The sequence below is a fragment of the Streptomyces sp. NPDC008121 genome (assembly GCF_042957155.1).
In the GTDB taxonomy this organism is placed as follows: Bacteria; Actinomycetota; Actinomycetes; order Streptomycetales; family Streptomycetaceae; genus Streptomyces.
Genome location: NZ_JBIBHT010000004.1, coordinates 448,397 through 505,441, shown reverse-complemented (window position 1 = coordinate 505,441; position 57,045 = coordinate 448,397). Strand labels below are relative to the sequence as shown.

The window sequence follows — 57,045 nt, the reverse complement described above, 5'->3', positions numbered from 1 at the left end:
GTGTTCCTGATCGCGCTGCCCCTCTCCCTGGGCATCGCGCTCGCCACCGGAGCACCCCTCCAGGCCGGGCTCGTCGCCGCAGCCGTCGGCGGCCTGATCGCCGGCTGGATCGGCGGCGCGCCGCTCCAGGTCAGCGGACCCGCCGCAGGCCTCACCGTCGTCACCGCCGAACTCATCCAGATCTACGGCTGGCGCACCACCTGCGCCATCACCGTCCTCGCCGGCCTCGCCCAACTCGGGCTGGCCGCCCTGCGCGTGGCACGCTCCGCGCTCGCCGTCTCACCCGCGATCGTGCACGGCATGCTCGCCGGCATCGGCGTCACCATCGCCGTCGCCCAACTCCACATCGTGCTCGGCGGCAGCCCCCAGAGCTCCGTCCTGGACAACGTCATCGGCCTGCCCGACCAGTTCGCCGACGTCCACCCGGCGGCGCTCACCATCAGCGCGCTCACCATCGCCGTCCTGCTGATCTGGCCACGGCTGCCCGGCAACGCCGGACGCGTGCTGCGGAAGATCCCCGCCGCGCTCGCCGCGGTCGCCGCCGCCACGGCCACCGCCGCGCTCGCCGGGCTCGCCGTCCCCCGCGTCGACCTGCCCTCCTGGCGCACCCACGCCCTCCCCGAACTGCCCGTGGGCCCCGTCCTGGGCATCGCCGCGGGCGTGCTCACCATCACGCTGGTCACCAGCGTGCAGTCACTGCTCTCGGCCGTCGCCGTCGACAAGCTCGTCGCCGCCCGCGCCGACCACGGCCACGGCGTGCCGCGCTCCCGCCTCGACCGCGAACTCGCCGGCCAGGGAGCGGCGAACATGGTCTCCGGGGCGCTCGGCGGACTGCCGGTCGCCGGCGTCGCCGTCCGCAGCGCCGCCAACGTCTCGGCCGGTGCCGTCAGCCGCGACTCCACGATGCTGCACGGCCTGTGGATCGTGCTCGCCTCGCTCCTCCTCGTCCCCGTCCTCGACCTGATCCCGCTGCCCGCGCTCGCCGCGCTCGTCATGGTCGTCGGCATCCAGATGGTCAACATCACCCACATCCGCAGCGTCACCCGGCACCGCGAAGTCCTGGTCTACGCCGTGACCGTGAGCGGCGTGGGACTCATCGGCATCCTCGAAGGGGTCGCCCTCGGCATCGCCGTGGCCATCGCCGTCGCCATGGGCCGCCTCGCCAAGACCCGCGTCACCGGCGAGGAGAAGGACAGCGGCCACTTCGTACGCGTACGAGGACAGTTGACCTTCCTCGCCGTCCCCCGGCTCAGCCGGGTGCTGCACCAGATGCCCCGGGGCAGCCACGTCGTCGTCGAGCTGGACGGATCGTTCATGGACCACGCCGCCTACGAGACGCTGCACGACTGGCAGGCCGGCCACGTCCGCGGCGGCGGCACGGTGGAGATCACCGGCCCCCGCGGGGTCAAGATCACCGAACCCACCTCCGAGGCCCACGCCTGCTGCCGCCCCTGGACGCCCTGGCGCAACCACCACTGCGGCGAACACCCGGCGGACACGGACGCGACCCCCCGCGCGCGGGGACACCACCTGGCGAGCGGCATCGGCAAGTTCCAGCGCAACACCGCACCCCTCGTACGCGACGAGCTGGCCCGCCTCGCCCGGGAGGGGCAGCAACCGTCCCAGCTCTTCCTCACCTGCGCCGACTCCCGCCTCGTCACCAGCATGATCACCTCCAGCGGGCCGGGCGACCTCTTCACCGTGCGGAACGTCGGCAACCTCGTCCCGCTGCCCGGCGAGGAGAGCGGGGACGACTCGGTGGCGGCCGCGATCGAGTACGCGGTGGAGGTCCTGCGCGTCGGATCGATCACCGTGTGCGGGCACTCCGGCTGCGGGGCGATGCAGGCCCTCCTCACCAGCCGGCCGGACGGCCCGTCGACCCCCCTGCGGCGCTGGCTGCGCCACGGCCTGCCCAGCCTGGAGCGGATGAGGAACCGCGGCCGGGCCTGGGCCAGGATCTCCGGACGGCTGCCCGCCGACGCCGTCGAACAGCTCTGCCTGACCAACGTGGTCCAGCAGCTTGAGCACCTGCGGGCGTACGAACCGGTGGCGCGGCGCCTGGCCGACGGGACCCTCACCCTGCACGGGATGTACTTCCACGTCGGCGAGGCCCAGGCCTATCTGCTGGCCGACTCGGACGAACCCCACGGCTACGACCCCGTCTTCGACCGGGTCCTCCCCACCGCCGCCCTGGAGGCGCGCGCGTCCTGAGCCAGGGTCTCCCGTCCCGGCGCACGCGTGTCCTGAACCATCCCCCGCTCCCGTCCGTGAGAGTGGGTGGCCCCTTCTTCCCGCCGCCCGGGGAGGAGGGGCCACCGCACGCCCGCGCCGCCCAATAGGTCTAAACCAATTTTCTGAAGACCCTTGTCACCCGGGCTTCTGACTGATGAGCTAGGACGCGGGACACATAGGCACATAGGACGCCCTGGGAAAGGGAGATGTCGTGAGCAACGAAAGCCTGGCCAACCTGCTCAAGGAAGAGCGGCGGTTCGCGCCGCCGACCGAGCTGGCCGCGCACGCCAACGTGACGGCGGAGGCGTACGAGCAGGCCGCGGCGGACAGGCTTGGCTTCTGGGCCGAGCAGGCGAGGCGGCTCACCTGGGCCACCGAGCCGACCGAGACCCTCGACTGGTCGAACCCGCCCTTCGCCAAGTGGTTCGCCGATGGCGAGCTGAACGTGGCGTACAACTGCGTCGACCGCCATGTCGAGGCCGGGAACGGCGACCGGGTCGCCATCCACTTCGAAGGCGAGCCCGGCGACAGCCGCGCCATCACCTACGCCGAGCTGAAGGACGAGGTCTCCCGGGCCGCCAACGCCCTGACCGAGCTGGGCGTACGCAAGGGGGACCGGGTCGCCGTCTACCTCCCGATGATCCCCGAGGCCGCCGTCACCCTGCTGGCCTGCGCCCGCATCGGCGCCGCCCACTCGGTGGTCTTCGGCGGCTTCTCGGCCGACGCCGTGGCCTCCCGCATCCAGGACGCCGACGCCAAGCTGGTCGTCACCGCCGACGGCGGCTACCGCCGCGGCAAGCCGTCCGCGCTGAAGCCCGCCATCGACGAGGCCGTCGCCAAGTGCCCGCAGGTCGAACACGTCCTCGTGGTCCGCCGCACCGGCCAGGACACCGCCTTCACCGAAGGCCGCGACGTGTGGTGGGACGACATCGTCGCCCGCCAGTCCGCCGAGCACACCCCGGAGGCCTTCGAGGCCGAGCAGCCGCTCTTCATCCTCTACACCTCCGGGACGACCGGGAAGCCGAAGGGCATCCTGCACACCTCCGGCGGATACCTCACCCAGGCCGCGTACACCCACCACGCCGTCTTCGACCTCAAGCCGGAGACCGACGTCTACTGGTGCACCGCCGACATCGGCTGGGTGACCGGACACTCGTACATCGTCTACGGCCCGCTGGCCAACGGCGCGACCCAGGTCATGTACGAGGGCACGCCCGACACCCCGCACCAGGGCCGGTTCTGGGAGATCGTCCAGAAGTACGGCGTGACGATCCTCTACACCGCCCCGACCGCGATCCGTACGTTCATGAAGTGGGGAGACGACATCCCCGCCAAGTTCGACCTCTCCAGCCTCCGGGTCCTTGGCTCGGTCGGCGAGCCGATCAACCCCGAGGCCTGGATCTGGTACCGCGAGCACATCGGCGCCGGCAAGACCCCGATCGTCGACACCTGGTGGCAGACCGAGACCGGCGCGATGATGATCTCGCCGCTGCCGGGCGTCACGGAGACCAAGCCGGGCTCCGCCCAGCGGCCCCTCCCCGGCATCGCCGCGACGGTCGTCGACGACGAGGCCAACGAGGTGCCCGACGGCGGTGGCGGCTATCTCGTCCTCACCGAGCCGTGGCCGTCGATGCTGCGCACCATCTGGGGCGACGACCAGCGGTTCATCGACACGTACTGGTCGCGCTTCGAGGGCAAGTACTTCGCCGGCGACGGCGCGAAGAGGGACGACGACGGCGACATCTGGCTGCTCGGCCGGGTCGACGACGTCATGCTCGTCTCCGGTCACAACATCTCCACCACGGAGGTCGAATCGGCCCTCGTCTCGCACCCGTCCGTCGCCGAGGCGGCGGTGGTCGGGGCCGCGGACGAGACGACCGGGCAGTCGATCGTCGCCTTCGTCATCCTGCGCGGGACGGCCAGCGAGGACGACACCCTCGTCGCGGAGCTGCGCAACCACGTCGGCGCGACGCTCGGACCGATCGCCAAGCCCAAGCGGATCCTTCCGGTCCAGGAGCTGCCGAAGACCCGGTCCGGCAAGATCATGCGGCGGCTGCTGCGGGACGTGGCGGAGAACCGCGAGCTGGGAGACGTCACGACGCTGACGGACTCGTCGGTCATGTCGCTCATCCAGACCCAGCTGCCCGGCGCCGCCAGCGAGGACTGAGCCACCCGGCTCCCCCGAGCACCGCACCCGCGCCCGCCCCGGACCTCCCGGGGCGGGCGCGCGCACGTACACGCCCTGCACCCCGCTCCCGGGGCGGGCGTACCCACGTACACGCCCCGCCCGCCCCGCACGCACGCCACCGCGCCGCGCGCCCCGCCTGCCCGGCCGGGCGGGCCGCGCGCCCTACAGTGAAGATCACCGGACATGCCCGCGCCGTGGGGTGGGTAGGGTGAGGAAAGCGTCGTCGACGCGACAGGAATGACCTAGGTGCGCCGGGAAGTCTGGTCGGCATGTGGTTCGTGCTGCCCACCCGACCGGAGGTCCCCCCGTGCCCGCACCCGCCCCCGGCGACCGCAAGTTCCTCGGCCTGCTGCCGCTCCCCGAGCGGCGGATCGTGACCGATGCGCTGCGCGCCGAGACCGTCGGCGGCGTGCTGCTGCTCATCGCCGCCGTCGCCGCGCTCGTCTGGGCCAACAGTCCGCTCGCCGACAGCTACGAGTCCGTACGCGACTTCCACCTGGGCCCCGCCGCCCTCGGCCTCGACCTCTCGCTCCAGCACTGGGCCGCCGACGGCCTCCTCGCGATCTTCTTCTTCGTCGCCGGCATCGAGCTCAAGCGCGAACTAGTCGCCGGCGAGCTGCGCGACCCCAAGGCCGCCGCGCTCCCCGTGATCGCCGCGCTCTGCGGCATGGCCGCACCGGCCCTCGTCTACGCCCTGACGAACGCCGTCGGAGGCGGCTCGATGGCCGGCTGGGCCGTCCCCACCGCCACCGACATCGCCTTCGCGCTCGCCGTCCTCGCCGTCATCGGCACCTCCCTCCCGTCCGCGCTCCGGGCGTTCCTGCTGACCCTCGCCGTCGTCGACGACCTCTTCGCGATCCTGATCATCGCGATCTTCTTCACCGGCGACCTGAACTACGCCGCCCTCGCAGGCGCCTTCGCCGGTCTCGTCGTCTTCTGGGTGCTGCTGCGCACGGGCGTGCGCGGCTGGTACGTCTACGTCCCGCTGGCGCTGGTCGTCTGGGGCCTGATGTACAACAGCGGCATCCACGCCACCATCGCCGGCGTCGCCATGGGCCTGATGCTGCGCTGCACCCGCCGGGAGGGCGAGGAGCACTCCCCCGGCGAGCACGTCGAGTACCTGATCCGTCCGCTCTCGGCAGGCCTGGCCGTTCCGCTGTTCGCCCTGCTCTCGGCCGGTGTGGCGGTCACCGGCAAGTCGATCGGCGACGTCTTCACCCAGCCCGTCACCCTCGGCATCGTCCTCGGCCTGGTGGCCGGCAAGACGCTCGGCATCTTCGGCGGCACCTGGCTCGCCGCCCGCTTCACCCGCGCCCGGCTCAACAGCGACCTCGCCTGGCCGGACGTCTTCGCCGTCGCCTCCCTCGCCGGCATCGGCTTCACCGTCGCGCTCCTCATTGGCGAGCTGTCCTTCGAGGGCGACACGCAGCTGACGAACGAGGTGAAGGCCGCCGTCCTGATCGGCTCGCTGATCGCGGCCGTCTGCGCGACGGTTCTGCTCAAGCTGCGGGTACGGAGGTACGAGGCGCTGCTCGCCGACGAGGAGCGCGACGAAGACGAGGACGGCATCCCGGATGTGTACGAAGAGGACAATCCGGAGTACCACCTTCGGATGGCCGCGATCCACGAACGGAAGGCCGCCGAACATCGCGAGAAGGCGCGACGGGCGGGGGCACCGCGCGATGACGCCGACCGTCCGGCATGATCTGAGGTCGGACCCGTCAAGAGAAAAGGGAGCAGCGATGAGCGACCCGGTCAACGGAGCCGAGCGCAGCCTCGGCCAGCTGGTCGCCTCGGCGACCGCCGAGATGTCCGCGCTGGTGCACGACGAGATCGCCCTGGCCAAGGCCGAACTCCGACAGGACGTCAAGCGCGGCGCGATCGGCAGCGCCGCCGGCGGGACAGCGGCCACGGTCCTGCTGTTCTCGCTGCCGATGCTGAGCTTCGCGCTCGCGTACGGCATCCACGCGTGGAGCGGCTGGCACCTCTCGGTCTGCTTCCTGCTCTCCTTCGCCGCGAACGTGCTGCTCGCGGGGCTGCTCGGGCTGATCGCCTACGGCAAGTTCAAGAAGGTCAAGCCGCCGGAGAAGTCCATCGCCTCGGCGAAGCAGACGGCCGCGATCCTGCAGAACGCGAAGCCGCACCCGCGCCCGGAGCGGGCGGCGCTGCCGGGGACGGTCCAGGACAAGGCCGTCGTTGTGGGACGCTCGTCTGCATGACCGCCCCCGAGAGCAGCGCCGGCAACGGCAACGGCAGCAGCACCGGCAGTCCCGTACGGATCGACGGGCCCTGGACCCACCGCGACGTGGCCGCCAACGGCGCGCGCTTCCACATCGCGGAGATGGGCGACGGGCCGCTGGTGCTGCTGCTGCACGGCTTCCCGCAGTTCTGGTGGACCTGGCGCCACCAGCTGCCGGCGCTCGCCGACGCCGGATTCCGCGCCGTGGCGATGGATCTGCGGGGGGTGGGCGGCAGCGACCGTACGCCGAGGGGTTACGACCCCGCCAACCTGGCGCTCGACGTCACGGGGGTCATCCGCTCGCTCGGCGAGCCGGACGCCGCCCTGGTCGGGCACGACCTCGGCGGCTACCTCGCGTGGACGGCGGCGGTCATGCGGCCGAAGCTGGTGCGGCGGCTCGCCGTCTCCTCGATGCCGCACCCGCGCCGCTGGCGCTCCGCGATGCTCTCCGACTTCGCGCAGTCCCGGGCGGGCTCGTACGTCTGGGGCTTCCAGCGCCCCTGGCTGCCGGAGCGTCAGCTGGTGGCGGACGAGGGCGCCTTGGTGGGCCGGCTGATCCAGGACTGGTCGGGCCCGGGGCTGCCGGACGAGGAGGCGATCGAGGTGTACCGGCGGGCGATGTGCATCCCGTCGACGGCGCACTGCTCGATCGAGCCGTACCGGTGGATGGTGCGTTCGCTGGCGCGGCCCGACGGCATCCAGTTCAACCGGCGTATGAAACGCCCGGTGCGGGTACCGACCTTGCACCTGCACGGTTCGACGGACCCGGCGATGCGGACGCGCAGCGCGGCGGGATCCGGCGAGTACGTGGAGGCGCCCTACCGCTGGCGGCTCTTCGACGGGCTGGGTCACTTCCCGCACGAGGAGGACCCGGTGGCGTTCTCGACGGAGCTCGTCAACTGGCTGAAGGACCCCGAGCCGGACCGCTGAACCGGCGGCGAGGACGGGCATCGCCCGCCTCCCGCCCGTACGAACGAAGTCACGCCTCCCGAACAGCCATGTGCCGGGCGCATACTCCAATTGGCGGGCCCCGGGGCGATTACCGACCTTGGGCCCCGGGCAAACGTCGGGGTATGGGCTGGACGCACGACTACGGTGACACAGCACGCAACCGACGCTCGGCCGCTGGGCCGGGCTCTCTGGAGAGGGGTGGCCCGCAGGACCAGGGTCACTCCCATGCCGCGCGGGAGGAGATCGGCATCCCGCGCATCCTGCGCCGCCGGGCCCGTTGGGTCTCGGCTCGGCTCCGTCACACGCGCGACTGAGCGTGGACGCGCCAGGGCCGTGGGCGGCCGGCCGTTCACCGGATCGTTCCGGCCGCCCACGCCCCTGACCGTACGTCCCCCTGAGGCTCCGACGCCGTCATCGGCTCCGACGCGGGCTTCGCCTCCGGCTTCGGCTTCGCTAGAGCGCGCAGCCCTCGCTGTCCACCTGCTGGTTCGCGGCCTGGCCACGGATGATGTCCTCGCGGATCTCGTCGACCGTCAGGGCGTAGCCGGTGTTGGCGTCGTCGAGGGACCGGGCGAAGATCACGCCCGACACCTCGCCGTCGGCGGTGAGCAGCGGGCCGCCGGAGTTGCCCTGACGGACCGTCGCGTAGAGCGAGTACACGTCCCTGCGCACCTCGCCGCGGTGGTAGATGTCGGGCCCCTTGGCGCTGATGCGGCCCCGGACGCGTGCCGAGCGGACGTCGTACGAGCCGTTCTCCGGGAAGCCGGCGACGATGGCGTTGTCCCCGCTGCGGGCGTCCTCGGCGGCGAAGCGGAGGGGCTGGGCGTCCAGTTCCGGCACGTCCAGGACGGCGATGTCCCGCTCCCAGTCGTAGAGCACGACCTTCGCGTCGTACAGCCGGCCCTCGCCCCCGATCTGGACGGTGGGCTCGTCGACGCCGCCGACGACGTGGGCGTTGGTCATGACGCGGCGGTCGGAGAAGACGAAGCCGGTGCCTTCGAGGACCTTGCCGCAGCTCGGTGCCGTGCCGACGACCTTGACGATCGACCGCTGGACGCGGGCGGCGACCGGGCTGCCCGCGAGCGCCGGGTCCGGGGGCCGGACCTCGGTGATGGGCTCGTTGGCGAAGGGGCTGAAGACCTGCGGGAAGCCGTTCTGGGAGAGCGTGGAGGTGAAGTCGGTGAACCACGTGGACGCCTGATCGGGCATCACGCGCTCCACGCCGAGCAGCACCTTGGAGCTGCGGACCTCCTTGCCCAGGGTGGGCATCGAGGTCCGGGCGAGCGCCGAGCCGAGGAGCCAGGCGACGAGCAGCATCGCGACGACGTTGACCAGCGCGCCGCCGGTGGCGTCGAGGGCGCGCGCGGGCGACCAGGTGATGTGCCGGCGCAGCTTGTTGCCCAGGTGGGTGGTGAAGGCCTGGCCGATCGAGGCCAGGACGATGACCACGATCACGAAGACGACGGTCGCGGTGGTGCCGACCTCGGAGTTGTCCGTCAGCTGCTTCCAGATGACGGGCACCAGGAAGACGGCGACGAGACCGCCGCCGAGGAAGCCGATCACGGACAGGATGCCGACCACGAAGCCCTGGCGATAACCGATGATCGCGAACCACACGGCGGCGAGCAGTAGCAGGATGTCCAGCACGTTCACCGTCAGTAGCCTCGCAGATTCGTCTTCGGTCGCCTGGGTCAGCCTGTCATGAGCGCCAGTCGAGCGGGACCTGCTTGGCCCGGTCCCACGGTCTCTCCCAGCCGGCGAAGTGGAGGATCCGGTCGATGACTCCGGCCGTGAATCCCCAGACCAGAGCCGATTCGACCAGGAACGCGGGGCCCTTGTGGCCGCTGGGGTGGACGGTGGTCGCGCGGTTGGCCGGGTCCGTGAGATCCGCCACGGGGACGGTGAAAACCCGGGCGGTCTCGGCGGGGTCGACCACGCCGACGGGGCTGGGGACGCGCCACCAGCCGAGGACGGGGGTGACGACGAACCGGCTCACCGGGATGTAGAGCTGGGGCAGCACGCCGAAGATCTGGACGCCGGAGGGGTCGAGTCCGGTCTCCTCCTCGGCCTCCCGCAGGGCGGCCCTCAGCAGGCCGCCGTCGGCCGGCGGGCCGTCCTCGGGGTCGAGGGCGCCGCCGGGGAAGGAAGGCTGCCCGGCGTGCGAGCGGAGCGTCCCGGCCCGCTCCATCAGCAGCAGCTCGGGTCCGCGTTCGCCCTCGCCGAAGAGGACGAGGACGGCGGACTGGCGTCCCGCGCCGTCGGCGGGCGGCAGGAAGCGGCTGAGCTGCTCGGGCTCGACCGTGCGGGCCGCCCGCTCCACCGGGGCGAGCCAGCCGGGCAGCCCGGCCCGGCTGAGCAGTCCGCCGGTCCCGACGCCGTGGGTCGGATCGGCCGCCGTCTCTTCGTCAGTGCGCGTCATAGGCACCCCCGTGTTCCCAACGCGATCGGAGCATGGCTTCGTTCCCTCCGGGCCGGGTCAGGCGTCCGCCCCGGGGGCGACGCCGGCGGCGGGCGGGGCGGGACGGCCCGGATAGTCCGGAGGCGGGTTCAGCCGCTGGCCGGGGAAGCCGCCCTTCTCGTACTTCAGGAGCTTCTCCGCCTTCTCCGGGTCGGTCTCCCCCTCGCCGTACGCCGGGCAGAGCGGGGCGATCGGGCAGGCGCCGCAGGCGGGCTTGCGGGCGTGGCAGATCCGGCGGCCGTGGAAGATCACCCGGTGCGAGAGCATCGTCCACTCGCTCTTGGGGAAGATCTCGGCGACCTCGGCCTCGATCTTGACCGGGTCGTCGCTCTCGGTCCACTTCCAGCGGCGGGCGAGCCGCATGAAGTGGGTGTCGACGGTGATGCCGGGCACGCCGAAGGCGTTGCCGAGGACGACGAAGGCGGTCTTGCGGCCCACACCGGGCAGCTTGACGAGGTCGTCGAGCCGGCCGGGGACCTCGCCGCCGAAGTCGTCCCGGAGGGCGGTGGCAAGCCCCATGATCGACTTGGTCTTCGCGCGGAAGAAGCCGGTGGGCCGGATCAGCTCCTCGATCTCCTCGGGGACGGCGGCGGCGAGGTCCTCGGGCGTGGGATAGCGGGCGAAGAGGGCGGGGGTGGTCTGGTTGACCCTCAGGTCGGTGGTCTGGGCGGAGAGGACCGTGGCGACCAGCAGCTCGAAGGGGTTGCGGAAGTCCAGCTCGGGATGGGCGTACGGAAAGACGTCGGCCAGCTCCCGGTTGATCTTCCGGGCCCGCCGCACCATGCCGAGCCGGGTCTCCGCCTTCGGGGGCGCGGTCCTCTTGGCGGGCGGGGCGCTCTTCGACGTGGCCGCCGGGGTCTTCTCGGCGGGCGGTGCGGACTTCTTGGCGGGCGCGGCCTTCCTCGTGGCCGCAGCGGGCTTCTTCGAAGCCTTCACCGTCCCCTTTTGCGGGCGGTTTGTCGCATTTGCCCGATTGGGCACACCCTGTTCGCCCACAGCGGAATCACCCTTGGCGGACACTCTCCCAGCCCCCTTGGCCTGCGCTCTCACCGGCGAGTTGGACACCCGGCCAGCCTAAGGGCCATCACCGACATCCGCCCTGGGCACGGCCGATCACGACCCAATCGGGCCCCTGACGTACGGGCGGGCCGTTCGGTACGTCAAACTTGTTGTGATTGATCGCACTGTTTTGTGCGTCCGGCATCATGGGATCAAGATCCCCTGAGCAGGTCGACATAGGAGAGAACTCGTGGACGACGTTCTGCGGCGCGCCCCGCTCTTCGCGGCGCTCGATGACGAGCAGGCCGCGGAGCTGCGCGCCTCGATGAGTGAAGCGACGCTCGCCCGTGGCGACGCGCTGTTCCACGAGGGGGACCCCGGCGACCGCCTGTACGTGGTCACGGACGGCAAGGTGAAGCTCCACCGCACCTCGCCCGACGGCCGGGAGAACATGCTGGCCGTCCTCGGCCCCGGCGAGCTGATCGGCGAGCTGTCCCTCTTCGACCCGGGCCCGCGCACCGCCACCGCGACGGCGCTGACCGAGGTCAAGCTGCTCGGCCTCGGCCACGGCGACCTCCAGCCCTGGCTGAACGCCCGCCCCGAGGTGGCCACCGCCCTGCTGCGCGCGGTCGCCCGCCGGCTCCGCAAGACCAACGACCAGATGTCCGACCTGGTCTTCTCGGACGTCCCGGGCCGTGTCGCCCGCGCGCTCCTCGACCTGTCGCGCCGCTTCGGCGTGCAGTCGGAGGAGGGCATCCACGTCGTCCACGACCTGACCCAGGAGGAGCTGGCCCAGCTGGTCGGCGCCTCCCGCGAGACGGTCAACAAGGCGCTCGCGGACTTCGCCCAGCGCGGCTGGCTGCGCCTGGAGGCGCGTGCCGTGATCCTGCTGGACGTGGAGCGCCTCGCGAAGCGCTCGCGGTAAGCACCCCCGTACGCACGCGAAGGGCCGCCCCGGTCGAACCGGGGCGGCCCTTCGCGCGTTCCGGCGAGGACCCGACCGCGGGTGGATCCGCGGCCGGGCCTCGAACCGTCCCGCGAACGGGCCCGGGAGGACCGGGCCCGTAGCGGTCTACCGCTTGGTGCCGTCCACGATCAGCGGGTTCCCGCTCGCGCCGCCGCACGGCACCGCGTACACCGGGTTCTTCGACGAGGCCTCCCGGTACGCCTCGATGCACTGGTTCATCAGGACCTTGTCGGTCAGCGAGTCGTTGAGGATCTTGTTGGCGCGCGCGATGCCCTCGGCCTCGATGCGGCGCCGGTCGGCCTCGGCCTTGGCCGTGCGGGCGGCCTCGGTGGCCCGCTCGGTGGCCTGCTGCTGCTGGATCTTGCGGTCGATCTGCCCCTGCAGGGCGTCGGACGGCTTCACGTTGCGCAGGTTGACCGTGGTGACGGCGATACCGCGGGGCGCCAGCCGCTCCTTGATCAGGTCGCCGATCTCGGCGTTGATCTTCTCGCGGTCACTGGCGTAGCCCTGCTCGCTCGTGTGGCGCGCGAAGACGTTGCGGACGATCTCCCGGCTGTCCGGGTAGACCAGCCGCTGCTGGATGGCGTCCTCGCTGCCGGCGAGCCGGTACAGCTCCACCGCCCTGGCCGGGGTCACCGCCCACTTCACCGTCACCTCGGCGTACATGACACCGCCCTGCGAGGAGCGGACCTCGACCACGTCCTTGTCGGAGAGGTTGAGGTCGACCGGGCGGGTCGAGAAGGTCGTGACGTCGGTGAACGGGGACTTGACGTGCATCCCGGACGTCATCGGAGAGCCGACCTTGCCGAAGGCGACCGGCACGCCGACCTCGTACGCACTGATGATGTAGAGCATCGATGCCAGCAGCGAGAAGACCCCGGCGACGAGGGCGCCGAGGGCGCCGAGCTTCAGCCCCGTCGTGCCCTGGGCGCGCCCGACGAAATAGAGCACCACCGCGGTGATGAGCAGCAGGATGGATATGACGAACACAGGTGAACCCCCCGAGAGCTACGGCCAAACGTAAGCGGAGCGTAAAGCACGAACGGAAGATCGTTCTCGGGTGTGCGGGGAAGCGCCTGCCGGCCGTCAGATCAGACCGTGCTCGCCGAGGTATTCGAGCTGCGCGCGTACGGAGAGCTCGGCCGCGGGCCACAGGGAACGGTCCACATCGGCGTAGACGTGCGCGACGACCTCCGCCGGGGTCGCGTGGCCGTTCTCGACGGCCGTCTCGACCTGCGCGAGGCGATGGGCGCGGTGGGCGAGATAGAACTCCACCGCCCCCTGGGCGTCCTGGAGCACCGGCCCGTGGCCCGGCAGGACCGTGTGGACCCCGTCGTCCACGGTGAGCGAGCGCAGCCGGCGCAGCGAGTCCAGGTAGTCGCCGAGCCGCCCGTCGGGGTGCGCGACGATCGTGGTGCCCCGCCCGAGGATGGTGTCCCCCGTCAGGACGGCCCGGTCGGCGGGCAGATGGAACGAGAGCGAGTCCGACGTGTGGCCCGGCGTCGGCACCACGCGCAGCTCCAGGCCGCCGACGTCGATCACGTCCCGGGCCCCGAGCCCCTCCTCGCCCAGCCGCAGCGCCGGGTCGAGCGCGCGGACCCGCGTCCCGGTCAGCTCGGCGAACCGGCCCGCGCCCTCCGCGTGGTCCGGGTGGCCGTGGGTGAGCAGCGTCAGCGCGACCCGCTTGCCGAGCCGCTCCGCCGTCCGCACGACGTGCCGCAGATGGCCGTCGTCGAGCGGCCCGGGGTCGATGACGACGGCGAGGTCGGAGTCCGGCTCGGAGACGATCCAGGTGTTGGTGCCGTCCAGGGTCATCGCGGAGGGGTTCGGCGCGAGGACGTTGTGGGCGCGGGCCGTCGCCTGCCCGGAGAGGACCCCTCCCCTCGGCTGGCCCGGCAGCGCCGCCGCGTCCGTCATCGGCCGCCTCCCCCGCTCGGGATGTGCTTGGTGAACTCGTCGTGCCCCGGCCAGCTCAGGACCACCTCGTCGCCCGCGAGGCGCGCCTGCGCGAGGACGGGGGCCAGGTCCTGCCCCTCGGCCGCGGCCAGTGCCTCCGCGGCCGTGGCGAAACGTTCCAGAGCCCGCAGGGTGGAGATCGTCGGCGGCATCATCATCAGCTCGCCGCGGTCGTACCCCGCCGCCGCGTCGGCCGGGCGGATCCACACGGTCCGGTCCGCCTCGGTGGAGGCGTTGCGCGTCCGCTGCCCGGCCGGCAGCACGGCCACGAAGAACCAGGTGTCATAGCGCCGGGGCTCGAACTCCGGCGTGATCCAGCGCGCCCACGCACCCAGCAGATCCGACCGCAGCACCAGGCCGCGCCGGTCGAGGAAGTCGGCGAAGGACAGCTCGCGGGCGACCAGCGCCGCACGGTCCTTCTCCCAGTCGTCGCCGGTCGTGTCGCCGACGACGGTCTGCGCGGTCCCGCCGGCGAGCAGCACGCCCGCCTCCTCGTACGTCTCCCGGACGGCCGCGCAGACGATCGCCTGCGCCTCCCGCGGGTCCGTGACGCCGAGGCGGGCGGCCCAGGTCTCCAGGGACGGCCCGGCCCAGCGCACCGGGTGCTCGTCGCGCGGATCGACCCCGCCGCCGGGATAGGCGTACGCACCGCCCGCGAAGGCCATGGAGGCGCGCCGCCGCAGCATGTGGACGCTCGGGCCCTGACCCCGTTCCCGCCCCTGCTCCTGGTCGTGCCCCTGGCCGGGGGCCTGCTCCCGGCCCGCGGCGCCGTCGCGCAGCAGCATGACGGTGGCGGCCCGCCTGGGGGCGGCGGGGACGAGCTCGCCCGCCGCGAGAGCGCGGATGCGGTCGGGCCATTCCGGGGGGTACCACTGACCATTCGCCATGGCCGGATGGTATGCCGGGCGCCCGGGATGCACGAGAGCCGATCCCCCCGGGCGGGGGGACCGGCTCCCTGGCGGTGTCCCGACGTCCCGGCTTACCGGGACGTACACGGTGGTACGGGCGGTGTGTCAGTCCTGGAGTTCCACTTGGACCTCGACCTCGACCGGGGCGTCCAGCGGCAGGACGGCCACGCCGACCGCGCTGCGCGCGTGCACGCCCTTCTCGCCGAGGACCGCGCCGAGCAGCTCGCTGGCGCCGTTGATCACGCCCGGCTGCCCGGTGAAGTCGGCGGCGGAGGCGACGAAGCCCACGACCTTCACGACCCGCTTGATCCGGTCCAGGTCACCGGCGACCGACTTCACGGCGGCGAGCGCGTTCAGCGCGCAGGTGGCCGCGAGCTCCTTGGCCTCGTCGGCGGTGACCTCGGCGCCGACCTTGCCGGTCACCGGAAGCTTGCCGTCCACCATCGGGAGCTGGCCCGAGGTGTAGACGTAGGCGCCGGACCGCACGGCCGGCTGGTACGCGGCCAGCGGCGGGACGACCTCGGGCAGGGTCAGGCCCAGCTCGGCCAGCTTGGCCTCCACGGCCCCGCTCACGGCTTCGCCCGCTTCAGGTAGGCCACGAGCTGCTCGGGGTTGTTCGGCCCGGGCACGACCTGGACGAGCTCCCAGCCGTCCTCGCCCCAGGTGTCCAGAATCTGCTTCGTCGCGTGCACCAGAAGCGGCACAGTCGCGTACTCCCACTTGGTCATGGGGCCGACTGTATCGGCTGCCCCGCCGGACCCCTCCTCCCGGCGCCTCCCGGCACCCCCCGAGCCGGGCCGCGTGCGGCGCGCGGGGCGGGGTACCCGGGCCCCATGACCCGCCCAATCCGCCCCGTGCGCGCCCGGGGCGCAGTGCCAGTGGTTAGGCTCGACGGCGTGAGCAGGCTCCAGGTCGTCAGCGGCAAGGGTGGTACCGGTAAGACGACGGTCGCCGCCGCCCTCGCGCTCGCCCTCGCGACGGAGGGCAAGCGGACCCTCCTCGTGGAGGTCGAAGGCAGGCAGGGCATCGCACAGCTCTTCGAGACGGAGGCCCTTCCGTACGAGGAGCGCAAGATCGCCGTCGCCCCGGGCGGTGGTGAGGTCTTCGCGCTCGCCATCGACGCCGAGCGCGCGCTCCTCGACTACCTCCAGATGTTCTACAAACTGGGCAGCGCCGGGCGGGCCTTGAAGAAGCTGGGCGCGATCGACTTCGCGACGACGATCGCCCCGGGCGTACGGGACGTGCTGCTGACCGGCAAGGCCTGCGAGGCGGTCCGCCGCCGCGAGAAGCACGGTGGCCACTCCTACGACCACGTCGTCATGGACGCGCCCCCGACCGGCCGGATCACCCGCTTCCTCAACGTCAACGACGAGGTGGCGGGGCTGGCCAGGATCGGCCCGATACACAACCAGGCGCAGGCCGTGATGCGGGTCCTCAAGTCGCCCGAGACGGCGGTGCACCTGGTCACGCTCCTGGAGGAGATGCCGGTCCAGGAGACCGCGGACGGCATCGCGGAGCTGCGGTCGGCCGACCTGCCGGTGGGCAACGTCATCGTGAACATGGTCCGCCCGCACGTCCTCGACGAGGCGGCGGTACGGGCGGCCTCCGGGGACCACCGGGACGCGGTCGCGAGGACCCTGGCCGAGGCGGGCGTCAGCGGCGGTACGGAGCTGGTCGGGCCCCTCCTTGAGCAGGCGGCGCAGCACGCGCAGCGCGTGGAGCTGGAGCGGGAGCAGCGGGCGGTCCTGCGCCGGCTCGACGTACCGGCGTACGAACTGCCCTTCCTGGGGGACGGAGGGGACATCGCGGGCCTGTACCGGCTGGCGAAGGAACTGCGGAAGCAAGGGGCGGGCGCGTGACGGAGACCGCGAGCACGGATGCCGCGAGCAGGGAGACCGCGGGCACGGATGCGGCGTGGACCGGTGCCGCGTGGACCGGCGCCGTGCCCTCGAACGGTCTCGACGCGGCCCCCGCCCTGGCCCTGGACCCGCTCATCGACGACCCGGGCACCCGGATCATCGTCTGCTGCGGCGCCGGCGGTGTGGGCAAGACGACGACCGCGGCGGCCCTCGGCGTACGGGCGGCCGAGCGGGGCCGGAAGGTCGTCGTCCTGACGATCGATCCGGCGCGGCGACTCGCCCAGTCGATGGGGATCGACTCGCTCGACAACATCCCGCGGAGGGTCGACGGCATCAAGGGGCCGGGCGCCGGGGAGCTGCACGCCATGATGCTGGACATGAAGCGGACCTTCGACGAGATCGTCGAGGCGCACGCGGACGCCGAGCGGGCGCGGGCGATCCTGGAGAACCCCTTCTACCAGTCCCTGTCGGCCGGTTTCGCCGGCACGCAGGAGTACATGGCGATGGAGAAGCTCGGGCAGCTGCGGGCCAGGGACGAGTGGGACCTGATCGTCGTCGACACCCCGCCGTCGCGCTCCGCGCTCGATTTCCTGGACGCGCCGAAGCGGCTGGGGTCCTTCCTGGACGGGAAGTTCATCAAGCTCCTCATCGCGCCCGCGAAGATGGGCGGCCGGGCGGGGATGAAGTTCCTCAATGTCGGCATGTCGATGATGACGGGGACGCTGGGGAAGCTGCTGGGGGGTCAGTTCCTGAAGGACGTGCAGACGTTCGTGTCGGCCATGGACACGATGTTCGGCGGCTTCCGGACCCGGGCGGACGCGACGTACAAGCTGCTTCAGGCGCCGGGGACGGCGTTCCTGGTGGTGGCGACGCCGGAGCGGGACGCGCTGCGGGAGGCGGCGTACTTCGTGGAGCGGCTGGCCGCGGAGGAGATGCCGCTGGCCGGGCTCGTCCTCAATCGCGTCCACGGCAGCGGTGCCGCCCGGCTGTCGGCCGAGCGGGCACGGGCCGCCGCGGAAAATCTTGAGGAGGGGCGCATTGTGGATCAGGGGGCCGGGAAGGCTGATGTTCGTGGCTCCCGGGTCAACTCCCCCGAGCCGTCGACCATCGCCACCGCCGCCGCACCTCCGCACGACGAGCACGACGAGCAGCGTGACAAGCGCGACGAGTACGTCAGGCCCGACGAGCTGGGTGGGCCCGACGGTGATCAGCATGTGGCTGCCCCCACAGCCGACCTCGCGGCCGACCCCACGGCCGCGCGCGGCTCCGGCCGTCCCGGCGACCCCGAGAGCTTCGGGAACCCCGACGCCGAGGACCTCCGGCAGCTGACGGCGGGACTTCTCCGTCTGCACGCCGAGCGGATGCAGGTGCTCGCGCGTGAGCAGCGCACGCGGGACCGTTTCACGACGCTCCACCCGGAGGTGGCGGTCGCCGAAGTGGCGGCCCTGCCCGGCGACGTACACGATCTCGCTGGGCTGCGGGCCATCGGCGCTCGGCTCACGGCGGGACGTGTTCCTCCCGGCTGAGCCTTCTGAACGCCCGGACCACCTTCGTCCGGTACGTCTCCGTCCGGTACGTGTCCGTCCGGATCGGCTTCGTCCGGGGCGCTTCTCGTTCGCCGGGGGCGGTCAGCCCACCGCCGCGTACGCCTCGTACGTCGCGTCGTCCTCCATCGCCACGGGCAGCAGGCCCGCTCCGCGCTCGTACTCCGTGCGCGCGGTCTCGAGCAGTCGCCGCCACGAGGTGACGGTCGGCCGCCGGCGCAGCAGGGCGCGTCGCTCGCGCTCCGTCATGCCGCCCCACACGCCGAACTCCACGCGGTTGTCGAGGGCGTCGGCCAGGCACTCGGTCCGCACCGGGCATCCGGTGCACACCGCCTTCGCCCTGTTCTGTGCCGCGCCCTGCACGAAAAGTTCATCCGGATCGGTAGTGCGGCAGGCCGCCTGCGCACTCCAGTCAGCTACCCAGCCCATACCGGCGCCGTCCTCTCCCGAATCGAGGCTCCCCCACGGCGGTAGCGGCATATTCACCGCTGCCAGTTGGTGACGTTACGGAAGGTGGGCACAGCGCAACACCCCCTTCGGGCCCAATCTTGAATGGCCCGAACGGACTATGCGTACGCGGCAGATCACCCAGAGGAGTGACCCGAGGACATGCGGCTCTAATGCGGCAGACCGGTACAGTTCATGCTTCTGTGCCGTGACCACAAGGGACGTCGGGTGACGCATGGGGCGGAACCGGGCACGGCTTCCCACGCTCGGGTTCGTGGGGAGGCGCCGCGCCGACGTCAGGTCCGGGTCTTGTCGTGCACCGCGCCGCCGTGACAGTCGAGAGCAGCTTAGGCCAACGCCTGTGCGCCTGTCCGGCGATTCGGAACCTCCGCGAGGTGTCGCGGCGACCCTCACGCGACCCCCTCCCGGCCCTCACCCGGCCTCCACCGGAGCCGGTGCACCCCTCGGGCCGGATTCCTCACCGATGGGGGACCCCAAGGGCACTTCGGGGGGATTTGACCCGTTCTTGGCGCCCGTTCCGCAGGCCGTGGACGCCCCCGCCGCCCCCGTCTCACCCTTCTCGCCGCCGTTCGAGTGTCACGGTCTGGTACTCGAACGCTCCGAGAGGCCCCGCTCCCGCTGAACGCCGCCATCGACGGATTAGGCTGCCCCCATGGCAAAGAAGCGCTCCGGCGGAGGTCTGACCGGGACCCAGCAGGCCGCCAAGTTCCTTGGTGTCAGTGTGCTCTCCGGAGCCGTCCTGGCGGGCATCGCCCTGCCCGCGGCCGGGGCACTGGGCCTGGCCGCCAAGGGCACGGTCGAGGGATTCGACGAGATCCCCTCCAACCTGAAGACCCCGCCCCTGAGTCAGCGCACCACGATCCTCGACTCCGAGGGCGGCGCCATCGCCACCGTGTACTCGCGCGACCGCAAGGTCGTGCCGCTGGAGAAGGTCTCCCCGTACATGCAGAAGGCGATCGTCGCGATCGAGGACTCGCGGTTCTACGAACACGGCGCGGTCGACCTCAAGGGCGTGCTGCGCGCGATCAACCGCAACGCCCAGTCGGGCGGCGTGGCCCAGGGCGCGTCCACGCTCACCCAGCAGTACGTCAAGAACGTCTTCGTGGAGGAGGCCGGCGACGACCCCGAGAAGGTCGCCCAGGCCACCCAGCAGACCATCGGCCGCAAGGTGCGCGAACTGAAGTACGCGATCCAGGTCGAGGAGGAGCTGGGGAAGAAGAAGATCCTCGAGAACTACCTCAACATCACCTTCTTCGGGCAGCAGGCCTACGGCGTCGAGGCGGCCTCCCAGCGGTACTTCTCCAAGCCCGCCGCGGACCTCAAGCTGGAGGAGGCCGCCATGATGGCCGGCCTCGTCCAGTCCCCGAGCCGCTACGACCCGGTCAACGACGTCCAGGAGGCCACCAAGCGGCGCAACATCGTGCTGCAGCGCATGGCCGACGTGAAGGACATCAGCCAGGCGGAGGCGGACCGGGCCATGGCCGCCCCGATCAAGCTGAAGGTGAAGGCGCCGAAGAACGGCTGCATCACCGCGGTCGACGGCGCCGGCTTCTTCTGCGACTACGTCCGCAAGACGATCCTGAACGACCCGGTCTTCGGCAAGACGTCCGAGGAACGGCAGAAGCTGTGGAACCTCGGCGGTCTGACGGTCCGGACCACGCTCGACCCGCGCGCGCAGGAGGCGGCGAACGAGGCCGCCGTCGCCAAGATCTACGAGGACGACAAGGTCGCCGCCTCGGTGGTCCAGGTCCAGCCGGGCACCGGCAAGATCCTGTCGATGGGTCAGTCCCGCCCGTACGGACTCGACCAGAAGCAGCACCAGACGACGCTCAACCTGGCCGTCGGCAGCAAGATGGGCGGCACGACCTACGGCTTCCAGGTCGGTTCGACCTTCAAGCCGATCACGGCCGCGGCGGCCCTGGAGAAGGGGCTGAGCCCGGCACAGTCCTTCGCGACGCCGTGGAAGATCACGCTGCCGATGAGCTCGTACAACACCTGCGCGGGCGGCCCGGCGGGCAGCGGCGACTGGGTCCTGCAGAACGAGCTGGAGTCCGAGGCCGGCAGCTGGGACATGACGAGCGCGCTCGGCAAGTCCATCAACACGTACTTCGCGAAGCTGGAGCAGCTGACCGGCCTCTGCGAGACGATCGAGATGGCGAAGAAGATGGGGTACGAGCGTGAGCTCGGCAAGAAGCTCAAGGAGCTTCCGTCGATCACCCTCGGCGGCCAGGAGGCCACCCCGCTCGACATGGCGGCCGTCTACGCCACCTTCGCCAACCGGGGCCAGTACTGCACCCCGGTCGCCATCGAGTCGATCACGACGGCGACCGGCCAGAAGCTGAAGGTGCCGCGCAGCGAGTGCTCGCGGGCGATGAGCGAGCGGACGGCCGACACCGTCAACCAGATGCTGAAGGGCGTCGTCGAGGACGGCACCGGTACGAAGGCCGGTCTGAGCGACCGCGACAACGCCGGCAAGACGGGTACGACCAACGACCGCAAGGACGCCTGGTTCGTCGGCTACACCCCGAACCTGTCCACGGCGGTCTGGGTCGGTGACGACGTCGGCGAGAAGACGTCGATGTTCGACATCACCATCGGCGGAGAGGTCTACGACAAGGTCTGCGGTGGCTGTCTGCCGGGACCGATCTGGAAGATCGCGATGACCGGGGCGCTCAGCGCCTCCGAGACGCCGCAGTTCGCGCCGATCTCCGTACCGCGTGGCGAGAAGCCCGAGGACAAGGAGAAGGACAAGGGCCGCCAGCGTCCGGGCGGCAACAACAAGCCGGGCGGCGACGGCCGGGGCGACGACGACACCTTCCCGGGCATCACCATCCCGCCGGACCTGTTCGGCGGTGGCGGTAACGGTGGCGGCCGGGGCAATGGCAACGGTGGCGGCGGACGGTAGCCGACAGGTGTAGGGACAGGAGAAGGGCGCCCCCTGAGGGGGCGCCCTTCTCCTGTGCGGTGGGGCGTGCCGGCTGCCGGATGGGGAGCGCTGGTCAGCCCGCGAGGAGCTTCTTGACGGTGGCGGCGACACGGCCGCCCTCGGCCCGCCCGGCGACCTGCGGGTTCACGATCTTCATGACGGCACCCATCGCGCGCGGCCCCTCGGCGCCCGCACCCTTCGCCTCGGCGACGGCGGCGGCGACGATCTTCTCCAGCTCGTCGTCGCCGAGCTGCTGCGGCAGGTACGCGTCGAGGAGGACGCCCTCCGCCTTCTCGCGCTCGGCGGACTCGGCCCGACCACCCTGGGCAAAGGCGTCCGCGGCCTCGCGGCGCTTCTTCGCCTCCTTGGCGATCACCTTCTGCACCTCGTCGTCGGAGAGCTCGCGCTTGGTCTTGCCCGCGACCTCCTCCTTGGTGATCGCGGAGAGGGTGAGCCGCAGCGTCGAGGAGCGCAGCTCGTCGCGCTCCCTGATGGCGGCGTTGAGGTCGTCCTGCAGCTTGGCCTTGAGCGTGGTCATGGGGCCAAGTGTGTCAGGTGGGACGCGCCGCCCGCCCCCGCATTACGCCCGGCGGCCCGGCCACACCGCTTCCCGCCCCTTCCCCCTGGCCCGGCTGCCGCCCACCACGACCGCGGGCGCACCCTCCCCCGGCCCGGCTGCCGCTTGACTGCCGCCCGTGCGGCGACCGGAGCGGCCCGGTCTGCGACCATGGGGGGATGCGCGCACGGTACGGGATCCCCCTGAAGATCACGGCAGGCCTCACGGCGACGGCCGCGGCCGGAATCGTCTACGCGGCGGGCTTCGAGGCCCGCTCGTTCCGCCTGCGGCGGGTGACCATCCCCGTACTCCCTCCGGGGATGCGGGATCTGCGGGTCCTTCAGGTATCGGACATCCACATGGTGTGCGGTCAGCGCAAGAAGCGGGCGTGGCTGCAGTCGCTGGCGGGTCTGCGCCCCGACTTCGTCGTGAACACCGGCGACAACCTCTCCGACACGGAGGCGGTGCCGGAGGTCGTGGACGCGCTGGGGCCGCTGATGGAGTTCCCGGGGGTGTACGTCTTCGGCTCCAACGACTACTACGGCCCCCGGCTGCGCAATCCGGCCCGCTATCTCCTGGAGAAGACGCAGGGCCGGCACGGGCTGAACGGCAACGCCCCGGTGGTCGGCGCCGTCCACAACCCGTGGGAGGGCATGCGGGACGCCTTCGACGCGGCGGGCTGGGTGAACCTGACCAACACCCGCGGCCGGCTCAAGCTGCCCGACCTGGAGCTGGCCTTCACCGGCCTGGACGACCCGCACATCAAGCGGGACCGTTACGAGCGGGTGGCGGGCGGGCCCGACGCCTCGGCCGACTTCTCGCTGGCCGTGGTGCACGCGCCGTACCTGCGCACGCTCGACTCCTTCACGGCGGACGGGTACGAGCTGATCCTGGCGGGGCACACGCACGGCGGGCAGCTGTGCATCCCCTTCTACGGAGCGCTGGTGACCAACTGCGACCTGGACACGGACCGGGTCAAGGGCCTCTCGACGCACACGGTCGAGGAGCGGACATCCTTCCTCCACGTCTCGGCGGGGTGCGGCACCAACCGGTTCACCCCGGTCCGCTTCGCCTGTCCGCCGGAGGCGACACTGCTGACGCTGACGGCGCGCGCCTGACCGGTTCGCCCCTCTACGGCGGCCCCGGGGGGGCGGCGGCCTTCCGCGCCTTGACCGCCCCGGCCGCCGCGGCGGGGTGGTGATCGACTCCGTCCTGGGCAGCGCCCTGGTGCCCCGGAGCTTCTCCGGACCACGTCCGACCTGCGGTCCGGCCCCGCGAAAACCGGATTTCGTCTCAGGGCGCGGGTGGGCTAAAGTAATCGATGTCGCCGCGACGTGAAGAACCGAGCAGTGACATCGGGGTGTAGCGCAGCTTGGCAGCGCGCTTCGTTCGGGACGAAGAGGTCGTGGGTTCAAATCCCGCCACCCCGACAGCCGAAACACCAGGTGAGGCACCTACGGATCTCCGTAGGTGCCTCACCTGTTTCCGTCTCCGTTCCCCTCCGCACGTCGCTCACTACGACCCCGCCTCGTAGGATCATCAGCCATGTCGGACACGAGCGGGGAACTCAGCTGGCTTCAGCACTGGTACAAAGCCCAGTGCGACGGTGATTGGGAACACGAGTGGGGCGTGCGCATCGCGACGCTCGACAACCCTGGCTGGACCGTCCGCATCGATCTCGCGGAGACGTCTCTGGCCGGCCGGCCCCGCGCCCGCACCGACGTCCGGCGCAGCGACTCCGACTGGATCATGGTGCAGGTGTCGGATGACGCCTTCCAGGCGTCCTGCGGTCCTCTCAACCTCGGCGAAGTACTGCGTCTGTTCCGTGACTGGGCCACCTGACTGACGTCCAGTCATGGAGTCATGCCCGTCTGGGCGTCCGCGCAGGGCGGGATGTTTCGGAGCTCCGTCCGTGGAGGGGCGGTGTCGGTTGTCGCGAGATCGTTTCAAGGTCGGTCGGAGGGTGCCTCGGGAGTGGGGCGGTGATCGGGTCGCTCTACTCTGGAGTGTTCCTGTCAGGTGGGCTGACCGACGAAAGGCTGGGTCTCAGGTGCTGGTCGCGGACCGATATCGGCTTCAGATGTGTATCGGGCGTGGCGGTATGGGCGAGGTGTGGCAGGCCACCGACGAGGTGCTCGGGCGTTCCGTCGCCGTGAAGTTGATGCTCGGGCACGAGGTCGACCCGTCGGCGGGCGACCGGTTCCGGCTGGAGGCGCAGACCGCCGCGCGGCTCAGTCATCCGCATGTGGTGGGGGTCTTCGACTTCGGTACGTGGGACGGAAAGTTGTTCCTCGTCATGGAGTTGGTCGACGGGCCGAGCCTCGCCTCCGACGCGGGCGCGCCCTCCGTACTGCCGCCGGAGCGGGTCGCCGTCGTCGCCGCTCATGCCGCCGCCGGGCTCGCCGCGGCGCACCGGGAGGGTGTGGTCCACCGGGACATCAAGCCCGGGAACCTCCTCGTCGACGCCGGCGGGGCCGTGAAACTCGCCGACTTCGGTATCGCCCGGTTCGTCGACGATCCGTCGGGGGCACTGACCACCACGGGGCAGATCGTCGGCACCGGCCTCTATCTCGCCCCGGAGCGCGCGCTCGGACAGCCCGCCTCGTCGGCGTCCGACGTGTACTCGCTCGGCTGCGTGCTGTACCAACTCCTCACCGGACGGCCCCCGTTCCAGGGCGATACGGCGACGGCCCTGCTGTACCAGCACATCGACACGCCGCCTGCTCCGCCCCGGCAGCTCGGCGTGGGGCTGCCGGCCGCGTTCGAGGCGTACCTCCTGTCGATGCTGGCCAAGCAGCCGGAGCAGCGGCCCGCCGCCCGGGACATCGCCGACTGGTTCGCCTCCGGTGCCTGGCGCGAGCACCCCCAGCCCCACCCTCAGCCCCACGTCCGCCGTTCCCCTCAGCACCCGGGGCAGCGCGCGCATCAGCCGGCTCCCCGGACCGCGCAGCAGGCGAGACCCGCGGCCGGAGCGCCGTCCCGGCGCCAGGCCCCTCGGCGCGGTGAGGGCGGGCTCGCCGAGCTCTCCCGGCGTCGGCCGCGCAAGACGGCCGCGGTCGCCGGGAGCATCGCCTTCGTCGTCTTCCTGCTCATCGGCATGGCGTGGCTCTCGCCGGACGACAGCAAGGCGGACACCCCCGTGGCCGACCCGACGGTCACCGCACCCCGATGACGCGCCCCGGTCCTCCTCGGTGACCCACTGACCCGAACGGGGGCCTCCCGCTGGCCCGGACGGGCGGTTTCCGGTCCTCTGAAGACATGGACACCAGGCAGATAGCACGGGCCGCCGTACCCGCCGCCGTCGCGCTCGTCCTCGGGGGCGGCGGGCCGATCGCCACCGCCGCCGATCACCCGGCCCCGCAGCCCGCCCCCGCCGGGGTCCGGTCCGGCACGGACGCCGATGTCGTCGACGAGTCGGGCCCGTCCGGAGTGGCGCTCGGCCTTGGCGCCGGCGCGCTGGCCGCCGCGGTCGCCACCACCGTCGTACGCCACCGCGGGATCAGAGGCGTCCTGAGCCGGTCAGCCCCGCCACCACCCCCAGCAGGGCCAGGAGAAGGCAGATCCCGAGATTGACCTTCCGGTAGTGGAGGAACACCGCCGCGAACTCCCTGAGGGTCGCGGTCGGCCAGAAGTAGGCGGCGGTGGGGGATCCGACCACCTGGCCGTTCACCCCCGCCCGACGGGCCATCAGAGCGGCGCGGAAGGCGTGGAAGTTGTTGGTGACGATCACGCATTCCGCGTCCGGGGCCAGCTCGTCCATCAGACGCTTGCTGAAGAGCATGTTCTCCTCGGTCGTCCGTGAGCGGTCCTCCCGGACGATCCGGTCCGCGGGGAAGCCCCGCTCCACCAGATAGCCCGCCATCGCGTGGGACTCCGGCACGCCCTCGTCCTCCCCCTGCCCGCCCGAGACGATCAGCACCGGTGGCTGCCCGCCACGGGCGGCCAGGGCGTCGTACACCTGGCGGCCCCGCTCCAGCCGGCCGGCGAGCAGCGGGGGAACGCGCGTCCCCCCGATCAGGCCGGAACCGAGGACGAGGACGAAGCCGGCGTCGCGGCGCACCCGCATGCGCCCGTAGAGGTAGGAGTACCCGATGAAGCAGGCGAAGAGGAAGGAGATGTACCCGAGGACCACGACGGTCGTCCCGACGGCGACGCCGAGGGGCTTGGAGCGCGTGATCAGGGCGGCGATCACCAGGCCTATCAGGGCGAACATGCCCAGGCCGGCGAGGAGCGAGAGGAGGTTGGAGGGGTGCCTGCCCTCCTTGCGGACCATCTTCACGCCGTTCGCGCACAGCAGTGCGGCGAGAACGACCGGGCCGAGGCAGAAGGTCAGCAGCACGACGATCATGACCGTCTCGGCCACGCCCTGCGGCGCCGCGTCGATCTCGGTGAGCAGGCCGAGGCAGAGGAAGGCGACGGCGAGGCCGAGGTACACGGCGTTGCCGAAGCGCCGCCGGTCGCGGAGCACGCCGACGCCGAAGAGCAGCAGGAAGACGGCGGCGACGACGAATGCGGTCATGTCGGAATCGTAGACAGCGGCTCCGACAACGCCGCTACCCCGACCGGCCGTTCCGAAGCCGGGACGGCACATCCGACGGAGTTATCCACAGGTTGCGGAGGGGCCGGACCGTTTGTCGGCGGGGCGGAGCATCATGGGTGCCATGACTGAGAGCAACGAGTTCGCCGAGATCCCCCGCTGGGAGCAGCGTTTCCGGGCGTCGCGCGTGTCCCTGCCCGAGTGGGCGGAGGAGGCACCGGACCGTTCGCTGTTCGTGTCCAACGCGACGGGGACGTACGAGCTGTACGCCTGGGACCGGGCGCGCGGCACGCAGCGGCAGGTCACGGACCGGCCGAACGGGACGACGGACGGTGCGCTGTCCCCGGACGGCCGGTGGATCTGGTGGTTCTCGGACAAGGACGGGGACGAGTTCGGCGTATGGATGCGCCAGCCCTTCGAAGGTGGCGCGGACGAGCCCGCGGTGCCGGGGCTCGCGCCCGCCTATCCGGCGGGTCTGGCGATCGGCCGGGACGGCACGATCGTGGTGGGCAGCTCCACGGACGAGGAGGGCTCGACGATCCATCTGGTGCGCGGCGGGGCGGAGCCGGTGGAGATCTACCGGCACCGCGAGTCCGCGGGCGTGGGGGATCTGTCGCACGACGGGACGCTGATCGCCGTCGAGCACACGGAGCACGGCGACGCCATGCACTGCGCGCTGCGCGTCCTGCGGGCCGACGACGCGTCGGTCCTGGCCGAGCTGGACGACACCAGGGGCGGCACGGAGGAGCTGGGCCTGGCGGTCCTGGGCTTCGCGCCGGTGGACGGCGACACCCGCCTGCTGGTGGGGCACCAGCGTCGGGGCCGGTGGGAGCCGCTGCTGTGGGACGTGGCGACGGGCGAGGAGCGGGACCTGCGTCTCGACCTGCCGGGGGACGTGTCGGCGGAGTGGTATCCGGACGGCTCGGGACTGCTGGTCGCGCACAGCTACGAGGCGCGGAGCGAGCTGTGGCGGTACGACATCGCGACGGGCGCGCTGGTCCGGGTGGAGACCCCGGCCGGGTCGGTGTCGGGGGCCACGGCCCGCCCGGACGGCAGTGTGGAGTACCTCTGGTCGTCGGCGGCCCGCCCGCCGGTGGTGCGCTCGACCGAGGGCGGCGTCGTCCTGGACCCGCCCGGCCCGAAGGCTCCGGAATCGGTGCCGGTGGAGGACGTGTGGGTGGAGGGCCCCGGCGGCCGTGTCCACGCCCTCGTCCAGCGGCCCGCGGACGGCGAGGGGTCCTTCCCGACCGTGTTCGAGGTGCACGGAGGTCCGGCCTGGCACGACAGCGACGCCTTCGCCGCGGGGCCGGCGGCCTGGCTGGACCACGGGTACGCGGTGGTCCGGGTCAACTACCGGGGTTCGACCGGCTACGGCCGGGAGTGGACGGACGCGCTGAAGCACCGGGTCGGGCTGATCGAGCTGGAGGACATCGCCGCGGTCCGTGAGTGGGCGGTGGCGTCGGGGCTGGCGGACCCGGCGAAGCTGGTCCTGTCGGGCGGCTCGTGGGGCGGCTATCTGACGCTGCTGGGGCTCGGCACCCAGCCGGACTCCTGGTCGCTGGGGCTGGCGGCCGTCCCCGTCGCCGACTACGTGACGGCGTACGCGGACGAGATGGAGGCCCTGAAGGCGCTGGACCGCACGCTCTTCGGGGGTTCGCCGGAGGAGGTGCCGGACCGGTTCGAGGCCTCGTCCCCGCTGACGTACGTCGACAAGGTGACGGCCCCCGTGTACATCTCGGCGGGCGTCAACGACCCGCGGTGCCCGATCCGCCAGATCGACAACTACGTGGACCGGCTGGCGGCGCGCGGCGCGGTCCACGAGGTGTACCGGTACGACGCGGGGCACGGCTCCCTGGTGGTGGAGGAGCGGATCAAGCAGGTGCGCCTGGAGCTGGCCTTCGCCGCGCGTCACCTGGGGACCCGGCCGGTCGGGGGGTGAGGTGGCTGCGTACCGTGGAGGGGTGTATCGGTTCCTGAGAACGCCCCGCTGGTGGGGGATCAACGTCTTCGTCCTGCTGGCGATCCCGTTCTGCCTGTTCATGGGCGTGTGGCAGCTGGGCAAGTTCGAGGACCGCGTCGACACGCACCAGGAGGCGGAGCAGGCCCCGGATCCGGGCACGCTGAGGACCGAGCCGCTGGAGCGGCTGCTGCCGGTGGACAAGGAGACCTCGGGCCGGCACGCGGAGGCGAGCGGCCGGTACGCCGAGCAGTTCCTGGTGCCGGACCGTGAGCTGGACGGCCGCAGCGGCAGCTATGTCCTGACGATGCTGAAGACGGACGGCGGCAAGTCCCTGCCGGTGGTACGGGGCTGGCTGCCGGCCGGCGCGAAGGCACCGGCCCCGCCGTCGGGTGAGGTCACGGTGGTGGGCGCGCTCCAGGCGTCCGAGAGCGCGGGCACCAAGGGCGTGCACGCGGCGGGCGGGCTGCCGGAGGGGCAGCTCGGCATGATCAGCGCGGGAGCCCTGGTCAACGTGGTCACAGACGATGTCTACGACGCGTGGGTGACCCTCGCCGACTCCCCCGCCGGCCTGACCCCGGTGCCGGCGACGGTCGCGGCGGGCACGTCCCTGGACCTGAAGGCCTTCCAGAACCTCGGGTACACCGCGGAGTGGTTCGTCTTCGCGGGGTTCGTGATCTTCATGTGGTTCCGCCTGCTGCGCCGCGAGGCGGAGGCCCAGCGGGACGAGCAGCTGGGGCTGGTCTAGCGGAGCCCCGGGGCACGGACCGCCGCCGGACGGCTCGGCACGGACAGCCCCGGACGGCTCGGCGCGGTCCGCTGCCGGACGGCACGGCGCGGTCCATGCCGGGCCCCCGCCGAGCCCCCGCCGGGCCCTCTCCGAGCCCCCCGCCAGGCCCTCGCCGGGGCCCGGCTGCGGGAGAAGCCCGCGCCTGGTGCGTCCGTGGGGCTGGGAGGGCGTCAGGAGGCGTCGAGGACGCCGGTGCGGTAGATGGTGCCCGCGCAGGCGTTGGGGATGGTCGCCGCGGCGGACGGGCCTCCGGCCTCGGCCGTGTGGCTGACCGCGACGCTGCCTTCGAGCGGCGTGCCGTCCTCGGCGCCGAGCTGCGTGGACGCCGCGTTGTTGGCGCTGTCCGTGCCCGTCGAGCCGGTGGCCCCGGTCGAGGTCCCGCCGGCGTCGGTCGGAGGGGTCGGCTCCGGCGAGTTGCCCGAGGTGGGGCAGGTCTCGGCGGGGACCCAGGCGAACTTCACCTCGTAGGCGTTGTCCGGCTGCAGGACCAGCGAGGACGCCTCCTGTGAGGGGTCGGGCAGCCCGCTCGCCGCGTCGCCTGCCGCATGGGCGACGACCGTGATCTTGGAGCGGTCGGCCGCTCCCCTGGCCTCGAAGTCGACGCTGCCGGCGCCGCTGACCACGCAGTCGGTGCCGGAGATGTTGGCGATGCGGAAGGTGCCGTAGACCTTGCCGTCCGCGTCGGGCGCGCCGGCCTGGACCGAGCTGACGCCGAGCTGGCCGGCGTCGCAGACCCGGGAGGGATCCACCTGGGCGTCGGCGACCGGCGGGGAGCCGGGGGTCGTGTCGCCCGCCTCTCCGGTGGCCGATTCCTCGGGGGTCCCGGTCCCGGCGGCCTCGCCCTGGCTGGGGCTCGCGGTCCCGGCCGGGGGGTTCGCGCCCTTCTCGCCGCCCTCGACGCCGGTCTCGGTGCCCGTGCCGCCTTGGGCCTGTTCGCCGTGTCCGGCGTTGACGGCCTGGTCGGAGGCGGTGCCGCCGGAGTTGGCGACGTGCACGAACGCCGGGACGGCCGTACCGATCAGCACCACGGCGGCGGCGATGCCGACGACGGCCTGCCGCTTGCGGGCGCGCCGCGCGGGCACCGCCCGGCGTAGGTGGTCGAGGGCGCCGTCGGTGGGTTCGATGTCGGCGACGGCGCTCTGGAGCAGCCGTCGCAGCGCGTGTTCCTCGCCTCCGAAGGGGTCGTCGCCCCTCGCGAGGTCGTCAGCCTGCGCCATGTCGGGCCCGTCGTTCACAATCCCGTGTCCCATATCGTCGCGATCACCGTCGGGCAGCCCGCGCGCACCACCGGGCTCCGGACCGCCCCGTGCCGGGCCTTCGGAACCCGGACCGTCGGCACGCAGGCCTTCGGAACCCGGGCCGCCGGAGTGCGCGTCGCCGGGGCGCGTGTCCCCAGGGGGCTTGGCGCCGGTGCTCATGCCGTGGCCTCCATCGCGACGCGCAGGGCCGCGATGCCGCGCGAACCGTACGCCTTCACCGACCCCAGCGATATCCCCAGCGTCTCGGCGACCTGGGCCTCCGTCATGTCGGCGAAGTAGCGCAGGACCAGCACCTCGCGCTGCCGCCGCTGGAGGCCCCGCATGGCCTTGATGAGCGCGTCGCGCTCCAGCTGGTCGTACGCCCCTTCCTCGGCGCTCGCCATGTCCGGCATCGGCTTGGACAGCAGCTTGAGTCCGAGGATGCGGCGGCGCAGCGCGGAGCGGGAGAGGTTGACGACCGTCTGGCGGAGGTAGGCGAGGGTCTTCTCGGGGTCGCGGACGCGGTTGCGCGCCGAGTGGACGCGGATGAACGCCTCCTGGACCACGTCCTCGCAGGAGGCGGTGTCGTCGAGGAGCAGCGCGGCGAGGCCGAGCAACGAGCGGTAATGGGCGCGGTAGGTCTCCGTCAGATGGTCGACGGTGGTCCCTGCGGCCACATCGTCAGCGCCGTCGCGCGGCGCGGGGATGCCGATCACTCCGGTCGTCCGGCCTCGGGTGGGCATGGGAGCGATCACCGGCATGCCGCCGGCCGGCCGCGGCCGCCGGAGCGGACGCACGACCGTGCCGCGCACGGGGACGACGACCGTGCCCCGGGCCGGAACGACCGCCGCGCCACGGAGCGGGACGACCCCTGCGATGTCGAGTAGCTCTGCCACGCCTGTTGGACACGCTTCCCCCCGTCAGGGTTGTACGCGTACGCCACCGTTTTCGACGGTGTGCCGTTTGCCGTCATGCGCACCCGTTCTTCCCCAATGCCCCGATTTCGCAGCACGTTCGCAGCGCGTTCGCAGTGCGCTCGCGGGACGCCGTAGGGGCGCACGCAGAGACGCGTCCCACCCGACCGCGGTTGCGGCAGGGGGGAAAGGCAATCCTCGAACATCGCATCGTCCCAGTTCAAGAGCGTTGTGCTGACGCCTTGATCACAGGACGTTCACAGATTCTACGAAAACGCGCGGTCACCCGACGCCGATTTCCGGACGGTCTCGGCTCTCGTGGTCATCTTGGCGGATCACCGCTTCGGCGATCTGCAGCGCGTTCAGGGCCGTGCCCTTGCGGAGGTTGTCCCCGCAGACGAAGAACTCCAGCGCCCGCTCGTCGTCCATCGAGCGGCGCACCCGCCCCACCCAGGTGGGGTCGGTGCCCACGACGTCGGCGGGGGTGGGGAAGTCGCCCGCGGCCGGATCGTCGTACAGCACCACACCCGGCGAGGTCGCGAGGATCTCGTGGGCGCGTGCGACGGTGACGGGGCGTTCGAAGCGGGCGTGGACCGAGACCGAGTGGGCGGTCACCACCGGTACGCGCACACAGGTCGCGGCAACCGGAAGCCCGGCGAGGCCGAGGATCTTGCGGGTCTCCTGGCGGATGCGCAGCTCCTCGGAGGACCAGCCGTCCTCCGCCGGGACGCCCGACCAGGGCACCACGTTGAGCGCGACGGGCCCGGGGAAGGGCCCGGTGTCGTCGCCGACGGCACGCCGTACGTCGCCGGGGTGGTGGCCCAGCTCCGTCCCGGCCACCAGCGACAGCTGCTCCCGCAGGGCGGCGACGCCGGCCTGCCCGCCCTCGCTGGCGGCCTGGTGGGCGGTCACCACCAGCTCGGCGACCCCGAACTCGGCGTGCAGGGCGCCCACGGCGACGATCAGCGCCAGCGTCGAGCAGCCGGGGCTCGCGACGATGCCGCGGGGCCGTACCCGTATCGCGTGCGGGTTGATCTCCGGCACCACGAGCGGAACGTCCGGGTCCGCCCGGAACGCGGCCGAGGTGTCGACGACCACCGCGCCCTTGGCCGCGGCGATCGGCGCCCACCGCGCCGCCACGTCCTCGGGTACGAGGAAGAGCGCGAGGTCGGCGCCGTCCAGGGCCTCCTCGCAGAGCGGGAGGACCTCGGTCTCCTCCCCGCGCACGGCCGGCCGCAAGCCGGCCGAGCGGGGGGAGGCGACGAGGCGGATCTCGCCCCAGACGTCGGCGCGCTGCGACAGCGACTGCAGCAGCACCGCGCCGGCCACGCCGGTCGCCCCGACGACGACGAGCGTCGGTTTGCCGCTCATCGGCCGGTCACCGCTCGCGCACGCGTCGATCGCCCGTCGGCGCGTGGAACGGCGCGTGCATCGGGGCACGCGCCGGCCCGTGAACCGGCAGGAGGACCGACGAGCGGGCGAGGAGGCGGACGGCCGGGGTCACCGTCACCGGTGCGTCACCGACCGGTGCCGCCGTAGACGACGGCCTCGTCCGAGTCGCTGTCCAGCCCGAAGGCGGTGTGGACGGCGGTGACGGCCTCGTTCACGTCGTCCGCGCGCGTGACGACCGAGATGCGGATCTCGGAGGTCGAGATCAGCTCGATGTTCACGCCCGCGTCGGACAGCGCCTGGAAGAAGGAGGCGGTGACGCCGGGGTTGGTCTTCATGCCCGCGCCGACCAGGGAGATCTTGCCGATCTGGTCGTCGTAGCGCAGCGACTCGAAGCCGATCGCGCCCTTCGCCTTCTCCAGGGCGTCGATGGCCTTGCGGCCCTCGGCCTTGGGAAGGGTGAAGGAGATGTCCGTGAGGCCGGTGGAGGCGGCGGACACGTTCTGGACGATCATGTCGATGTTGATCTCGGCGTCGGCGACCGCCCGGAAGATGGCCGCGGCCTCGCCCGGCTTGTCCGGCACGCCGACGACGGTGATCTTCGCCTCGGAGGTGTCGTGGGCGACGCCCGAGATGATGGCCTGCTCCACCTTGCGGTCCCCTTGCGGCTCGTTGCTGACCCATGTGCCCTGAAGCCCCGAGAAGGACGAGCGGACGTGGATCGGGATGTTGTAACGGCGTGCGTACTCGACGCAGCGGTGCAGCAGCACCTTGGAGCCGGAGGCGGCGAGCTCCAGCATGTCCTCGAAGGAGATCCAGTCGATCTTCTTCGCCTTCTTGACCACGCGCGGGTCGGCCGTGAACACACCGTCGACGTCGGTGTAGATCTCGCAGACCTCGGCGTCGAGGGCGGCGGCCAGCGCCACGGCGGTGGTGTCGGATCCGCCGCGCCCCAGGGTGGTGATGTCCTTCTTGTCCTGGGACACGCCCTGGAAGCCGGCGACGATCGCGATGTTGCCCTCGTCGAGGGCGGTGCGGATCCGGCCCGGCGTGACATCGATGATGCGCGCTTTGTTGTGGACCGAGTCGGTGATGACACCGGCCTGGCTGCCCGTGAACGACTGGGCCTCGTGGCCCAGGTTCTTGATCGCCATGGCCAGCAGGGCCATGGAGATCCGCTCTCCGGCGGTCAGCAGCATGTCGAATTCACGCCCGGCAGGGATCGGGGATACCTGCTCGGCGAGATCGATCAACTCGTCCGTCGTGTCGCCCATCGCGGAAACCACGACGACCACTTGGTGGCCGTTCTTCTTGGCGTCCACGATTCGCTTGGCGACGCGCTTGATGCCTTCGGCATCGGCAACGGAGGAGCCTCCGTACTTCTGCACGACAAGGCCCACGTGCGCTCCTCGTTCAGTGTCTGCCGCAGTCATCACTGCGGTCGGCTCAGTCTAACGAGCAGCCCGGAATCGCCGACCGTATATCACATCCTGAGATGTCCCGCTCAGGTAGTGATCACGACCCTCGGCCCGGGCCGCCCGTGGACGACTCCCTGCCCCGGCGTCGGCCCGCTACGCGGACTTGTGGGCGGGGTCACAGACCGGACAGCCCCGGGCCGGGCCGGAATCCCGGCCCCGGAAGCCGGCCGAGGGCGCGAAACGCGGTACGCGGGTGTCGCGCGGCTACTTCTTCACCACGCGCACGCCGATGCCCAGCGGGCCGCCGATCTCCGCCGCCATGACCCGGCCCGCCTCCTCCGCGAGGTCGTCCTCCGTGATGTCCTCGTCCGTGTCGAGGCCGTCCAGCTCGGCCAGCGGCTGGTCGAGGCGGACGTGGGAGACGAGGGACTGGAGGGCGCGCAGGGTGCCGGAGGCCGTCGGTCCCCAGTTGGAGAAGTACGAGAACTGCCACCACCACAGCGCCTCGCTGGTCCGGCCCGCGCGGTAGTGCGCCAGGCCGTGCCGCAGGTCGGTGACGATGTCGGCGAGGTTGTCGGAGATCCGGCAGGGCACGGGCGCCTTGCGGGGCTCGTACGGGTCGAAGACCTCGGAGAAGACGTCCACGGGCTCCAGGAGCATCGCGAACCGCATGCGCAGGTCGTCGACGTCCACGTCCGGGCCCGTGTCCGGCTCGTACGCCTCGTCCGGGACGATGTCCTCGTGCGCGCCGAGCCGCCCGCCCGCGAGCAGCAGCTGCGAGATCTCCAGGAGCAGGAAGGGGACGGCGCTGTCGGGCTCGTCCCCCTTGGCCACTTCCGTCGTGGCCACGATGAAGGACTCGATCGAGTCGGCGATCTGGACCGCGAAGTCGTCCGGGTCCTGCGTGATGGAGTGCAGCGTGGCGTCAGACATCGAGGGTGCCTCCCTTGAGCTCACGGACGAGCGCGGGGGCCGTGTCGGCCCGGTCGTCATACATCTAGCAGGCGCCGCCCCTCGAAGGCACGGCCCAGGGTGACCTCGTCGGCGTACTCCAGGTCGCCGCCGACCGGCAGGCCGCTCGCGAGGCGCGTGACCTTCAGTCCCATGGGCTTGATCATCCGCGCCAGGTACGTCGCGGTGGCCTCGCCCTCCAGGTTCGGGTCGGTCGCCAGGATCAGCTCGGTGACCGTGCCGTCCGCGAGCCGCGTGAGCAGCTCCCGGATGCGCAGGTCGTCCGGGCCGACGCCCTCGATCGGGCTGATCGCGCCGCCGAGCACGTGGTACCGCCCACGGAACTCACGCGTCCGCTCGATCGCCACGACGTCCTTCGGCTCCTCGACCACACAGATGACCGTCAGGTCCCGGCGCGGGTCGCGGCAGATGTTGCACTGCTCCTGCTGTGCCACGTTGCCGCAGACCGCGCAGAACCGGACCTTCTCCTTCACTTCGAGCAGCGCGTGCGCCAGCCGGCGCACGTCGGTCGGCTCGGCCTGGAGGATGTGGAAGGCGATCCGCTGCGCGCTCTTGGGACCGACGCCGGGCAGCCTGCCCAGTTCGTCGATGAGGTCCTGAACCACGCCTTCGTACAACGGAACGCCCTTCTCGGGTCTGCTTGATTCTTACGGTAGTAGCTGCCGGGTCGGCTTAGAAGTCCGGGGCACGCATCGGAACGTCCGGCGCGGCGGTCCGGCGCGGGGACCGAGAGGCGTACGGGGCCGTCGCCGGGGCCTGCGGGGGCCGTCGCCGGGGACGTGCAGGGCCTCGTACGACGCGGTGCGTACGAGGCCCTGAGGCCCTGGGGATCCGACGCGGGACCCTGGGAGAACCCGACGGGACGGCCGGCTCCGGACCGCGAGGGCGGGCCGGGGGCGGCTCAGAAGCCGAGGCCCGGCATGCCGCCGAGGCCCTGCGTGAGCGGGCCCAGCTTGGCCTGCTGCAGCTCCTGGGCGTTGTCGTTGGCGGCCTTGACCGCGGCCACGACGAGGTCGGCCAGGGTCTCGGTGTCCTCCGGGTCGACGGCCTTGGGGTCGATCACCAGGCCGCGCAGCTCGCCGGAGCCGGTCACCGTCGCCGTGACGAGGCCACCGCCCGCCTGCCCCTCGACCTCGGTCGCGGCGAGCTCCTCCTGAGCGCGCGCGAGGTCCTGCTGCATCTTCTGGGCCTGCTGGAGGAGCTGCTGCATGTTGGGCTGGCCACCACCGGGAATCACGGTCACTCCTGGCATTTCGCCGGATACGCGGGGCATCCGGACGGCTGACGTTCGGTAGGCCGAGCCTACGTGGTCCCCGCCCGCGACGCGGACACAACTCTTTCGAGTGAGAAACTGCGGGCTCCTCTACCTGATCAAGACCCTCTTGCGGGCGGAAATCCCGGGATTCCGGGCCCACAGCCCACCATTCGGCGGTAGGAAGGGCAGGCACCACGTGCACCGCACGTCACAGAAGGACACGAGCGTCGCCGAGCTGAACAGAGGAGTCCCGCGGTGAGCCAGCAGCCGGAGATGCAGCCGCCGCAGCCGCCGCCGGGGCAGCACGGGCAGCAGGGCCAGGGGCGGGTGGGACGACAACCAGAGGGGTCCGCCGCGTCCCGCGATCTGCTCGGGGCGCCCTTCCCGCTCGGCGACTGGGGCGAGCCCGCCGAGCGGCTGGACGAGCTGTACCGCTGGGTCGAGTCCCACGCCCTGCGCACGGCCGAGTGGTACCTCTCGGACCGCGTCCGCAAGCGCCGCTGCGCCCGCGCCCTGCGGAGCGGTACGGCGCTGGGCGTGATCGCGGGCGCGGCGCTGCCGCTGCTCGACCTGACCGGGCTCGCGGCGCACGGGGTGGCCGGCTGGGGCTATCTGTCCCTGCTTCTCGCGGCGGCCTGCCTGGCCTGCGACCGCTACTTCGGACTCACGTCCGGCTGGATAAGGGACGTGGCGACGGCCCAGGCGGTGCAGCGCAGACTCCAGATGCTGCAGTTCGACTGGGCGTCGGAGAACGTGCGCGAGGTCCTCGGGCCGACGGAGGGGACGGCGAGCGAGGCCGCGGAACGGTGCCTGGGGGTGCTGCGGCGCTTCTCCGAGGACGTGACGGAGCTGGTCCGGGCGGAGACGGTGGACTGGATGGTGGAGTTCCGCTCCGGCCCCGCGCCGCTGGCCCTCCAGTCGGTCGGCACGACACCGCCCCGCCAGGAGACCGGCCCCCCGGCGCCCCGCTTCCCGCTGCCCCCGGGCACCCGCCCGAACATGCCGCGCCAGCGCCCGCCCGAGCCGCGCTGAGCGGGGGGGGCGGGCGGGCCGAGGGCGCCGGGCGGGGACCCGGACACGCCTCGGCCGGGCACCCCTGCCCGACCGGCCCTCGGTCATGTCCGGAAAGTCCCGCCCGGGGGCGGAGCGCGCGGGGCGGCGGGTCAGCTGAGGACGATCATGGATCCCTGGCCGAGGCTCCGCGTCGCCGCCGCGTGGAGCCCCAGCCACACATGGCGCTCCCGGGCGAACGGGCTGTCGTCGTACGCGATGGGTCCCGCCGGTTCCTCCAGCGAGGTCGGCCGCTCCGGCGGCAGCGGCGGGGCCGGCGGGTTGGCCGGGTCGATCCCGATCGCCGGCGCGACGAACTGCAGCTCGCGCAGCAGCCCCTGCGAGGACCCGAGCGGGCCGCCGCCCTCCAGGAGCTCGTCGTTGGAGAGCGGAGCCGGGAAGTCCACGGGGACGTACGCACCGGCGTGGTCGTAGTGCCAGACGAGGTGGGACTGCTGCGCGGTCGCCTCGAACATCTCCAGGAGCTGTTCGTAGTCCCCGCCCAGTTCGCCGACGGGCTCGACCGGGAGGCCGCAGATCTGCAGCAGATAGGCGCGGCGGAGGAAGTGGAGGGCGTCGTAGTCGAATCCGGCGACCGGCGCCACGTCGCCGGAGAGCCCCGGCATGTAGGCGAACACGGGGACGGTGGGCAGCCCTGACGCGGTGAGGGCCGCGTCGTAGACGGCGATCTCTTCGGCGAAGGGGTTGTCGGGGCTGTGGCACAGCACGTCGACAAGGGGGACCAGCCACAGGTCACAGGCCAAGGGAGGCTCGCTCTCCGTCAGTTGCAGGGACGGCCAGGGTAATCGGCGCCGGGCACGTCGCACACCCGCTGGTGACCTGCCCGCCGACGCCCCCGGTCAACCCGCCCGGCCGCGGACGCGCTCCGGCGGACGACCGGTCAGCGGCCCGCCTGGCGGTCCAGGCGGTCCGCCCACTCCAGCGACTGCGCGTTGTACGCCCGTACGACCGCGACCGCCGCCTCCGCGTCCCCCAGGGTGATCGCGTCGACGAGGTCCACGTGTCCGCTCCACAGCCAGCCGGGCCGGTCCTCGTCGGAGCGCAGGTAGGGAACGGAGAACACCCAGGACTGGACCCGCAGCCGGTGCAGGAAGTCGGCGATGTAGTCGTTCGCGGAGACCAGCCGGCCCAGCTCGCGCCAGTAGCGGATGTCGTAGCCGATGAGGACGTCCAGGTCGCCGGCGCGGGCCGCGCGGGCCGCCGCCTCGCCCCGGCGCCGCACGGAGACGAGGGCGACGCCGATGCCGACGTCGGGAACGGCGGCCGTGAACGGGGCCGGGGCGGGGGCGTGGCGGCGGAAGATGCCGTCGACGACGAGCATGCGGGCCTCGACCATGCCGCGGTAGTCGTCGACCGAGAACTGGTGGACTCGGAACCCGCGGTGCTGGTCGGAGTCGAGGAGACCCTGCGCGGACAGGTCGACCAGGGCCTCTCGCACCGGAGTCGCCGAGACTCCGTACTGCTCGGCGATCTGTTTGACCGTGAACTCCTGGCCGGGCTGCAGACGCCCTGCGAGGACTTCGTCACGGAGCGCGTCCGCGATCTGCCGCCGCAGGGTGTTGCGGGTGACAGCTCCGCTCGCGGCCATGATCGTCGGCCCCCTCCGTCCGGCTTCGGACACCCTAGACCAGAGGGAGGGGGACCCCGTCCGTCAGACGGTGTGCTCGTCCGCCACGCTGAGGGCCGCGTCCAGGGCGGCGAGCCCCTCCTTCGCCTCGGCCTCGGAGACGTTGCAGGCGGGGACGGCGTGCGTGCGGTTCATGTTGACGAAGGGCCACAGGCCGTTCTTCTTGGCCGCCGCTCCGAAGGCCGCCATGGGGGCGTTGGCCTCGCCCGTCGCGTTGTACGGGACGAGGGGCTCGCGCGTCTCCCTGTTCCTGACGAGGTCGAGCGCCCAGAAGACGCCCAGGCCGCGCACCTCGCCGACGGACGGGTGGCGCTCGGCGAGCTCGCGCAGGCCGGGGCCGAGGACGGTCTCCCCGATGTGGGCGGCGTGCTCGACGACCTTCTCGTCCTCCATCACCTGGAGGGTCGCGACGGCGGCGGCGCAGGCGAGCGGGTGCCCGGAGTAGGTGAGTCCGCCCGGGTAGGGCCGCTTGTCGAACGTCGCGGCGATCTCGGCGCTGATCGCGACGCCGCCGAGGGGTACGTAACCGGAGTTCACGCCCTTGGCGAAGGTCAGCAGGTCGGGCACGACGTCGAAGTGATCGGCGGCGAACCACGCGCCGGTGCGGCCGAAGCCGGCCATGACCTCGTCCAGGACGAAGACGATGCCGTACCTGTCGCAGATCGCGCGGACGCCCGCGAGGTAGCCGGGCGGCGGGGTCATGATGCCGGCGGTGCCGGGGACGGTCTCCAGGATGATCGCCGCGATGGTGGCCGGGCCCTCGAAGGCGATGGTGTCCTCGAGGTGGGCGAGGGCGCGCTCGCACTCCTGGGCCTCGGTCTCGGCGTAGAACGGCGAGCGGTAGAGGAACGGCGCCCAGAAGCGGACGACGCCCGACGAGCCGGTGTCGGAGGCCCAGCGGCGCGGGTCGCCGGTGAGGTTGATCGCGGTGGAGGTCGCGCCGTGGTACGAGCGGAAGGCCGAGAGCACCTTGTGGCGGCCCGTGTGCAGACGGGCCATCCGGACGGCGTTCTCGACGGCCTCGGCGCCGCCGTTGGTGAAGAAGATCTTGTCCAGGTCGCCAGGGGTGCGCTCGGCGATGAGGCGTGCGGCCTCCGAGCGGACGTCGATGGCGAAGGCGGGCGCGAAGGTGGTGAGCTTCGCGGCCTGCTCCTGGATCGCGGCGACGACCCGGGGGTGCTGGTAGCCGATGTTGGTGTAGACGAGGCCGCTGGTGAAGTCGAGGTAGCGGTTTCCGTCGTAGTCCCAGAAGTACGAACCCTCGGCGCCGGCGACGGCGAGCGGATCGATCAGGCCCTGGGCGGACCAGGAGTGGAACACGTGCGCACGGTCGGCGGCCTTCACGGCCGCGCCGGCCTGGGGGTCGGGTTCGACATGAGGGGTCATGGGCCCAGGGTAAGGAAGCGCTGGTCGGAGCGGCCATGACCATCTTGTCCACCGAGACCGACCGGGACGCGACACCTTGTGAGGGGGCGCGGGGAGGCGGCGACCGGAGGGGCGCGGGGACGGGTCCGGCGCGGCCCGGCCCGAGCACATTGACAGAAGGCTGTCATTATGACAGCCTTCTGTCATAAGGCACGGTACCGACTTCCGCAGGAGGCCCGAGATGCCCCGCACCGTCCACCTCGCCGTCTACGACACCCTCGCCGACTGGGAGACGGGCCACGCCACGGCCTGGCTCGCCCGCACCGGCCACGAGATCCGCACCGTCGGCCCCTCCACCGAGCCGGTCACCACCCTCGGCGGTCTGCGCGTCACCCCGGACCTGGCGCTCGACGACCTGCGGCCGGAGGACAGCGCGCTGCTGATCCTCCCGGGCGCCGACCTCTGGGACACCGGCGACGCCCTCGCCCCCTTCGCGGCCAAGGCCCGCGCGCTCCTCGACTCCGGTACACCGGTCGCGGCGATCTGCGGCGCCACCGCCGGCCTCGCCCGCGAGGGACTCCTCGACGACCGCGCCCATACGAGCGCCGTCTCCTTCTACCTCGCGGCCACCGGCTACCGGGGCGCCGCGCACTACGTCGACACGGACGCCGTGACCGACAAGGGCGGCGACGGCGCCGGCGACCTGATCACGGCCGGGCCCACCGAACCGGTGGCGTTCGCCCGCGAAGTCCTGGGGATGATGGGCGCGTTCGGCGGCGGGAGGCTCGACGCGTGGTACCGCCTCTTCCACGACTCGGACCCCGCCGCCTACGAGACGCTCACCGCGGAGCAGCCGTGAGCCGGGAGCAGCAGGACGCGCTGTCGCGGACCGCGCTCGGGGTGTTCCGGCTGAACGGCCAGTTCCTCGCCGTATCGGAGAGGCTGGCCGAGCCGGCCGGCCTCACGGCGGCCTGGTGGCAGGTCCTGGGAGCGGTGCTCCCGGAGCCGCTGCCGGTCGCCGGGATCGCCCGGACCATGGGCATCACGCGACAGAGCGTGCAGCGGATCGCGGACCTGCTGGTGGGCCGGGGACTCGCGGCGTACGAGCCGAACCCGGCCCACCGCCGGGCCAAGCTCCTGGCCCCGACGCCCGAGGGCCGGGAGGCGATCCGCCGTATCGACCCGGGGCACGCGGAGCTGGCCGCCCTGCTCTCGCGCGAACTGGGTGGCCAGGACGCCTTCGCGGAGACGGTACGGGTGCTGGACCGGCTGTCGGCGGCGCTGGAGGCGGTCAGCGCGAGCCGCCCGCCCCTTCCTCCGGAGGGGGCAGAGCCGACGCCACGTACGCCATCGCCCGGGTGAACTCCGGGTCGGTCAGCCGCCGCGCCATCTCCTCCTCGTCGACGTCCTCGATGTGGGTCTGGATCCACCACAGGTTTCCGAACGGGTCGCGGACCCGGCCGACCTTGTCGCCGAAGAAGAGGTGCGTCACCTCGGTGACCGAGGTCCCGCCCGCTTCGACGGCCCGTCGGTGGACCGCCTCCGCGTCCTCCACGTACAGCCGTACGAAGGCGGGTGTCGGGCCCCAGCCCGGCGGGCTGTCGAAGGCCATGAGCCGGCCGTTCCCGATGCGCAGTTCGGCGTGCCCGATCGATCCGTCCTCCAGGACGAACCGGCCCAGCTCCTCGGCGTCGAAGGCGCGCCGCAGATAGTCGATGAGCCCGGCGGTGTCGTCGGTGATGACCCACGGGGTGATGGTGGTGTAGCCGTCCGGGACGGCCTTGGTCTCGGTCATGTCCCCGACGTTAGGCGGGCAATAGGTCAGCTCCTGACCTCTTGGCCACCCGATCCGAAGGCGGATCCGGAGACGGGAGGAGGAGGGGGCGGGTGATCCGCTCCCTCCTCCTCGCCACACCCCCGTGCGGCCGGGCGGGCCGCAGGCGCGGGGCGTCAGCAGTACAGGTTCGCGCCCGTCGGCACGCCCAGGATCTGGGTGATCTGCTGGTACTTGCTCACCCGGCTCTGGACCTGCGCGGGGTTCTTGCCGTCGCACTCCAGCGCGCCGTTGATGGAGCGGATCGTCTGGCCGAATCCGGCGCCGTTGACCATCGCCTGATGGCCGGTCATCGTGCCCGGGCCGTTCTGGGTGTTCCAGTACCAGAGGCCGGTCTTCCAGGCGACGGCCGACTCGCGCTCGACGCGGTACGGGTTGTTGAGCAGGTCGATGCCGAGGGCGTCACCCGCGGCCTTGTAGTTGAAGTTCCAGGAGAGCTGGATGGGTCCGCGGCCGTAGTACGCGGCCTGGCCGGCGGGGCAGCCGTAGGGCTGGTTGCGGTCGCAGTAGTGCGGGTAGTTGGCGGTGTTCTGCTCGACGATGTGGACCAGGCCACCGGTCTCGTGGTTGACGTTGGCGAGGAAGGCGGCGGCCTCCTGCCGCTTCACGGTGTCGCTGCCGGTGTTGGAGAAGCCGGGGTAGGCGCTGAGGGCGGCCGTCAGGCCGCTGTACGTGTAGAAGGAGTTCCGGTTCGGGAACATCTGGTTGAACTGGGCCTCGCTGACGACGAATCCGGAGGTCGGAGGCGGGGTCGTACCGCCGCCGCAGGCGCCCTCGTCGCGCCAGACGTCGGAGGTGCCGGGGCGTTCGTTCTGGGTCCACCACTTGGCGTACCAGTTGCGACCGTTGTAGGAGGCGGTCATGCCGCCGGTGTAGACGCTGGAGGAGTTCCAGCCGGCCACGCAGGCGGGGGCCGCGCCTGCCGACGCGGCGGGGAGGAAGACGGCCAGTCCGACGGCCGTACAGAGAGCGGACACGAGTATGAGCAGGCGTCGCAGCATGCGCTCGTCCTTCCGTGGGGGAAGGCCCAGCGAACCCGCTTTGGTCTGGACCTGTCAAGGTCTAGACCAACATTCGTGACACTCGTGCCGCGGCTTCTCACCGCTGGAGCACGCGCTCCAACAGGCCGGTCAGCAGCGTCCGTTCGGCCGGGGACAGCGGCTCCATCAGCTCGTCCTGGATTCCGGCGAGGACCCGGTCGAGGCGCCGGAGGTGCTCACCGCCGCACGCGGTCAGCGTGACGACGTTGCGTCGGCGGTCGTCGGGGTCGGGGGTGCGCTCGACATGGCCGCGCTCGGCGAGCTCGTTGATGACCGCGACGAGGTCGCTGCGGTAGATGCCGGTGCGACGGCTCAGGCCGGCCTGGCTGGTCGCCCCGAACTCGTCCAGCGAGACGAGCACCGTGTAGTGCCACTTACGGGCGTCCTGCTCGGCCAGACCGGCACAGACCAGGCGGTCCGCCCGCGCGGCGGTCAACGCGAGGAGACGGCTCGGCAGCGCGCGGAGCCGGGCGGGGGTCCGCCGCTCGTCCTCGCCGGGGGCGCCGTCCGCGGCGTCGGGGTTCATGCCCGCAGATTACCCCTGGCGTTAGGGGGCCGAACGATGGATCGGACGGCGGGAAGTCCCAGGAGGAGACCTCGCCCCACGACCCCTTGAACGAGTTCGAAACCACGGTCCGCGTGCGGGGAGAGGACTGTTAGGCTCCGGCTCACCTGCGGTGGGGGCACGGCAGGGCAGTCCGGGGAGGGATCAGTGGTTCGTCATACCCTGACGCGGGGCGCGTTCGCCGCCGCGATGGGCATCGCGCTGACGATCGGCGGCGCGCTGCCGTCGGCGACGGTCGCGCGAGCGGAAGAGGCACCGTCCGCGGGGCCGGGAGCGCCCGCCGCCGCGGCAACGGACACGACCGAAGAGGTCGTCGTCCCGGCGGCCTTCAAGACCACGCCGCGCGGCGGAACGCCGTACCTGGCGGAACGGTCCCGCTACCGCGAAGCCGACGCGGCGGGCACAGAAGGCGTGTTCCACACCGAGGAGGGCCTGGCGGGCACTCAGTGGACGCGTTACGCGGACGGGAAGACCGTCCCGGTCACGCTGCCCGACACGCCGTGGACAGCCGTCCAGGGGACCGGCTCCGACGTGCTCGCCTATCTGCGCGCGGGCGAGGTGGAACTCCGTCACGCCGACGGCACCGTGCGGACCGTCGCCCTCCCGGACGGGCTGGACGGGGGCGTCCGGGTCTTCGGTTCCACGGTCGTCGCCCACAAGATGGTCGCCAAGCCGGACGGCACCGGGCGGACCGCCACGGAGACGCACCTGCTCTCCGTGCGCCCCGACGGGACGACCCTGGACCTGCCCGTCACCGACGCGGCGGGCGACGGCTTCCTCGGAGTCCCCTACGACGCCGACGACACCCACGTCCTCATGACGACGTACGCTCCGGGCCAGGCCGTCCAGCCGGCCCTCGTCTCCAAGGAGACGGGCCGCGTCACCCGGATCGGAGCACCGCTGCCCACCGGGGCCTACCCGATGGCGCTCTCGCCCCGCCACGTCGCCCTGCGATCCGCCGACGGCACCGTCCTGCTCCTCCCGCGCTCCGACCTCGCCGCGCCGCCCGTCCCGGTGGACCTCGGCCCCGCCCTGGCCGAGTCCCAGCAGGTCGCCGTGGTCGGCGAGCAGCTCGTCTACCGCGACACCCTGGGTAAGGTCTACCGACAGCCGATCGCCGGAGGCGCAGCCGTCGAACTCGTCGCACGGTCCACACAGGCCCTTTCGACGGGGCCCGACGGCACCGCCGTGGTCATCGGCGGCAGCGGCTCGACCGACTGGGGAGTGCGCCGCATCACGGCCGACGCCGAGGGCAGGCCCGTCGCGGCCCTGGTGAAGAGGTTCACGCCGCTCACCGCGCACATCCGGGGCATCGCCATCACGCAGGGCCGGCTGGCCGTCGTCGACGACAGCGCTTCCGCCGCAGGGAAGGCCGGCGCACACGTCCGCACGGTGAGCGCGGCCGGAATCGGCGAGCGCGCCCGCTTCGCGGGGCAGTTGCCCGCCTGTGCCGCGGACGACACGGCCTGTGCCCGCCTCATCGGCCTCGGCGACGGGCGCTTCGCGCGCTTCTCGGCTCACGACCAGGCCTTCGACACCTACGCGGTCGCCGGGCCGGGCCGAAGCACCGTGGCCACCGGGGAGAAGGGCAGCCTCCTCACCGACGCGTCACCCCACCAGCTCCTGCACACCATCCCCGGCCCCACCGGCGAGAACGCCGTCACCGACCTGACCGCGAACACGCTCCGGAAATACCCCCCGGGAGCCACCGCTCTGCACGGCTCCGCCAACTGGGCGGCCTCCACCACCGACAAGGGCACCGTCGTCCGGCGATTCGTGCTGGACGCCGACGCGATAGCCTCCTACCCGGGCATCCTTCCCTGCGTCGCGCAGGAGCTCCAGGTGGTCGGCCGCTGGATGTACTGGCTGTGCGGACCGAACGGTCCGGCGGGCGTCCGCGACATGTGGACGGGCGCGTCGCGCCCCGTCCCGTCCGGCGAGGCCCTGCTGGGCGACGGTTACGTCGTCACCCACGACAAGACCGCCGGAAAGCTCGTCCTCACCGGCGTCGACTCGTCCCGGACCGTCAGCCGGGTCATCGGCGACCTGCCGGACACCGGCGTCTCCCAGCGCCACATCCGCTGGACCGTGGACCGCTTCGGCGGCGGGGCGGCGTACGTCGACGCCGCCGAGCGGGTCCGTCTCGTCCCGGCGGGCATCGCCACCCAGCCGTTGTCGGTCGTCGACGGAAGGGGCGCCGACGCGGTCGACGCCACCGCCGCCGCCCCGATGCTCACCACGCTCACCCTCAGCAAGCCCGTCGCGTCGTGGAACCTCAGCATCCGGCACAACGCCACCGGCGAGGTCACCGCCCTCGCGGCCGGCGGGGAGGCCCGCGAACGCATCGACATCCGGTGGAACGGCCGGGACGCCGCCGAGAACCCGATGCGGAACGGGGCGTACACCTGGACGTTCACCGCCCGGCCCGTCGACGGCGTGGGCGCCGACTTCTCGACGAGCGGCCACACGGTCCTGCGCAACGCCACTCCCACCGCCTCCGAGACCTTCACGGGCGTCACTCCGGTGCGCGTCATGGACACCCGGACCGGTCTCGGTGTCACGAAGGCCAAGATCGGCGCCCGGGGCACCGCCACCCTGACCATCGGGGGCAAGGGCGGCGTGCCGGCCACGGGGGTCACCGCCGTCGTCATGAACGTGACCGCGACGAACACCACCGCGTCCACCTACATCACCGCGTACCCGTACGGCACCACCCGGACGAGCGCCTCCCATCTCAACGTGCCGGCCGGCCGGACCGTACCGAACCTGGTCGTCGTGCCGGTCAGGGACGGCAAGGTCACCTTCTACAACCACGCGGGGACCGCGGACCTCGTCGCCGACGTCCAGGGGTACTACACCCCGGATTCCGGCGACCTCTTCCGCCCCCTGACGCCCGCGCGGCTCCTCGACACCCGCAGCGGCCTCGGCGCGGCGAAGGGCAAGCTGCCGGGCCACCGCACCCTGGCGCTCACCGTCGAAGGCAGGGGCGGCGTGCCCGCCGGGGCGCGGTCGGTGGTCCTGAACGTGACCGCCGCCGGCCCGACGTCCTCGACCGTCGTGTCGGTGGTGCCGCAGGACCACACGGTCGACTGGTGGGGACCGTCACTGCTGAACACGACGGCGGGCCGCACGGTGTCGAACGTGGTCGTCGCCCCCGTGGTCAACGGCAAGGTCTACCTCTACAACCACGCCGGCGCGGTCGACCTGATCGCCGACGTGCAGGGCTACTACACGGACGCCGCCCACGGTTCGCGGTTCGAGCCGCTGGCCCCCTCCCGGGTCCTGGACACCCGCGCCGGGACCGGGGCGGCCAAGGCCAAGGTCGGTCCCGGGGGGACCGTCCAGCTCACGGTCGCCGGCAAGGCCGGGGTCTCGGCGGTCGACGTCACGGCCGTCGTGCTCAACGTGACCGCGACCAACACCACGGCGTCCACGTTCATCACCGCGTACCCCTACGGCACCACCCGCACCAGCGCGTCGAACGTCAACGTGCCGGCCGGGGAGACCGTGTCCAATCTGGTGGTCGTTCCCGTCGTGGACGGCAAGGTCACCTTCTCCAACCATGCGGGGAGCGTCGACCTCGTCGCCGACGTCCAGGGGTACTTCGCCCGGTGACCCGGGCCCGGGCCGGAGGGCGCACGCGTCGTCCGGCCCGGTGTCCCGGCCCCGGGTCACCGGAGGCTTAGAGCGCGGTCGGAGGCGCGGGGGGGTCTCAGACCAGGAGCACCAGGCGGCCGGGGCGGTGGCCCGCCTCGACGCGGCGGTGGGCCTCGGCCGCGAGTTCCAGGGGCATCACGTCCGCCACCCGGGTGATCAGGCCGCGGGAGGCCACGAGTTCCAGGATCTCCTTCAGCCGGGGCGCGTCCGGCGCCCCGTGGACCGCCGTCACCGAGATGCCCCGCTCCGCGGTCGGCATCCGTTCGGGCGAGGCCGAGATGAAGACGCCGCCGTCCTTCAGGACCGGCAGCACCGGTGCGCCGATCAGGGCCGCGTCGAAGACGCCGTCCACCCGGTCGGGGGCGGCCTCCAGCAGCTGGGCGAGCACGTCCTGAGGCTCCCCGCGGCGGACGATGTGGTCGGCGCCGAGGACCCGCAGCTCGGCCTCGTCGCCCTCGTTCGCGACCACGAGCACCCGGTAACCGGCGGCGGCCGCGTGCTGCACCGCGAACCGGCCGACCACCCCGCCCGCGCCCGTGACGAGCACGATCGAGCCGGTGGGGAGCCGCAGCATGTCGACGGCCTGCTGGGCGGTGAGCGCGGAGAGCGGCACCGAGGCCGCGGTGGTGAAGTCGACCTCGTCGGGCACCGGGGCCAGCCAGGCCGGTTCGACCTGGATGATCTCGGCGTAGCTGCCCGCGCCGGTGCGCTCCTCCGCCCAGGGCACGAAACCGGCCACACGGGTCCCGACCGGCATGCCGGGGGCGGGGTCCATCAGGGTGCCCGCGAAGTCGGAGCCCAGGACGAACGGTGGCGTGAGGTCGCCCAGGCCCGCGGCGTACTGGCCGGCGCGGATCCGCAGGTCCGCCTGGTGCACCCCGGCGGCCTTCACCCGCACCCGTACCCGCCCCGGGGCGTCGGCGACCTCCGGCTCGGGCCGGCGGGCGATCTGCAGCACCTCGGGACCGCCGTAGGCGGTCACTTCGACGACACGCATGGGGTTCCTCTCCGACGGGGCCCCCTCGTGGCCATTACACCCACGCCCCCGGCCCCCAGCAACATCAGTGCCGCCACCTGAAGGAAGGGAGAACTCCTGATGGCGACCCGCGACACCGCCCCCGGCCTCGCACACGCGTCCGTACCGTCGCGGGCATGGAGTGGATAACCGCCGAGAACGTCGTCGCCGTGGTCACCGCCCTCATCGGTGTCCTCGTCTCGGCGGGTGTCGTGGCCTACGAACGCTTCATGCAGCGGGGCAGGCGGCTCGGCTACCGCGTCCAGCTCAACACGCCCCTGCGCGACGGCGACCAGACCGTGGGGGACATGACCGTCCGGGTCGGCGAGGTCGGCGGCACCGACGGCTCCACGCTCGTCCTGCTCCGGATCGAGAACGACGGCCTGCGCGACATCCACCACGCGGACTACGAGCGGTCCGACGGCTTCGAGGGGCTGCGGGTCACCTTCGACGACAAGACCGTGCAGGCCGTCGTCGCCACCGTCCCCCAGCCCTTCGAGCGGGTCCGGCGCCACCTGGAGGCGGAGCCGCGGCTGCGCAAGGAGGGCAACGCGGTCCTGATGCCCAAGGTGTCCCTCGGCCGCAAGCAGTACTTCAAGCTGCTGGTCCTGCTCTCCGGACGGGTGGACCTGGACGAGATCGAGCTGACCGGCACGCTCCGGGAGACCGACATCCACCGCAACCACAGCAGGAGCGTCGACGACCGGACGCCGACGTTCAGCCCGGCGGCCCGCAACATCGCCCTCGTCCTCGCCGCCTGCGTGGTCACCCTCGCCACGATCATCGTCCGCAACGAGACCCCGCCGCCGATCGGCTGCGCCCGGGGCACGCTCACGGTCACCGGCTCGACGGCGTTCGCCCCCGTGGTGCGGGAGGTGGCGAAGGAGTACGAGAAGGACTGCGAGGGCGCCACCGTCCTGGTCGACGCGCACGGCTCGACGGCGGGCATCCGGGAGCTGGCGGCGGCCGGGGCCGCGAGCGGCAAGCGCTCCCCCGCCGTCGTCGCGCTCTCCGACGGGCGGGGGCCCGGCGGCTATCCGCAGCTGCGGGAGAACAGGGTCGCCGTCTCCCTCTTCACCCTCGTCGTCCACGACGGGACGGCCGTCGACAACCTGTCGATCGAGGACGTCCGCCGCCTCTACCGGGGCGAGATCACCGACTGGAGCCGGCTGGACGGGGGCTCCAGCCGGCGGGTCCTGCTGGTCAGCAGGGACGCCAACTCCGGTACGCGCGAGGTCTTCCAGCGCCGGGTGCTGGGCCGCAACGAGCCCGCGAACTCCTCGCGCGACTGCGCGACCTCGGACGACCCGGAGGCGAAGGTCCTGCGCTGCGAACTCGACAGCACCGAGCAGGTGCTGGCGACCGTGGCCCGGCTCCCCGGCGCCATCGGATACACCGAACTCCGCGCCTCCGACGGCCGAAAGGGCCTGCACCGGGTCGCCATCGACGGCCGCGTCCCCGACGTGGAGGAGATCGGCGCGTCGACGTACCCGTACCGGGAGATCGAGTACGCGTACACCTGGGGGCAGCCGGCCGCCGACTCGCTGACCTCGAGCTTCCTCGCCTATCTGAGCCGCGGCGGCGGCCAGGACGTCGTCCGCGCCCACGGCCACCTGCCGTGCGCGACGCCTCAGGGCCTGCGGGTCTGCGGGGAAGGCTGAGCGGCGGGGCGAGAACCGGTGGGGGGCCGTCTGGCATCCTCTGTCGACGTGGATCCATTGAACCCGGAAGACCCCGCCGGCATCGGCCCGTTCCGTCTGCTCGGCCGCCTGGGCGTCGGCGGGATGGGGCGGGTGTTCCTGGCGCGCTCGTCCGGCGGCCGCACGGTCGCGGTGAAGGTCGTGCACGCGGAGCTGGCCGCGCAGGAGGAGTTCCGGCGCCGGTTCGCCCGTGAGGTCGCCGCCCTGGAGCGGGTCGGCGGGACCGGGACGACACCCGTGCTGGCGTCGGACACGACGGCCGAATCGCCGTGGGTGGCCGTCGGCTACGTCCCCGGGCCGTCGCTGCGGGCCGTGGTGGCCGAGGAGTTCGGGCCGCTTCCGGCCGCGACCGTGCGCACCCTCGCCGCCGGGCTCGCCCGGGGCCTCACCCACGTCCACGACGCGGGCCTCGTCCACCGCGACCTCAAGCCGTCCAACGTCCTGCTCACCGTCGACGGCCCGCAGATCATCGACTTCGGCATCGCCCGCGCCGTCGAGACGGTCACCGACGGCGGCCTGACCAGCACCGGCGCGGTGGTCGGCTCGCCCGGCTTCATGTCACCGGAGCAGGTCAGGGGCGAGAAGCTGACCCCGGCATCGGACGTCTTCTGCCTCGGCTCGGTCCTCGTCTACGCGGCGACGGGGCACTCCCCGTTCGGTACGGCGGACAGCGGCGTCCACGCCACGATGTTCCGCATCGCCCACGACGAGCCCGACCTGACCGGCCTCCCGGCCGAACTGGCCGGCCTGGTCCGCTCCTGCCTCGCCAAGGACCCGGCCGAGCGGCCCTCGGCCGCCGAGCTGGTGGAGACGGTCGACGTCGTCGACCCGTGGCTGCCGGCGGAGGTGCTCGCCCGCCTCGGACGGCACGCCGCCCGGGTCCTGGAGGTGGAGGCCGTCACCGCGGGCGGCGGCACGGAGGGCAGCACATCCGGGGCCTGCCCATCCGCCGACCGCACCTCGGGAGACGGCCGGGGGACGACCGGGGCCGGGCCCGGCGACCCGACGCCTCCTCCCGCCCCGAGGGGGCCCGAGCGGCGGCGGCGCGGCCGCCTGATCGCCGCGGGCACGGCCCTCGCCGTCGCCGCGGCGGCGACGGTGACCTACGTCGTCTGGCCGGGCCGGGACACCGGTGGGGACGGGCGGAAGAACCCCACCGGCGGGCAGTCCGGTGACGCGTCGGCCCGCCCGGCGGGGATCGTGCCGGCGGCGTTCCTGGGCGCCTGGGAGGGGGTCCAGCGCGGTTCGGCCGACCACCCCCGCGAGACCGCCCGGATCGAGATCGGCCAGGGGGCCGCGGGCTCCAAGATCGCCGTCTACGTCCAGGTCGGCGAGGAGCGCCTGTGCATGGGCCGTTCGCGGCTCGTCTCCGCCGACGAGGACAAGGTCGTCCTCGGCGAGTCCGACGTCACCACGAGCGTCCCCGACCAGCGGTGCACCCCCGCCGCGCACCAGACCCTGACGCTGCGCTCCCCCGACGTCGTGGAGTGGTCGTCCGGCACGGTGAAGGCCACCTTCCGCAAGGCCCGCACCGGCACGGACATCGTGCCGGAGCGACTCGTGGGCCGGTGGAAGATGGAGAACGACCCGCTGATCTACGGCGAGAACCGCGACCGCTACAGCGACGAGGTGACCGTCACCCAGGGCCCCGTCGGCGCCACCGTCTTCCGCCGCGTCCACGTCTATCCCCGCCTCGACGACGAGGGCAACCCGAGGCCCGACTCGGTCAGCTGCACCTTCACCTCGATCCTCGCCGGCTCCGGCACGCCCCTGATCATCGGCCCCGGCACCACCGTGGCCGACGCCTCGGACAGCGACTGCGAGGACGCCGGGACCGCCGGCTATCTGACCGTGGACCGCTTCAAGGGCCGGGACCGCCTGCTGGTTTTCCCGATGCTGGACGGCGAGCCGGGCGAGTACTACCGCGGCTAGGGGTGTGGCCGGGTGGGGTCCGGTGCCGTGCGTCGCAGGGGCGGAAGCCCGCCTCCGTGCGGAGGCGGGCGCTCCCGGCCGGTCGTCAGGCGCCGAGGAGTTCCAGGACCGCCCGGACGGAGTCGAGGACGGGCTGGCCGATCGCCCCGGCCGTGGCGGCGATGCCCGCGACGGTCATGAGGGCGCGGCGCCGGTCCTCCGGCGGCGCGTCCGCCGCGGGGGCGGCGAGGACCGGGAGCGTCTCGTCGATGGAGTGCGCGGTCGCGGGCGGGACGGCGGCCCGCAGCTCCTGGAGGAGCTGGAGCAACTCCCGTACGGCGGCTTCGAGCGCGGGCGAGGAGGCCTGCGCGCCGACCGTTCCCGACTGGTGGTTGACCATGCCGGTGTTGTTCGTCCCGCCGTGCATGTTGACGGTGTTGCCGTAGTAGTAGTTGCTCTCGCTCATGCGCCGGCCATCCCTACGTTGCCCGTTCCGCCGTACATGTTGACGTTGTCGCCGAAGTAGTAGTTGCTGGGGCTGATCGTCAGCGTCTCCACCCGTACCTGGAACTCCGTCTCCGGGTTCTCGATGGCGTGCGCGATGGAGTGCACGAGCCTGCGCAGGTGCTCGGGGTCCTTGGCGGTGACCAGCGCGGTCGACGGGCCGGACGTCTCGACGGCCAGGACGAAGTGGGACTGCGCGGTCAGGACGGTGACCATCTCCACGAGGGAGTAGACCAGGGCCGCGGCGGCGAGGAGCCAGACCCAGGTGAGGACGGATTCGGCGGTCTCCTGGCTGCCCATCGTCGCCAGCCCGCCGAGAAGGGTGAGGACGAGCGCCAACGCGAGCGTGAGCGCCACTCGCTTCACGAACCGCACGACGGCTTCCTTGCGGCGCGGGTGCAGGGTGAAGGTGTAGACGCGGGCGATGTTCTGGAGCGGATAGGCCGCCCCGCCCACCCATAACAGCCGCTTGCTGATGACGATGTCGATGCCGTTCGTCCACGGCTCCGGTCCGGCGGCGGGCGCGTGCGCCGGCGGAGGCGGCGACGACGGCTGTGGGGGCGTCGCCGCCCCGATCGTGTGATCCATGATTCCCCCTCGTCGGTGAAGCCCCATTAAGGCCCCGGCGCCCCCGCGATCACAAGTTGAATTCGCGCCTCAAGGGCGCTGACCTGCGGGCTCGTTGATGCCGGGCACCACGGGGGGCGCCTGTCCGGACGGGCGAGGGCCCGCACCCCCGGGTACGGGGTGCGGGCCCTCGGCGCGCGGTGTGCGCGGGTGCGGCCGGAGGCCGCGGGTGCCGCTACAGGAACGAGTTGATCTCGATCGTCTCGGTGCGGCCGGGGCCGACGCCGATCGCGGAGATCGGGGCGCCCGACATCTCCTCCAGGGCCTTCACGTACGCCTGCGCGTTCTTCGGCAGGTCGGCGAAGGTCTTGGCCTTGGTGATGTCCTCGGACCAGCCCGGCAGCATTTCGTAGACCGGCTTCGCGTGGTGGAAGTCGGTCTGCGAGTACGGCAGCTCCTCGACGCGCTTCCCGTCGATCTCGTACGCGACGCAGACCGGGATCTGCTCCCAGCCCGTCAGCACGTCGAGCTTGGTGAGGAAGAAGTCGGTCAGGCCGTTGACGCGGGTGGCGTACCGGGCGATGACCGCGTCGAACCAGCCGCAGCGACGGTCACGGCCGGTGGTGACACCGCGCTCGCCGCCGATGCGGCGCAGCGCCTCGCCGTCCTCGTCGAACAGCTCCGTCGGGAACGGGCCGGCGCCGACGCGGGTGGTGTACGCCTTGAGGATGCCGATGACCCGGCTGATCTTCGTCGGGCCCACGCCGGCGCCGGTGCACGCGCCGCCCGCGGTCGGGTTCGAGGAGGTGACGAAGGGGTACGTGCCGTGGTCGACGTCCAGGAGGGTGCCCTGGCCGCCCTCGAAGAGCACGACCTTGTCGTCGTCCAGCGCCTGGTTCAGGATCAGGGTGGTGTCGGCGACGTACGGCCGGATCTGCTCCGCGTACTGGAGCATCTCCTCGACGATCTGCGCGGCGTCGATGGCGCGGCGGTTGTAGAGCTTGGCGAGGAGCTGGTTCTTCCCCTCGAGCGCCGCCTCGACCTTCTGGACGAGGATCGACTCGTCGTAGAGGTCCTGGACCCGGATGCCGACGCGGTTGATCTTGTCGGCGTAGGTCGGGCCGATGCCCCGGCCGGTGGTGCCGATCTTGCGCTTCCCGAGGAAGCGTTCCGTCACCTTGTCGAGGGTGACGTTGTACGGCGTGATGAGATGCGCGTTACCACTGATGAGGAGCTTGGACGTATCGACGCCACGTTCGTTCAGCCCGCTCAGCTCGGAGAGCAGGACCGCCGGGTCGACGACGACACCGTTTCCGATCACCGGGGTGCACCCCGGGGAGAGGATTCCGGAAGGGAGAAGATGCAGCGCGTACTTCTGGTCGCCTACGACGACGGTGTGGCCGGCATTGTTGCCGCCCTGGTAACGCACCACATAGTCAACGGATCCACCGAGGAGGTCGGTGGCCTTTCCCTTGCCCTCGTCACCCCACTGAGCACCGAGCAGCACAAGTGCGGGCACAGGCGTACACCCCTTCCGGGCGGGGCATGTCAAGGTCAGCGGGCGTCCGCCGCCTCACCGGTGTGCCCCGGAATAGACGAAGCCCCTGGCGCAATAGCGCAAGGGGCTCTTGCACAAAGATGCTACCCGAGGAAGGACCGAGGTGTCGGCTCACGACCAGCTGCTGGTGGTCATCGACCCGGTCGCCCGCCGGAATGACGGCGAGTCCGTACGGATCGCGAAAGATGTGCTGTGTGCGGGAGCGGAGGCGAAGATCTGCCTTCCGGACAGCCCGGAGGAATTCTCCCGGGCCCTGGCGCGGCGCGGATCGCGCCGCCCCGTGGTGGTGGGTGACGACCGCGCCCTGCTACGCACGGTGACCTTGCTGCACCGGGAGCGTGAGCTCGCCGACGGGGAGCTGTCGTTCGTTCCGATCGGCGCTCCGGGTTCCCTCGAAGTCACGCACGCCCTCGGCGTGCCGCAGAGCGCGGTGGCCGCCGCCCGCGCGGTCCTGGACGGGGCGGTACGGCGCCTGGACCTGCTGGTCGACGACAGCGACGGGGTGGTCCTCGGCGACCTGTGCGTCCCGGCGGCGGCGGGTGGTCCCGCGGGCGTCGTGCCGCCCACCGTCTGGGGCACCTGCCGCTCGCTGGTCCGCACCCTGGTCGGGCCGGCCCCCGCGCCGGCGGTGGTCCGCACCCACCGGCTCCGGGTGGAGGCGGACGGGGTGCTGCTCAGCGATGTGAGCGCGCCGGTGGAGGGGGTGACGGTCCGCTCCCTCGGCGGTATGGCGGATGTCACGCTCCTCCTGCCGTCGGCGCCCTCGTTCCACACGACCGCCCGGGTGCTCACGGTCTCGGGTCCGGACTTCCGCTACCGCGCCGACTCGGTGGTGGCGGGACCCGTACGACGCCGGACCTGGACGGTCCTGCCGGGGGCGTGGGGGCTGACGCTGCCGAAGGAGGCGCGGAAGCCGCAGAACGCCCGGAGCTGACTCGGGACAGGGCCGGGGCGGGGCCGGGGGCGGGGCGGGCCCGTGCGGGGCCCGTCCGGCGCCTCCCCGGCCCGTCGACTGCCCGGCCCGCCCGCTCACACCTCCACGAGCAGCTCGTCGAAGCCGCGGATCACGTAGCCGGGCTTCCAGCGGGGTTCCGCCGCGAGCCGGAGGCCCGGGGCGCGGCGCAGCAGCTCGCCGAAGACCGCCGACAGTTCGAGCCGGGCGAGCGGGGCGCCCAGGCAGTAGTGGATCCCGGCGCCGAAGGTGAGGTGCGGGTTGTCGGCGCGGGAGAGGTCGAGGACGTCCGCCGTCGGGCCGAAGCGGGCCGGGTCGCGGTTGGCCGAGCCGAAGAGGAGGGCGACCTCCGAGCCGCGCGGGATGACCCGGCCACCGATCTCGATGTCGTCGAGGACCCAGCGCTCGAACATCTGGAGCGGGGTGTCGTACCGCAGAAGTTCTTCCACAGCTGTGGACAACTTTCCGGGTTCCGGACGGACGTCCTCGCGCAGCAGCGTCCACCAGCCGTTGACCGTGGTGTTCACGGTGGCCTCGTGGCCGGCGTTCAGAAGCAGCACACAGGTGGAGATCATCTCCTGTTCCGTGAGGTCCTCGACCCCGATGAGCGCGGAGATCAGGTCCTCCCCCGGAGTCTTCCGGCGCCGCCGGATCAGCTCCCGCAGATAGTCGGAGAACTCGATCGAGGCCCGTACCGCCCGGTCCGCAGTCTCCGGGGACGGGTTCAGCTCGAACATCCCGCAGATGTCGGCCGACCAGGGGCGGAGCCGGTTCCGCTCCTCGTCCTCCTCCGGGATGCCCAGCATCTCGGCGATGACCGCGACCGGCAGCGGCTCCGCCACCTCGGCGAGCAGGTCCCCGCCGCCCCGGGAGACGAGCCCCGCCACCAGGTCCGCGGCCAGCCGCCCCACCATCGGCGCCAGGTTCTCCACCGTCCTCGGGGTGAACGCCTTGGAGA

51 protein-coding genes and 1 tRNA gene (2 of these 52 only partly in view) are annotated in these 57,045 nt (G+C 72.2%); 23 read left to right on the top strand and 29 right to left on the bottom strand.

Translation table 11 applies throughout. From position 1 onward, the window contains the following. From ACFZBD_RS16635 to ACFZBD_RS16610, 6 genes are all read left to right on the top strand, one after another. Positions 1-2,211, top strand: partial view of a SulP family inorganic anion transporter gene (locus tag ACFZBD_RS16635; protein WP_391140233.1) — the 3' portion only. It extends 195 nt beyond the left edge of the window; the window shows 2,211 of its 2,406 coding nt (coding positions 196-2,406); its start codon lies off the left edge, out of view; its stop codon occupies positions 2,209-2,211. Positions 2,212-2,443: 232 nt separating this feature from the next. Beyond that, the gene (gene acs / locus ACFZBD_RS16630; protein WP_391140232.1) at positions 2,444-4,399 is read left to right on the top strand and encodes an acetate--CoA ligase; all 1,956 of its coding nucleotides are present in this window, start codon (positions 2,444-2,446) and stop codon (positions 4,397-4,399) included. Between the two features lie 328 nt (positions 4,400-4,727). Beyond that, positions 4,728-6,125, top strand: coding sequence for a Na+/H+ antiporter NhaA (nhaA, locus tag ACFZBD_RS16625; RefSeq protein WP_391140230.1), 1,398 nt, complete (start codon positions 4,728-4,730; stop codon positions 6,123-6,125). A 37-nt stretch (positions 6,126-6,162) separates the two neighbouring features. Further along, positions 6,163-6,639: a phage holin family protein gene (locus tag ACFZBD_RS16620; RefSeq protein WP_391140229.1), complete on the top strand. Its 477-nt coding sequence runs from the start codon at positions 6,163-6,165 to the stop codon at positions 6,637-6,639. Beyond that, positions 6,636-7,589, top strand: coding sequence for an alpha/beta fold hydrolase (locus ACFZBD_RS16615; protein ID WP_391140228.1), 954 nt, complete (start codon positions 6,636-6,638; stop codon positions 7,587-7,589). The genes ACFZBD_RS16620 and ACFZBD_RS16615 overlap by 4 nt, the downstream gene beginning before the upstream one ends. 143 nt (positions 7,590-7,732) lie before the next feature. Next, positions 7,733-7,924 (top strand): hypothetical protein, encoded by a 192-nt coding sequence (locus ACFZBD_RS16610; RefSeq protein WP_391140227.1) that lies wholly within the window; start codon positions 7,733-7,735, stop codon positions 7,922-7,924. Positions 7,925-8,063: 139 nt separating this feature from the next. Here the strand turns inward: ACFZBD_RS16610 and ACFZBD_RS16605 are convergent, their stop codons facing one another. The 3 genes from ACFZBD_RS16605 to nth are packed head-to-tail and all read right to left on the bottom strand — an operon-like array spanning position 8,064 to position 11,004. Beyond that, positions 8,064-9,263 carry a MarP family serine protease gene (locus ACFZBD_RS16605; protein WP_391140226.1) on the bottom strand — a complete coding sequence of 400 codons (1,200 nt, stop codon included), beginning with the start codon at positions 9,261-9,263 and terminating at the stop codon, positions 8,064-8,066. A 46-nt stretch (positions 9,264-9,309) separates the two neighbouring features. Further along, entirely contained in the window at positions 9,310-10,029 is a 720-nt protein-coding gene (locus ACFZBD_RS16600; protein WP_391140225.1) for an NUDIX domain-containing protein, read from the bottom strand. Between the two features lie 57 nt (positions 10,030-10,086). Beyond that, entirely contained in the window at positions 10,087-11,004 is a 918-nt protein-coding gene (gene nth / locus ACFZBD_RS16595; protein ID WP_391140224.1) for an endonuclease III, read from the bottom strand. A 313-nt stretch (positions 11,005-11,317) separates the two neighbouring features. Here nth and ACFZBD_RS16590 point away from each other — a divergent pair, with 313 nt between their 5' ends. Beyond that, entirely contained in the window at positions 11,318-11,992 is a 675-nt protein-coding gene (locus ACFZBD_RS16590) for a cyclic nucleotide-binding domain-containing protein (RefSeq protein WP_391140222.1), read from the top strand. A 147-nt stretch (positions 11,993-12,139) separates the two neighbouring features. Here the strand turns inward: ACFZBD_RS16590 and ACFZBD_RS16585 are convergent, their stop codons facing one another. The 5 genes from ACFZBD_RS16585 to ACFZBD_RS16565 form a co-directional block, all read right to left on the bottom strand. Continuing rightward, complete coding sequence (locus ACFZBD_RS16585; RefSeq protein ID WP_391140220.1) at positions 12,140-13,024, bottom strand: SPFH domain-containing protein; 885 nt, start codon at positions 13,022-13,024, stop codon at positions 12,140-12,142. A gap of 96 nt (positions 13,025-13,120) precedes the next feature. Then, a complete protein-coding gene (locus ACFZBD_RS16580; protein ID WP_391140219.1) occupies positions 13,121-13,951 on the bottom strand; it encodes an MBL fold metallo-hydrolase in 831 nt (276 codons plus the stop codon). Further along, positions 13,948-14,877: an NUDIX hydrolase gene (locus tag ACFZBD_RS16575; RefSeq protein ID WP_391140218.1), complete on the bottom strand. Its 930-nt coding sequence runs from the start codon at positions 14,875-14,877 to the stop codon at positions 13,948-13,950. Before ACFZBD_RS16575 ends, ACFZBD_RS16580 begins: the two co-directional genes overlap by 4 nt. A 126-nt stretch (positions 14,878-15,003) precedes the next feature. After that, positions 15,004-15,471, bottom strand: a complete 468-nt coding sequence (locus ACFZBD_RS16570; protein WP_391140217.1) for an Atu1372/SO_1960 family protein — start codon at positions 15,469-15,471, stop codon at positions 15,004-15,006. After that, positions 15,468-15,626: a DUF4177 domain-containing protein gene (locus ACFZBD_RS16565; RefSeq protein ID WP_344089422.1), complete on the bottom strand. Its 159-nt coding sequence runs from the start codon at positions 15,624-15,626 to the stop codon at positions 15,468-15,470. Before ACFZBD_RS16565 ends, ACFZBD_RS16570 begins: the two co-directional genes overlap by 4 nt. 168 nt (positions 15,627-15,794) lie before the next feature. On the opposite strand from ACFZBD_RS16565, the gene ACFZBD_RS16560 reads away from it, so the two are divergent. After that, positions 15,795-16,757 (top strand): ArsA-related P-loop ATPase, encoded by a 963-nt coding sequence (locus ACFZBD_RS16560; protein ID WP_391140216.1) that lies wholly within the window; start codon positions 15,795-15,797, stop codon positions 16,755-16,757. 83 nt (positions 16,758-16,840) lie between these two features. Then, complete coding sequence (locus tag ACFZBD_RS16555; protein ID WP_391140463.1) at positions 16,841-18,283, top strand: ArsA-related P-loop ATPase; 1,443 nt, start codon at positions 16,841-16,843, stop codon at positions 18,281-18,283. Between the two features lie 102 nt (positions 18,284-18,385). Here ACFZBD_RS16555 and ACFZBD_RS16550 read toward each other — a convergent pair whose 3' ends face one another. Continuing rightward, positions 18,386-18,730 carry a WhiB family transcriptional regulator gene (locus ACFZBD_RS16550; RefSeq protein WP_026058363.1) on the bottom strand — a complete coding sequence of 115 codons (345 nt, stop codon included), beginning with the start codon at positions 18,728-18,730 and terminating at the stop codon, positions 18,386-18,388. A 691-nt stretch (positions 18,731-19,421) separates the two neighbouring features. On the opposite strand from ACFZBD_RS16550, the gene ACFZBD_RS16545 reads away from it, so the two are divergent. Further along, positions 19,422-21,674 (top strand): transglycosylase domain-containing protein, encoded by a 2,253-nt coding sequence (locus ACFZBD_RS16545; protein ID WP_391140214.1) that lies wholly within the window; start codon positions 19,422-19,424, stop codon positions 21,672-21,674. Positions 21,675-21,768: 94 nt separating this feature from the next. Here ACFZBD_RS16545 and ACFZBD_RS16540 read toward each other — a convergent pair whose 3' ends face one another. Then, positions 21,769-22,233, bottom strand: a complete 465-nt coding sequence (locus ACFZBD_RS16540) for a GatB/YqeY domain-containing protein (protein WP_391140212.1) — start codon at positions 22,231-22,233, stop codon at positions 21,769-21,771. A gap of 197 nt (positions 22,234-22,430) precedes the next feature. Between ACFZBD_RS16540 and ACFZBD_RS16535 the strand changes: the two genes are divergently transcribed. The 4 genes from ACFZBD_RS16535 to ACFZBD_RS16520 all read left to right on the top strand — a co-directional run bounded on the left by ACFZBD_RS16535 (position 22,431) and on the right by ACFZBD_RS16520 (position 25,423). Continuing rightward, positions 22,431-23,369 carry a metallophosphoesterase gene (locus tag ACFZBD_RS16535; RefSeq protein WP_391140210.1) on the top strand — a complete coding sequence of 313 codons (939 nt, stop codon included), beginning with the start codon at positions 22,431-22,433 and terminating at the stop codon, positions 23,367-23,369. A gap of 238 nt (positions 23,370-23,607) precedes the next feature. Continuing rightward, positions 23,608-23,681 (top strand) — tRNA-Pro (locus ACFZBD_RS16530). Between the two features lie 115 nt (positions 23,682-23,796). Further along, positions 23,797-24,093: an Imm53 family immunity protein gene (locus ACFZBD_RS16525; protein WP_391140208.1), complete on the top strand. Its 297-nt coding sequence runs from the start codon at positions 23,797-23,799 to the stop codon at positions 24,091-24,093. A gap of 238 nt (positions 24,094-24,331) precedes the next feature. Beyond that, positions 24,332-25,423 carry a protein kinase gene (locus ACFZBD_RS16520; protein WP_391140206.1) on the top strand — a complete coding sequence of 364 codons (1,092 nt, stop codon included), beginning with the start codon at positions 24,332-24,334 and terminating at the stop codon, positions 25,421-25,423. 327 nt (positions 25,424-25,750) lie between these two features. On the opposite strand, the gene ACFZBD_RS16515 is transcribed toward ACFZBD_RS16520, so the two are convergent. After that, positions 25,751-26,770: an ElyC/SanA/YdcF family protein gene (locus ACFZBD_RS16515; RefSeq protein ID WP_391140205.1), complete on the bottom strand. Its 1,020-nt coding sequence runs from the start codon at positions 26,768-26,770 to the stop codon at positions 25,751-25,753. 142 nt (positions 26,771-26,912) lie between these two features. Here ACFZBD_RS16515 and ACFZBD_RS16510 point away from each other — a divergent pair, with 142 nt between their 5' ends. Beyond that, positions 26,913-28,727 carry a prolyl oligopeptidase family serine peptidase gene (locus ACFZBD_RS16510; protein ID WP_391140204.1) on the top strand — a complete coding sequence of 605 codons (1,815 nt, stop codon included), beginning with the start codon at positions 26,913-26,915 and terminating at the stop codon, positions 28,725-28,727. 22 nt (positions 28,728-28,749) lie between these two features. Beyond that, positions 28,750-29,493 (top strand): SURF1 family cytochrome oxidase biogenesis protein, encoded by a 744-nt coding sequence (locus tag ACFZBD_RS16505; RefSeq protein ID WP_391140202.1) that lies wholly within the window; start codon positions 28,750-28,752, stop codon positions 29,491-29,493. Positions 29,494-29,705: 212 nt separating this feature from the next. On the opposite strand, the gene ACFZBD_RS16500 is transcribed toward ACFZBD_RS16505, so the two are convergent. The 7 genes from ACFZBD_RS16500 to ACFZBD_RS16470 form a co-directional block, all read right to left on the bottom strand. After that, positions 29,706-30,770, bottom strand: coding sequence for a hypothetical protein (locus ACFZBD_RS16500; RefSeq protein WP_391140200.1), 1,065 nt, complete (start codon positions 30,768-30,770; stop codon positions 29,706-29,708). Between the two features lie 179 nt (positions 30,771-30,949). Further along, positions 30,950-31,669, bottom strand: a complete 720-nt coding sequence (locus ACFZBD_RS16495) for a SigE family RNA polymerase sigma factor (protein WP_391140198.1) — start codon at positions 31,667-31,669, stop codon at positions 30,950-30,952. 300 nt (positions 31,670-31,969) lie between these two features. Next, positions 31,970-33,058, bottom strand: a complete 1,089-nt coding sequence (locus ACFZBD_RS16490; RefSeq protein WP_391140196.1) for an aspartate-semialdehyde dehydrogenase — start codon at positions 33,056-33,058, stop codon at positions 31,970-31,972. 146 nt (positions 33,059-33,204) lie between these two features. Further along, positions 33,205-34,476, bottom strand: coding sequence for an aspartate kinase (locus ACFZBD_RS16485; protein WP_391140195.1), 1,272 nt, complete (start codon positions 34,474-34,476; stop codon positions 33,205-33,207). A gap of 282 nt (positions 34,477-34,758) precedes the next feature. Next, the gene (locus ACFZBD_RS16480; protein WP_391140193.1) at positions 34,759-35,427 is read right to left on the bottom strand and encodes a DUF5063 domain-containing protein; all 669 of its coding nucleotides are present in this window, start codon (positions 35,425-35,427) and stop codon (positions 34,759-34,761) included. Positions 35,428-35,483: 56 nt separating this feature from the next. Next, positions 35,484-36,083: a recombination mediator RecR gene (recR, locus tag ACFZBD_RS16475; protein WP_328943925.1), complete on the bottom strand. Its 600-nt coding sequence runs from the start codon at positions 36,081-36,083 to the stop codon at positions 35,484-35,486. A gap of 284 nt (positions 36,084-36,367) precedes the next feature. Then, a complete protein-coding gene (locus tag ACFZBD_RS16470; RefSeq protein WP_356888579.1) occupies positions 36,368-36,703 on the bottom strand; it encodes a YbaB/EbfC family nucleoid-associated protein in 336 nt (111 codons plus the stop codon). A gap of 291 nt (positions 36,704-36,994) precedes the next feature. Between ACFZBD_RS16470 and ACFZBD_RS16465 the strand changes: the two genes are divergently transcribed. After that, complete coding sequence (locus ACFZBD_RS16465) at positions 36,995-37,753, top strand: SLATT domain-containing protein (RefSeq protein WP_391140462.1); 759 nt, start codon at positions 36,995-36,997, stop codon at positions 37,751-37,753. Between the two features lie 131 nt (positions 37,754-37,884). On the opposite strand, the gene ACFZBD_RS16460 is transcribed toward ACFZBD_RS16465, so the two are convergent. From ACFZBD_RS16460 to ACFZBD_RS16450, 3 genes are all read right to left on the bottom strand, one after another. Continuing rightward, positions 37,885-38,535, bottom strand: a complete 651-nt coding sequence (locus ACFZBD_RS16460; protein WP_391140191.1) for a hypothetical protein — start codon at positions 38,533-38,535, stop codon at positions 37,885-37,887. 137 nt (positions 38,536-38,672) lie between these two features. Further along, positions 38,673-39,380 carry a GntR family transcriptional regulator gene (locus ACFZBD_RS16455; RefSeq protein ID WP_391140189.1) on the bottom strand — a complete coding sequence of 236 codons (708 nt, stop codon included), beginning with the start codon at positions 39,378-39,380 and terminating at the stop codon, positions 38,673-38,675. A 63-nt stretch (positions 39,381-39,443) separates the two neighbouring features. Beyond that, the gene (locus tag ACFZBD_RS16450) at positions 39,444-40,805 is read right to left on the bottom strand and encodes an aminotransferase class III-fold pyridoxal phosphate-dependent enzyme (protein ID WP_391140188.1); all 1,362 of its coding nucleotides are present in this window, start codon (positions 40,803-40,805) and stop codon (positions 39,444-39,446) included. A gap of 220 nt (positions 40,806-41,025) precedes the next feature. On the opposite strand from ACFZBD_RS16450, the gene ACFZBD_RS16445 reads away from it, so the two are divergent. Further along, positions 41,026-41,643: a DJ-1/PfpI family protein gene (locus tag ACFZBD_RS16445; RefSeq protein ID WP_391140186.1), complete on the top strand. Its 618-nt coding sequence runs from the start codon at positions 41,026-41,028 to the stop codon at positions 41,641-41,643. Beyond that, entirely contained in the window at positions 41,640-42,146 is a 507-nt protein-coding gene (locus ACFZBD_RS16440) for a MarR family transcriptional regulator (protein ID WP_391140184.1), read from the top strand. The genes ACFZBD_RS16445 and ACFZBD_RS16440 overlap by 4 nt, the downstream gene beginning before the upstream one ends. Here ACFZBD_RS16440 and ACFZBD_RS16435 read toward each other — a convergent pair. From ACFZBD_RS16435 to ACFZBD_RS16425, 3 genes are all read right to left on the bottom strand, one after another. After that, entirely contained in the window at positions 42,076-42,579 is a 504-nt protein-coding gene (locus ACFZBD_RS16435) for a VOC family protein (protein WP_391140183.1), read from the bottom strand. The two genes, ACFZBD_RS16440 and ACFZBD_RS16435, sit on opposite strands and share 71 nt — an antisense overlap. Before the next feature lie 155 nt (positions 42,580-42,734). Beyond that, a complete protein-coding gene (locus ACFZBD_RS16430) occupies positions 42,735-43,619 on the bottom strand; it encodes a glycoside hydrolase family 19 protein (RefSeq protein WP_391140181.1) in 885 nt (294 codons plus the stop codon). 97 nt (positions 43,620-43,716) lie between these two features. Beyond that, on the bottom strand, positions 43,717-44,184 hold the full coding sequence (locus tag ACFZBD_RS16425; protein ID WP_391140180.1) for a MarR family transcriptional regulator: 468 nt from the start codon (positions 44,182-44,184) through the stop codon (positions 43,717-43,719). 186 nt (positions 44,185-44,370) lie between these two features. Here ACFZBD_RS16425 and ACFZBD_RS16420 point away from each other — a divergent pair, with 186 nt between their 5' ends. Then, a complete protein-coding gene (locus tag ACFZBD_RS16420) occupies positions 44,371-47,838 on the top strand; it encodes a hypothetical protein (RefSeq protein ID WP_391140179.1) in 3,468 nt (1,155 codons plus the stop codon). A 97-nt stretch (positions 47,839-47,935) separates the two neighbouring features. On the opposite strand, the gene ACFZBD_RS16415 is transcribed toward ACFZBD_RS16420, so the two are convergent. Then, positions 47,936-48,877, bottom strand: coding sequence for a zinc-binding dehydrogenase (locus ACFZBD_RS16415; protein ID WP_391140178.1), 942 nt, complete (start codon positions 48,875-48,877; stop codon positions 47,936-47,938). 155 nt (positions 48,878-49,032) lie between these two features. Here ACFZBD_RS16415 and ACFZBD_RS16410 point away from each other — a divergent pair, with 155 nt between their 5' ends. Both ACFZBD_RS16410 and ACFZBD_RS16405 read left to right on the top strand, forming a co-directional pair. Further along, positions 49,033-50,556, top strand: coding sequence for a substrate-binding domain-containing protein (locus tag ACFZBD_RS16410; RefSeq protein ID WP_391140177.1), 1,524 nt, complete (start codon positions 49,033-49,035; stop codon positions 50,554-50,556). Between the two features lie 48 nt (positions 50,557-50,604). After that, a complete protein-coding gene (locus ACFZBD_RS16405) occupies positions 50,605-52,527 on the top strand; it encodes a protein kinase (protein WP_391140176.1) in 1,923 nt (640 codons plus the stop codon). Positions 52,528-52,612: 85 nt separating this feature from the next. Here the strand turns inward: ACFZBD_RS16405 and ACFZBD_RS16400 are convergent, their stop codons facing one another. From ACFZBD_RS16400 to ACFZBD_RS16390, 3 genes are all read right to left on the bottom strand, one after another. Next, the gene (locus tag ACFZBD_RS16400) at positions 52,613-52,972 is read right to left on the bottom strand and encodes a hypothetical protein (protein WP_391140175.1); all 360 of its coding nucleotides are present in this window, start codon (positions 52,970-52,972) and stop codon (positions 52,613-52,615) included. Next, positions 52,969-53,598 (bottom strand): DUF6232 family protein, encoded by a 630-nt coding sequence (locus ACFZBD_RS16395; protein WP_391140174.1) that lies wholly within the window; start codon positions 53,596-53,598, stop codon positions 52,969-52,971. The genes ACFZBD_RS16400 and ACFZBD_RS16395 overlap by 4 nt, the downstream gene beginning before the upstream one ends. A 214-nt stretch (positions 53,599-53,812) precedes the next feature. Next, positions 53,813-55,096 (bottom strand): adenylosuccinate synthase, encoded by a 1,284-nt coding sequence (locus ACFZBD_RS16390; RefSeq protein WP_391140173.1) that lies wholly within the window; start codon positions 55,094-55,096, stop codon positions 53,813-53,815. A gap of 142 nt (positions 55,097-55,238) precedes the next feature. On the opposite strand from ACFZBD_RS16390, the gene ACFZBD_RS16385 reads away from it, so the two are divergent. Beyond that, a complete protein-coding gene (locus tag ACFZBD_RS16385) occupies positions 55,239-56,069 on the top strand; it encodes a diacylglycerol kinase (RefSeq protein ID WP_391140172.1) in 831 nt (276 codons plus the stop codon). Positions 56,070-56,164: 95 nt separating this feature from the next. Here ACFZBD_RS16385 and ACFZBD_RS16380 read toward each other — a convergent pair whose 3' ends face one another. Beyond that, positions 56,165-57,045, bottom strand: partial view of a cytochrome P450 gene (locus tag ACFZBD_RS16380; protein ID WP_391140171.1) — the 3' portion only. 307 nt of this gene lie beyond the right edge of the window; only the last 881 of its 1,188 coding nucleotides appear in the window; the start codon falls outside the window, past its right edge — the gene reads right to left on this strand; its stop codon occupies positions 56,165-56,167.

Excerpts from the sequence above, each read along its gene's own strand:
- ACFZBD_RS16430 (WP_391140181.1), bottom strand. The coding sequence starts at position 43,619 with ATGCTGCGACGCCTGCTCATACTCGTGTCCGCTCTCTGTACGGCCGTC.
- ACFZBD_RS16490 (WP_391140196.1), bottom strand. The coding sequence starts at position 33,058 with ATGAGCGGCAAACCGACGCTCGTCGTCGTCGGGGCGACCGGCGTGGCC.
- ACFZBD_RS16450 (WP_391140188.1), bottom strand. The coding sequence starts at position 40,805 with ATGACCCCTCATGTCGAACCCGACCCCCAGGCCGGCGCGGCCGTGAAG.
- ACFZBD_RS16615 (WP_391140228.1), top strand. The coding sequence starts at position 6,636 with ATGACCGCCCCCGAGAGCAGCGCCGGCAACGGCAACGGCAGCAGCACC.
- ACFZBD_RS16465 (WP_391140462.1), top strand. The coding sequence starts at position 36,995 with ATGCAGCCGCCGCAGCCGCCGCCGGGGCAGCACGGGCAGCAGGGCCAG.
- ACFZBD_RS16580 (WP_391140219.1), bottom strand. The coding sequence starts at position 13,951 with ATGACGGACGCGGCGGCGCTGCCGGGCCAGCCGAGGGGAGGGGTCCTC.
- ACFZBD_RS16415 (WP_391140178.1), bottom strand. The coding sequence starts at position 48,877 with ATGCGTGTCGTCGAAGTGACCGCCTACGGCGGTCCCGAGGTGCTGCAG.
- ACFZBD_RS16620 (WP_391140229.1), top strand. The coding sequence starts at position 6,163 with ATGAGCGACCCGGTCAACGGAGCCGAGCGCAGCCTCGGCCAGCTGGTC.
- ACFZBD_RS16400 (WP_391140175.1), bottom strand. The coding sequence starts at position 52,972 with ATGAGCGAGAGCAACTACTACTACGGCAACACCGTCAACATGCACGGC.
- ACFZBD_RS16535 (WP_391140210.1), top strand. The coding sequence starts at position 22,431 with ATGCGCGCACGGTACGGGATCCCCCTGAAGATCACGGCAGGCCTCACG.
- ACFZBD_RS16610 (WP_391140227.1), top strand. The coding sequence starts at position 7,733 with ATGGGCTGGACGCACGACTACGGTGACACAGCACGCAACCGACGCTCG.
- ACFZBD_RS16395 (WP_391140174.1), bottom strand. The coding sequence starts at position 53,598 with ATGGATCACACGATCGGGGCGGCGACGCCCCCACAGCCGTCGTCGCCG.
- ACFZBD_RS16550 (WP_026058363.1), bottom strand. The coding sequence starts at position 18,730 with ATGGGCTGGGTAGCTGACTGGAGTGCGCAGGCGGCCTGCCGCACTACC.
- ACFZBD_RS16600 (WP_391140225.1), bottom strand. The coding sequence starts at position 10,029 with ATGACGCGCACTGACGAAGAGACGGCGGCCGATCCGACCCACGGCGTC.
- ACFZBD_RS16515 (WP_391140205.1), bottom strand. The coding sequence starts at position 26,770 with ATGACCGCATTCGTCGTCGCCGCCGTCTTCCTGCTGCTCTTCGGCGTC.
- ACFZBD_RS16525 (WP_391140208.1), top strand. The coding sequence starts at position 23,797 with ATGTCGGACACGAGCGGGGAACTCAGCTGGCTTCAGCACTGGTACAAA.
- ACFZBD_RS16480 (WP_391140193.1), bottom strand. The coding sequence starts at position 35,427 with ATGTCTGACGCCACGCTGCACTCCATCACGCAGGACCCGGACGACTTC.
- ACFZBD_RS16565 (WP_344089422.1), bottom strand. The coding sequence starts at position 15,626 with ATGACCAAGTGGGAGTACGCGACTGTGCCGCTTCTGGTGCACGCGACG.
- ACFZBD_RS16410 (WP_391140177.1), top strand. The coding sequence starts at position 49,033 with ATGGAGTGGATAACCGCCGAGAACGTCGTCGCCGTGGTCACCGCCCTC.
- ACFZBD_RS16540 (WP_391140212.1), bottom strand. The coding sequence starts at position 22,233 with ATGACCACGCTCAAGGCCAAGCTGCAGGACGACCTCAACGCCGCCATC.
- ACFZBD_RS16545 (WP_391140214.1), top strand. The coding sequence starts at position 19,422 with ATGGCAAAGAAGCGCTCCGGCGGAGGTCTGACCGGGACCCAGCAGGCC.
- ACFZBD_RS16575 (WP_391140218.1), bottom strand. The coding sequence starts at position 14,877 with ATGGCGAATGGTCAGTGGTACCCCCCGGAATGGCCCGACCGCATCCGC.
- ACFZBD_RS16445 (WP_391140186.1), top strand. The coding sequence starts at position 41,026 with ATGCCCCGCACCGTCCACCTCGCCGTCTACGACACCCTCGCCGACTGG.
- ACFZBD_RS16425 (WP_391140180.1), bottom strand. The coding sequence starts at position 44,184 with ATGAACCCCGACGCCGCGGACGGCGCCCCCGGCGAGGACGAGCGGCGG.
- ACFZBD_RS16455 (WP_391140189.1), bottom strand. The coding sequence starts at position 39,380 with ATGGCCGCGAGCGGAGCTGTCACCCGCAACACCCTGCGGCGGCAGATC.
- ACFZBD_RS16510 (WP_391140204.1), top strand. The coding sequence starts at position 26,913 with ATGACTGAGAGCAACGAGTTCGCCGAGATCCCCCGCTGGGAGCAGCGT.
- ACFZBD_RS16435 (WP_391140183.1), bottom strand. The coding sequence starts at position 42,579 with ATGACCGAGACCAAGGCCGTCCCGGACGGCTACACCACCATCACCCCG.
- ACFZBD_RS16520 (WP_391140206.1), top strand. The coding sequence starts at position 24,332 with ATGTGTATCGGGCGTGGCGGTATGGGCGAGGTGTGGCAGGCCACCGAC.